Source organism: Mesorhizobium sp. M0800, from assembly GCF_040320095.1.
Taxonomy (GTDB): Bacteria; Pseudomonadota; Alphaproteobacteria; order Rhizobiales; family Rhizobiaceae; genus Mesorhizobium.
The window spans coordinates 1-57,671 of sequence record NZ_JAMYOZ010000023.1 but is presented as its reverse complement, the minus strand read 5'-3'; the positions used below and the strand labels follow the sequence as shown (position 1 = coordinate 57,671).

Sequence of the window (57,671 nt, the reverse complement as noted above, 5' to 3'; positions counted from 1 at the left end):
TCGACGGCAAGCGTTTCGCGCGCCAGCTCGAGCCAGAGCTGGCCATCATAAGGCAACACCGAAACCGCCGCTTCGTATTTGTGCATGGCCGAGCGATGATCGCCCGTCAGCGCCGACTGTTCGGCGGCGGCCCTCAGCGCCGTCAGCCCTTCTGTCGGCTTGGTGTAGGTCGGGCCAGTGAGGTTGTTGCGGTATTGCTGGGCCTGGTCGGCCATCCAGTTGGGGAAGAAGGCGAGTTCGGGTGGCGCGCCGATGTCGGGATCGCCATCGATGTTGACGACCTTGCCGGCGACGGCGCCACCGAAGGGTTTCAACGAATTGTAATCGGATTTAAGGAAGCACCATTTGGCCTTGAGGTTGTAGGTGAAGGCGCGGCAGGCCGGGTCGCCGAGGCAGGTGGTCTTGCACTGGTCGAGGCTGACATTCTGGTCGGATCTGAGATCGAAACCGAAATAGTCGGAATTGTCCGATGTCACCACCCGCCGGGCTTCGGCCGCTTGCGCGACACCGCTCCAGGCAAAAAAGAGAAGGAAAAGAATCGATAGACCACGAGCCGCGCGCATTGCCATAAACCCCTCCAGACAAGTGCTTACGTCCAGAAATCTTCAAGCTTCAGTCGCGCTTGTCAACATCGGGACGCGGCAGGATCCGCCTGCCAACGGTTTGCTTTCCGGCCGGTGACCGGTAGTAGCTCCATAGGACAGGGGATCACGCTTTCTTGCGGCGACGCAAAAGGTGTGAGTTCCAAGCCCTGTCTATTTCAGCAATTGGATTGTGGCCCCTTTACGAGTGCTTCAGAACTTCATTCCAATTTTAGGTTTGCGAGCTAGGCTAGGAGCGTAATGCCGGCGTATGAAAGGCAGATGTCGGGAGGAACCGCGCCACGGCGCGCGCTTTTGCGCGCCCTGCTTTTCGCATTGTTGTGCTCTACGGCACTTGTTGCCGAAACCGGAAGTGCGGCAGCCTTCGAGATTTTCGGCATCAAGCTGTGGGGATCCAAAGACGAAGATGCCGATATCGTCGACCCGCTGCGCTATGCGGTGACGATCGAGGCGCCGGACGCCGACAAGGATCTCGCCGAGAAGCTCGAAAACGCCTCGGCGCTGAAGGCCGACGAGGAACACCCGGTATCCGGTTCTCTCGGCCTGCTGGCCAAGGCGCGCAGTGACCGTGAGCAACTTGTTGCCGCACTCTACGCTGACGCGCGCTACGAGGGTGTGGTCACTATCACGATCCAAGGCAAACCGCTCGACGATCTGCCGCCCGATGCCGAATTTTCGGGTCCGCAGCCGATACCGGTGGTGATAAGCATAGCAGCCGGGCCGAAATTCACGCTTGGCAACATCAGACTGGAAGGCGATGCGGCGGGGCTGGCAAGTGCCGATTTCGGCCTGATCGCCGGCGGTGACGCCAGTTCGGGCGCCGTGCTCAAGGCCGAGGCGGCGATCGTGCGGGCACTCAAGCAAGAAGGCAGGCCGCTGGCCAAGGTGACGGGCCGCGAGATCGTCGCCGAGCACGCCGGTTCGACGCTCGACGTGACGCTTGCCGTCGCGGCCGGCCCGGTCGCCGGCTATGGCGACACCAATGTCGAGGGCACGGAAAAGGTCGACCGCGACTTCACCGAATATATGACCGGCCTTAAGCGCGGGCGCCAATATTCGCCCGATGAGATCGACGACGCGCGCGACCGGCTGCTCGGGCTCGAGGTCTTCAACAGCGTGACGGTGAAGGAAGCCGACGCGCTCGACGCCGAGGGCAACATCCCGATCGGTGTCGAGGTAAGCGAACGCAAGCCGCGCTATTTCGGCATTGGCGGCAGCTTCTCAAACACCGAAGGGCTGGGCCTCGAAGGCTATTGGGGGCATCGCAATCTGTTTGGCCGCGCCGAAAAGCTGCGCATCGACGGCAAGATCAGCGGCATCGGCAGCAACGACTTGACCCAGCTCAATTACAATGCCGGCGTCATGTTCGAAAAGCCGGGCGTGGTCGGGCCGGCGTCGAAATTCATTGCCAGCGTCAATACCGTGCTGGAGCACCCCGACGCCTACGACCATTTCTCGGTCAAGGGCAGCACCGGCCTGTCCTACGAACTCGACAAGAAGCAGACGGTTTCCGCGCAAGTCGCGCTGGATTATTCGAGGATCCACGACGCTTTCGGCAAGCACACCTATCTGATCGCCAGCATTCCACTGCAATATGTCTACGACAATCGCGACAGCAAGCTCAATCCGACCCGGGGCTTCAGGGTGCTGGCCTATGGCGAGCCGAGCTATGACATTTTGAGCGGGGCTGCGTTTGTCAAACTGAAGGGCGAGGGGTCGGCCTACCAGTCGCTCGATTCGGCCTCGAAATTCGTTTTCGCCGAACGTGTCGCCATCGGCTCTATCATCGGCGCCGGCCTTCAAGATGTTCCGGCCGACCGCCGCTTCTACTCAGGCGGCGGCGGCTCGGTGCGCGGCTATGCCTATCAAGGCATCGGCCCGAAGGACAGCAACGGAGAGCCGATCGGCGGGCTTTCCTTCTTCGAGACCTCGGTCGAGATGCGCATCGCGGTCACCGACAAGATCGGCGTCGTGCCGTTCGTCGATGCCGGCACGGTGTCGACCAGGCAGGTTCCCGATTTTTCGGACATGAAGGTCGGCGCGGGTGTAGGCTTGCGCTATCTGACGGCGTTCGGGCCGCTACGCGTCGACGCGGCGGTGCCGCTCAACCGCGGCCCCGACGATCCTCATTTCGGCATTTATGCCGGCATCGGCCAGGCATTCTGATGGCAATATTCAGGCGCATCCTCCGTATCCTTTTCTACACGCTGCTCATCGTCGTGACGGCGGCGGTGGGGGCGCTCGTCGTGCTGACCAAAACCGAGCGCGGCCGCGAAAACCTTGCCGGCATCATCTCGACCATGGCCTCGACCGGTGATCGCAAGGTCACTGTCGTCGGCATCGACGGTATCTGGTCGGGCGCGCTGAGGGTCGATCATGTCGTTCTGGAGGATCGCGAAGGCGCCTGGATGGTGGCGCGCAACGTGGCCGTCGATTGGTCGCCGCTGGCACTCCTGTCGAAGAGCTTCAGCGCCGATCGCATTGGGGCCGAGCGTATCGAATTGGCAAGGCTGCCGGTGGCCAATACACAGTCGAGCCAAAGCGGAGCGACGACGCTGCCGGTTTCCATCGACGTCAGGCAACTCGACCTTCCCGAAATCGCGCTCGGGCAGGCTCTGGCCGGCAGCGGTGTCGCCGAACTTGCAGCCAAGGGAGCGCTCAAGGCGGACGCCTCACCATTGGCGATCGAGACCAACCTCAAGATCGTTCGCCACGACGGCAAGCAAGGCACGGTCGACGCCAAAGCCCATTTCGCGCCGGCCGACAACAAGCTCGACCTCGACCTTAAGGCATCCGAGCCGGCCGGCGGCATCATCGCCAACCTGCTCAACCTGCCGGGCGCGCCGCCGGTCAACATTGTCGTTTCCGGCACCGGACCGCTCGCCAACTGGAATGGCATCGGGACCTTCGTTGTCGACGGCCGGATCGTCACCCAGCTTACCGGTCGCCATCAGCTCACCGACAAGGGTCATTATGTCGAGGCCAATGGCGATGGCGAATTCGAGCGCTTCCTGCCCGAAACCCTGAAACCGCTGTTTGCCGGCAAGACCACCTTCGACCTCGCCGGCACGGCGACCGCGGCCGGCGGCGTCGATGTCGAGCGCGCCAATATCGACAGCGGCGCCTTGCACGCGACCGCGGCCGGCATTGTCGATCCGAACGGCGCCAGCGACCTTTCGGTGAAGCTCGCCGCAAAGGGGCCGCCGATCGTGCTCAGCCTCGGCAGCGAGGCGCAACCGATAACCGTGGCAATCAAGGATGCCACGGCCCGCGCTTTCGGCGATGGCAAGGCGCCGATGGTGGATATCGGCGCGTCGCTGGTCTCGGTGGTGGCGGGCGGCACGCGGGTGGACGACCTGATCGGGCAAGTGCATTCCGATGGTTTCGACATCCAGAACCGTAGCGGGGCGGTCACCATCAAGCTGACGGCGGCCGGCCTGAACACCGACGTCGCGACTTTGGCGCCGCTGATAACGGGCAGGGTCAGCGCCGGTCTCGCCGGCTCCGTCAGCAAGGAACAGATTGTCGTCGACGAAGGCACGCTACGCAGCGACGCGCTCAATGCGTCCGTAACAGCCACGGTGGCGCTTGCCGATCTGTCGATGACGCTCAAGATGAATGCCGACGCGGCTTCGACGGCGCTGCCGCCGCAAATCAGCTCGGTTCTCGGCGAGCGCGTGCAGTTTTCCGCAACCGCGACACGCGACCCGGACGGTGCGTTCGCCGCCAACGCATTGCAACTCACCTCCGGCACGCTTAGCGCCAGCGGCACCGCCAGTGCGCAAGGCACCGATATCCGGGCCGATATCAAGGGTACGCTGGGCGACGTGTCGGTGCTGTCGCCGCTGGTCGGCGCCAACGTCGGCGGCGCCGTCGGTTTCGGGCTTACCGCAAGCGGCGCGCGCAGCGCACCGGATTTCTCGATTTCGGCCAACAGCGACAGCCTGACGGCGTCCGGCCATGCGGTGAAGCAGATCAAGCTGAGCGCGAGCGGCAAGGCCGATATCGCCAGTCCCGCCGCCGATGTCTCGCTGACCGGCTCGGTCGACGACCAGCCGCTCGACCTCAAGGCATCGCTGGTCACAACCGACGGTAAGCGCTCCATCAATGGACTTGCCGTCTCGTTAGCCGACAACAAGGTCTCCGGCGACCTCGGGCTCGACGACAACCTGCTGCCGCTCGGCACGTTGACCCTCGATGCCGCCGATATTGCTCCGCTGGCCGCACTCGCAGGCCAGTCGGTAGCCGGCGACGTGCGCGGCACCATCCGCTTTGCGAACGACAACGGAGCGCCGACGGTCGCGATCGATGCGACGAGCGCCGTGATTTCGCGCGGCGAACTGGCGGCGAAGACAATCGCCGTCAACGCGCTGGTCGCCAATTATCTCAAAGCACCGGCAATCGCCGGCAAGATCAAGGCCGACACGATCACCTCCGGAACCACGGTGATCAGCGGCATCGATGTCGACCTGAAGCGCAATGGCGACTGGACCGGCTTTAGCGGCGGCGCCACGGTCGCCGGCATTCCGGCCAGCGCGTCCGGGCGGGTCAGGGTTGCGAACGGCACCACCAGCATCGAGCTTGCCTCGGGCGAGGCGACCGTCCGCGGCATCAAGGCAGCTGTCGCGCAGCCATCAGCGCTGACAATCGCCAATGGCAGGGTGAGCATAGAGAAATTGGAGCTCGGTGTCGGCGGTGGTTCGGTTGCCGTGTCGGGTACGGCCGGCCAGACGCTTGATCTCGCTGCCACCTTGTCGGCGGTGCCGGCAGCGCTTGCCAATGATTTTTCACCGGGTCTCGATGCCGTGGGCGCGCTCAGCGGCACCGCGCAGGTCACCGGATCGTCGGCTGCCCCAGATATTCGCTTCACCGCCCGGCTCAGCGGCGCCGAAACCAGCCAGACCCGGCAGGCTGGGCTCGGGCCGGTGGATCTCGACGCGGCAGGCCGTTTCTCGTCGGCCAGCGGCCTGGCCATCGAGCAGGCGACGCTTGCCGGCGAGAAAATCTCCGGCAAGGCAGCCGGCACCATCAATCCGAACGGTGCCAGCGATTTTTCGCTCGACCTGGCCTCTACCGGTCCGAGCCTGCCGTTGTCGCTCGGCAGCAAGGCGAGCCCGATCAAGCTCGAGCTGCAGGCGATATCGCTAAACGCGGCCGGGCAGGGCACCCAGCCGAAGCTCGACATCTCCGCGACGCTGCCATCGGCCGCCACCAATCTAGCTAAGATAGAGGGCATCACGCTTGCGCTGCACTCCGATCGCTTCGACGTGAAAGCCCGGACCGGGCCGATCTCCGGCTTGGTGACCGCCGAAAAACTCGGAATCGACAATCCGACCGTCGCGCGGCTGATTGCAGGGAAAATCACTGCCAAGGTCGCCGGTAGCCTGGCCGCCGACGCTGTCATCATCGATAGCGGCACGGTGATCAGCGACGCTTTGAACAGCGGCTTCAACGGGCGGGTCTCGCTGGCCGACGGCGCCATCGATCTAAATCTCAAGGCGGATGCCGCGTCGGCGGCGCTGCCGGCGGCGGTGCATGGCGTGCTCGCCGAGCGAACGCAACTCAGTGCCGCGCTGAAGCGGGATGCCAACGGCAATGTCACCGCCAACGCGATCAGGCTGTCATCAGGCGCGCTGACCGCAGACGGGCAGGCGAGCCTTGCCGATAACAAGCTGAGCGCCGACGTCAAAGGCGCGCTAGGCGACGTCTCGCTGCTATCCAAGGACGCCAAAGGCGCCATCTCTTTCGCGCTGAATGCGCAAGGCGCCAGCACCGCGCCGGATCTGTCGCTGAGTGTCAACAGCGACAGGCTTTCGGTCGCGGCGCGCGAGATCACCGGTCTGAAGCTCACTGCCACCGGCAAGGCTGATGCTGCCAACCCGGCTGCGAATGTGCAACTCACCGGAAATGTCGGCGGCCAACCGCTGCAGGGTAGTGCCGTGCTGGCGACATCGGACGGCAAACGCGCCATCAACGGGCTTTTGCTGTCGCTCGGCAAGAACCGTATTTCCGGCGACCTGGCGCTTGACGATGCCTTCCTGCCGGCCGGCACCGTGGCGCTCGACCTGCCCGATATCGGTCCGCTTGCGGCTCTGGCACTGGAAAAGGCCGATGGCGATGTGCGCGGCACGATCGCCTTCTCCAAGGCGGGTACCGTGCCGCAAGTCGCCGTCAAGGCGACGACGGCCTCGATCTCGCGCGGCGATGTCTCGGCCAAGGCCGTGAGCATCGATGCGCTGATCGCCAACTATCTGGCGGCACCGGTGATCTCGGGCAAAATCCGTGCCGACAGCGTAACTTCCGGCGGCACGGCTATTCGGGGCGTCAACGTCGATCTCAAGCGCGACGGCGAATGGACCGGCTTTTCCGGTGGCGCCACCGTCAAGGATATTCCGCTGAGGGCGGCCGGCCGGGTCAAGGCGGTCAAGGGCACGACGACGGTCGAACTTGCCTCCGGCGAGGCGACCATCCGCGGCGTCAAGGCGGCCATCGCCCAGGCCTCGACCATCAACATCGCCAATGGAGTGACCAGCCTCGACAGGCTGGTGCTCAACCTCGGCGGCGGCACGGCGACGGTCACGGGCAAGGCTGGGCAGGCGTTCGACATCAACGCGACGCTGGCCCGCGTCCCGATCTCGATAGCCAACAGTTTTTCGCCGGGCCTCGATGCCGCCGGTTCCATCTCGGGCACTGTGAAGGTGACGGGCGCGCCGGCCAATCCGGCCGTTGCCTTCAAGATCGACGCCGCAGGCGTTCAGACGTCGCAGACCCGTGGTGCAGGTTTCGGCGGCATGGGCGTTTCATCCTCAGGTACGTATTCGGGCAACAGACTGACCTTCGACGCCAACATGAGCGATGCCGCCGGCCTCGGCCTCAAGGGCGGCGGCACGATGACGACATCAGGCGCGCCCACCCTTGATCTCAACTTTTCCGGCAAGGTGCCGTTCGCCTTCCTCACCAGGACACTCGCCGCGCAAGGCCTGTCCCTGAGCGGCACGGCCGACGTCGATGTGCAGGTGCGCGGCCCGGCGACGTCGCCGGTGATCTCAGGCACGGTCCGCACGTCAGGCGCCCGCCTGCTCGACGCGCGCTCGGGGCTTGCGATCAACGACATCACTGCCGATGTCGCCATCGGTGGCGGCGTGGCAAGGATCAATCGCCTGACCGGCACGCTGTCGACGCGCGGCAGCCTTTCGGCCAGCGGCACCGTCGGCATCGATCCGGCTAAGGGTTTTCCGGCCGATCTGTCGATCAAGCTCGTCGACGGCCGCTATACCGACGGCAAGGTGGTCACCGCCAATCTTGGCGGCGACCTGACCGTCAAGGGACCGCTCACCTCCGCGCCGGTGATTTCCGGTACCGTCAACCTGGCCAAGACCGTCATCACCGTACCCGAAAAGCTGCCCGGCTCGCTGGCCGAGCTCAACGTCAAGCACAAGAATGCGCCGGCCGCCGTGCGTGCGCAGGACAAGGCGTTGCGCCCGGCCGCTGCAAGCAGTGGTGGCGGCGGCAGCGGCCTCAATCTCGACGTCACGGTCAACGCGCCGAGCCAGATCTTCATCCAGGGCAGGGGCGTCGACGCCGAGCTCGGCGGTTCGCTGCGGCTGACCGGTCCGGCATCGTCACCCCAGGCGGTCGGCACCTTCACCTTGCGGCGCGGGCGGCTGACGATCCTTGCCAAGCGGCTGACCTTCACCGAAGGCTCCGTCGGCTTTTCCGGCTCTCTGGTGCCCTACCTCAATCTCACGGCGCAATCGAAGACGACCAGCGCCACCGTGACCATCGTGGTGTCGGGCGAGGCGAACAACCCGAAATTCACCTTCTCCTCGGTACCGGTGCTGCCGGAGGACGAGGTGCTGGCGCAGCTGATCTTCGGCCGTTCGATGTCGAACCTGTCGCCGCTGCAGATCGCGCAGCTTGCCGAGGCTGCCGGACAACTAGCCGGCGTCGGCGGCTCGACCTCCCTGCTGCAGAACCTGCGCAGCGCGATCGGCGTCGACGACCTCGACGTGATCACCGACGAACAGGGCGGCACCGCCGTCTCGGCGGGCAAGTATCTCAACGACCGCACCTACGTGACGATCCAGAAGGGCGACAGGCCGGGCTCGGGCAAGGCAACCGTCGATCTCGACGTGGGGCGCGGCGTCAAGCTGCGTGGCGAGGCAACCGACGCCGGCGAAGCCAAAGGCGGTGTTTTCTACGAACGGGAATATTGAAACCGGCCGTTCGCGCAGAACAGTTGGTTGTCCGAAGAACGAACGGCGCAGCGGCGAATGTCCCAGTTTAATTGCCCGTGGGGATTTCGGACGAAATCCCTGGCGCAGTAGCAAATTTGCGCCAAGACTGTCGTTATCGCGCGAACCGCCCTGCTTTCAAAGTTGCACATTCCTTGGCATGTTCCCAATCCCTGCCGTCTTTGACATCATGGCGCGGATGCGGAATGTTAAAAGGCAGAAAGCCAACAATGGGAGTTAGTCATGACGATCTACAAGAGTAACGGCGACCGCGTTCCCGATCACATCCTGGCCATGGCCGAAGATGCCAAGGCAGGCAAGATGGATCGTCGCGAATTTCTGGCTCTCGCCAGCGTCTTCGGCGCGTCGACGGCGATGGCTTATGGCATGCTTGGCCTCGCAGACCCCACGCCGGCCAAGGCGGAAGAGGTGAAGGGCAAGAAAGGCGGCATACTGAAGGTCGCGCAATGGATCAAGGATCCGAAGGATCCGCGCAAGTCCGACTGGTCGGAAATCGCCAATGCCGAGCGCCAGGCGCTCGAGCCGCTGGTCAAATACACCACCGAATACACGTTCCGCCCCTATCTGCTGGAGAGCTGGGACGTGAATGACGACGCCACCGAATACACGCTGCATGTGCGCAAAGGCGTCACCTGGAACAACGGCGATCCGTTCACCGCAGACGACGTCATCTTCAACCTCAAGCGTTGGGCCGACAAGAAGGCCGAAGGCAATTCCATGCCAGGTCGCCTCGGTTCGCTGGTCAAGGACGACAAGCTGGATGAGAGCGCGGTGACCAAGGTCGATGACCACACGATCAAGCTGACGCTCAGCAAGCCGGATATCGCCCTCATTCCCAACGTGTGCGACTATCCCGGCCTCATCGTCCACAAGACGTTCGACGAAAAAGGCGGCGACTTCAAGTCCTGCCCGATCGGCACTGGGCCGTTCGAGTTGGTCTCCTACGATGTCGGCCAGAAGGTGGTCTACAAGCGTCGTGAAGATAACAAGTGGTGGGACGGCGAGGTCTTCCTCGACGGCATCGAGTTCATCGACTACGGCACCGATCCGGCGGCCATGGTCAGCGCCTTCGAGGCAGGCGAAGTGCACACCAACTTCGAAACCTCGGCCGACTATGTATCCATTCTCGACGGCATGGACTTGGCGAAGTCGGAGGTCGTCACCGCGTCGACGATCGTCTGCCGCACCAACGTCACCAACAAGCCTTACGGCGACCAGAAGGTTCGCAACGCCCTGCAGCTCGCGGTCGACAACAATGTCGTCCTCCAGCTCGGCTACGGCAATGCCGGCACGGTTGCCGAAAACCACCATGTCGCCCCGATCCATCCGGAATACTATGAATTGCCGAAGATTGCTCGCGACCCGGCCAAGGCAAAGGCGCTGATGGCCGAAGCCGGCCAGGCCGATTTCGAGCACGAACTGATCACGGTCGACGAAGACTGGCACAAGAACACAGGCGACGCGATCGCCGCGCAGATGCGCGACGCCGGCATCAAGGTCAAGCGTACGGTGCTGCCGGGTTCGACCTTCTGGAACGACTGGACGAAGTATCCGCTGTCGATGACCAACTGGAACATGCGGCCGCTCGGCGTCCAGGTTCTGGCGATCGGCTATCGCACAGGTGAGGCCTGGAACGAGACGGCCTGGTCGAATCCGGAGTGGGATGCCAAGCTCAACGCTGCGCTGGCAGTTGCCGACGCCGCCAAGCGCAAGGAAATGATGAAGGATATCGAGCAGATCCTGCAGGATTCCGGCATTATCATCCAGCCTTATTGGCGCAAGCTCTACAGCCATTCGGTCAAGGCGGTGCAGAACTACAAGATGCACCCGACCTTCGAGCGCGACTACGGCAAGGTCTGGCTCGACCAGGCCTGACCGGACGATCCGGAAAGGGGCGTCTCGCCCCTTTCCCTCGCTCTTTGCATGGTCCTTGGACCGGAAGTCGGCGCAGCAAAAAGTTGCGGACTCTTCGGCCTGGGTCTGCAATAAAAAGGGTATTGCATCTGGGACTGGTCTGAAGGCTTGTTCTGCCGCTGGCGGCAGCGCACGGCTTGCAAACCGGTTCCACCCCCCAACCCGACCGGCAGGGGACCGCCATGCTTTCTTTCGTTATCCGGCGTCTCGGCACCATGGCAGTGACGATGCTGTGCCTGACGATGATCGTCTTCTTCCTGGTCAATCTCGGGCCTAATCTGAAGAAGCTCGCTATCAGCCAGACCGAAATGCACACATCCGCCGAGCAGCTTGAGGCTTGGCTGGTCAACCACGGCTATCGGCAGAATTTCTTTATCCGCTACGGCCAATGGCTGGGCATCATGCCCAAGCAGCCGGTGACCGACCCGGCGACCGGCAAGCCCGCACAGCGTTTCTCCTTCTGCAACGATCCGGTCGTGCCGACATTCTCCGGCATCCTGCAAGGCGATTTCGGTTGCTCGACCAAGTTCAAGACGACGGTCGCTTCAAAACTCTTTCCGGCGCTCAGCGCCACCGGCATCCTGATGCTCTGCGTGCTGGCCGTAATGGTGCCGATCTCGCTTTTGATCGGTATTCTCGCCGGCATGCGCGAGGGTTCACGCACCGACCGCACATTATCGGTGGCTTCGATCGCCTCGACGGCGACGCCCGAATATGTTTCGGGCGTCATCTTCACCGTCATCTTCGCCTCCTGGCTCGGCGTGCTGAACGGTTCGGCGGCCTCGGCCAGCCAGGGCATCACCTTCTATAATTTCACCTTACCGGTGATGACGCTGGCGATATACGGCATCGGCTACATCGCTCGCATGACCCGCGCCTCGATGGTGGAGGTGATGACACAGCAATATATCCGAACCGCCCGGCTGAAGGGCCTCTCCTTCGGCAGCGTGGTGATAAAGCACGCTCTGCGCAACGCGCTGATCGCGCCATTCACGGTCATCATGCTGCAGTTCCCCTGGCTGCTCACCGGCGTCGTCATCGTCGAGGTGATGTTCCGCTACCAGGGGTTCGGCTACACCCTGGTCGAGGCCGCCGGCAACAACGACATCGATCTTCTGCTCGGCTGCTCGCTGGTCTCGGTGTTTATCGTCCTGATCACACAGCTCATCTCCGATGTCGGCTACGCGTTCCTCAATCCGCGCATCAGAGTTCAATAGGAGACCGGCGGATGCAGGTCGAATATCTCAGCGCCTTCAACGTCGTACTCGGCGTGCTTACCCGCTTCTGGCCGGTTTGGATCGCTCTCACCCTGGTGATGGGGGCGAGCTTCGGCTACAAGAAGAAGCTAGGCCTTTACGGCCAGCTTTTCGACAGCGGCGTCGGCATCGTCGGCGTCGGCATCTGCCTGTTCTGGCTGTTTACGGCGATCTTCGCGTCGACCATCTCGCCCTTCGATCCGCTCGCCCAAGTGCCGATCATGAAGGACGCGCTGCCGGGCGCAATCGAGCCGGCGTCGAAACTTGTATACTATTTCGGCGGCGACAAGCTCGCCCGCGACGTGTTCTCCCGCATGGTCTATGGCAGCCAGATCGTGCTGATCATCGCGCCGGCGGCGACCGGTTTTGCGCTGATGGTCGGCATTACGCTCGGCCTGCCGGCCGGCTATTATGGCGGCAAGATCGATACGGTGCTGTCCTTCCTCGCCAACCTTGTGCTGGCCTTCCCGGTGATCCTCCTGTTCTACCTGCTGGTGACGCCGGGCATCATGGACACGCCGATCCCCTACGCGATGGCAGGGCTGTTCTTCCTGTTTCCGATCATCTTCTTCAGTGTGCTGTTCTGGACGCGCTACAAGAACCGCCCCGACCGCCTCTATATCCTGCTTGGCCTGACGTTGGTACTTGGCGGCTGGATCTATGCAGGCCTTGTCTTCGATGCCGATCCGTTCAAGATCATCCACATCGATCCCAACCAGCTCAACATCTTCGTGGCGGTGGTGTTCGCCTCCAGCCCCGGCGTGTTCCGCATCGTGCGCGGCCTGGTCATGGATATCAAAACGCGCGACTATGTTGCGGCGGCACAAACGCGCGGTGAATCGCCCTGGTACATCATGCTGTGGGAGATATTGCCCAATGCGCGCGGGCCGCTGATCGTCGACGCCTGCCTGCGCATCGGCTACACCACGATCCTGCTCGGCACGCTCGGCTATTTCGGGCTGGGACTGGCGCCGGAAAGCCCGGACTGGGGCACGGCGATCAAGGATGCCAGCCGGCTGCTGCGCTCCTTCATCCACCCGGCGCTGCCGCCGACGATCGCATTGATGTCGTTCGTGCTCGGCCTCAACCTCCTCGCGGATTCGTTGCGCGAACAGTCTATGAAAGATTGATGCCGGGAAGATCGATGCCGGGTTCGGCCCGACATGCCTGAAGAACAAGGATTGGAGCGACCCATGAATGAGGCAGTTCGAAATCCCGCCAAGCCGACCAATGGGCCGACCAATGGGCCGATCATCGAGATCGAGAACCTGTCGATCTCCTTCTTCACCCGCAAGGGCGAGATCCCGGCCGTCATGGATTTTTCCTGCACGGTCATGCCTGGCGAGGCGATGGGTATTGTCGGCGAATCCGGCTGCGGCAAGTCGACCGTGTCGCTGGGCATCATGCGCGACCTCTCCAACATCGGAAAGATCGTCGGCGGAAAGATCAAATTCCAGGGCAAGGACATGGGAGAACTGTCCGACGAGGAACTGCGAGCTATCCGCGGCAACAAGATCGCGATGATCTACCAGGAGCCGATGGCCAGTCTTAACCCGGCGATGAAGGTCGGCCAGCAGCTGATGGAAGTGCCACTGATCCACGACAAGGTGTCGAAGGACGAAGCTTACAAACGCGCCTTGGAAATGGTGCGCGCGGTGAAGCTGCCGGATCCCGAGCGCATGATGCGTTCTTACCCGCACCAGCTTTCCGGCGGTCAGCAGCAGCGCATCGTCATTGCCATGGCGCTGCTGTCGAAGCCTGCGCTGCTTCTGCTCGACGAGCCGACGACAGCGCTCGACGTGACGGTTGAGGCCGGCATCGTCGACCTGGTCAAGGGGCTGGGCGAGAAGTTCGGCACCTCGATGATCTTCGTGTCGCACAATCTCGGCCTGATCCTGGAGACCTGCGACCGCATCACGGTGATGTATTCGGGCGAAGCGGTGGAGACCGGCAAGATCAAGGACGTCTTCGACCGGATGCGCCATCCCTACACGCAAGGCCTGTTCCGCTCGATCCCGCTGCCGGGCGCCGACAAGAACTCGCGGCCGCTGATATCCATCCCGGGGCAGTTGCCGCTACCGCACGAGCGGCCGAAGGGCTGCAATTTCGGCCCGCGCTGCCACCATTTCGTCGAGGGCGTCTGCAACGCCGCCGAAATTCCGATGATCGCGGTCGAAGGCCATGACGGGCATTTCTCGCGCTGCGTGCGCTTCAACGAGATCGACTGGGAGGCGCTGCCACCCGGCGCCAAGAAGGTCAACGAGCGGGTGGTGCCCGGTGCGCCGGTGCTCCAGATCGAAGACCTCCGGAAGTACTACAAGGTCGGCGGCAGCGAAGTGTTCGGCTCGAGCGAGGGCCGTGTCGTCAAGGCCAACGAGACGATCTCGTTTATGGCGCGCGAATCCGAAACCGTCGCGATCGTCGGCGAATCCGGCTGCGGAAAATCGACCCTGGCCAAGGTGCTGCTCGGCCTCGAAACGGCAAGCTCCGGCCGCGTCAAGCTCGGCAACAAGGAGATCCAGTCGACCGGGATCGAGAAGCGCAGCGTCGACACGGTGTCGTCGATCCAGATGGTGTTCCAAAATCCGTTCGACACGCTCAATCCCAGCCATTCGGTCGGTTCGCAGATCATCCGTACGCTGGAAAAGTTCAATGTCGGCGACACGGTGGCCGACCGCCGCAAGCGGATGCTGGAACTGCTCGACCTGGTGAAGCTGCCGAGGGCATTCGAGACGCGCAAGCCGCGCCAGCTTTCAGGCGGCCAGAAACAGCGCATCGGCGTGGCGCGTGCCTTTGCCGGCGATGCCAAGGTGGTGGTGGCCGACGAGCCGGTCTCGGCGCTGGATGTGTCGGTCCAGGCCGCGGTGACCGAGCTCTTGATGGACATCCAGCGCAAGAACAAGACGACGATGCTGTTCATCAGCCACGATCTGTCGGTGGTGCGCTACATCGCCGACCGCGTCGTCGTCATGTATCTCGGCTATATCGTTGAGCAAGGCACGACCGACCAGATATTCGCGCCGCCCTATCACCCCTATACCGAGGCATTGCTGTCGGCGATCCCGATCGCCGACACAAGCGTGGTCAAGAAGCACATCGTGCTGGAGGGCGACATCCCTTCGGCGATGAACCCGCCGTCCGGCTGTCCGTTCCAGACGCGCTGCGGCTACAAGAAACTGGTGCCGGACAACCTTTGCGAAACCACGGTGCCGCCAGTCAAAAATCTCGGCGACGGCCATATGAGCTTGTGCTGGCTGTCCGACGACGTGCTGGCGAAAATGGAGCCGGTGATCAAATTCGACAAGGAGCACGCCGCAAATGAGGGCGTGCCGGATGATGCAAACCGCGGTGTTGGCCCGGGCTTTGCCGGAGATCCGCCCAAGCGCCCGCATGGAAAGACTGGCAGCGTTGAAGCCGATGCCGAGGGTCAGGCAGTGGAGAATGCCGAAGCGGTCGCCAAAGCCCGCCGTCACGAGGTTCGCGACGAGGTTTCAGAGACCGGCACCTCAAGCTCTGCCGACAGCCAGGTGGCACCAATCATGCCGCCGACTGTCGGCGACGGCCGACAGGCCGAGGACGCGACGCGCAAGCCGCGCAAACCCAAGGGCGGCTGAGAGCCGTTAATAGGCTAGGGCGCGCATTGCCGTAGCTGCGCGGCGTAGTCCTGCGCCATCTGTTCGGTGGCATGCGCATAGCGCTGCACGTCGGCATCGCCGCGACTGCCGCGCTTGTAGGCATTCCAGCCGAGATAGTAGGCGAGATACAGATTGTATGTGTCGTTGCGGGCGACGCCGAGCGTGTCAGCGGTCTTGGAATGATACCAGCCCACAAAATCGACGGCATCGGCAAACCTGGTGCGGCGCGCCGCCCAGCTGCCGGTCTCGTTCTGGTATTGCGCCCAGGTGCCGTCGAGCGCCTGCGAGAAGCCGGTGGCGCTGGAGATATGTTTCCAGGGAATGAAGCCCAGCAGCTTGGTGCGCGGCGGCCTTGCGTTGCTCTTGAAGCCGGATTCCTTGCGCACCGTCGCCATCAGCACGGGAACCGGCACACCGTATTTCTGCTCGGTGCGTTGTGCCGCCGCCTGCCAATTGTCGAACCAGCCGTCATTCTGGTCGAAAACGGCGCAGACATCGTTGATATGGTTCGGTGGCGTCGCGCAGGCCGAAAGCGCCAGCGGCGCGGCAATCGCTATAATTTTACTAAAACTCGACCTACGCATTGGAAGAGCATTAGGCCGAAAACATAAAAGGAATCTTGCTGTCTTCCTTAACGGCTCATCGGCCGCTTTGGCCGACACTGAGCAGGTATAAACATTCCGACGTTTGTTGTCGCTTTTACCGACCTGAAATTCCCGCAATGGCGCCTTGGCTAAAATCACGCCCGCAGGTGGCGGATTCTTGACAGCTCGATCCTCATGCCGGCGCTTTGATGCGCGGCATGAGCGAACCAAGACGCAAGCGCGGCGCCGAGCGAACCAGCAACAGGGGACCGACCGCCATCCCGCAACTGCCGTTGCGCCGCGTCACCAATCCCTATCCGCCAATGGCGATGCTCTCGGCCGACCAGATCGAGGCGATCCACCAGGCGTCGATGCATATCTTGGAGAATTTCGGCATCGAGGTGATGAGCCCGCGGGCGCTGTCGCTGTTCGAGAAGGCCGGGGCCAAGGTCGACCATGCAACGATGAACGTCCGCATCTATCGCGGCATGATCGAGGAAGCGCTGAAGACGACGCAGTCCAGCTATACGCTGACGCCGCGCAATCCCGCCCATGCCGTCCACCTCGGCGGCAATACCATCAACTTCACGCTCGTCGCCGGGCCGCCGAATGTGCACGACATGGAGCGCGGCCGCCGTGCCGGCAATTTGCGCGATTATTCCGATCTCGTCCGGCTGGCGCAGCATTTCAACTGCATCCACATGCTAGGCAACCAGGTCTGCGCGCCGGTAGAATTGCCGGCGAATTCCCGTCATCTCGACACCTATTTCGCCAATCTGACACTGACCGACAAAAGCTTTCACGTCTCGGCCATCGGCCGCGGCAGGGCGCTCGACGGCATCGAAATGATGGCAATCGCGCGCGGACTGACGCTTGACGAGATGCGCGACGATCCCGGCGTCACCACGATCATTTCGGTCAATTCGCCGCGCCGCTTCGACGAGATGATGGCCGAGGGGCTGATGACGATGGCCGAGTTCGGCCAGTCGGTGGCGGTGACGCCATTCACGTTGATGGGGGCGATGAGCCCGGTGACGCTTGCCGGCGCGCTCGCCCAGCAGAATGCCGAGGCGCTGTTCGGCGTGGTGCTGACGCAGCTCGTCCGCCCCGGCGCGCCGGTGATGTATGGCGCCTTCACCTCCAATGTCGATATGAAATCGGGAGCGCCAGCGTTCGGCACGCCTGAAAACACCAAGGCGAATATCGCGTCCGGACAGTTGGCGCGGCGTTACAACCTGCCTTATCGCACAACGCCGGGCTCGGCTTCCAATGCCGCCGACGCGCAAGGCGCCTATGAGACGCTGATGGCGCTGTGGGGCGCGGTGCTCGGCCATGGCAACCTCGTCTACCATGCCGCCGGCTGGCAAGAGGGCGGACTGACAGCGTCGTTCGAAAAGTTCATCATCGACGTCGAGATGATCCAGCACATGATGGAGTTTTTGCGCCCGATCGAGGTCAACGAGGCCGAGCTTGCTGTCGAGGCTCTGGGTGCGGTTCCGACCGGCGGCCACTTCTTCGGCGAGCCGCACACGCTGGAGCGCTACGCCACAGCCTTCTACCAGCCGATGCTGTCCAACTGGCAAAATTTCGAGGCCTGGCAGGAGGCTGGCGGGCTCGATGCCACGGCGCGGGCGACGAGGCTTTGGAAGAAGGCGCTGGAGGACTATGTCGAGCCGGTGATGGAAATCTCCAGGCGCGAGGCGCTTGAGGCGTACGTGGCCAAGCGCAAGGAAGCGATCGGGCAAAGCGAGCCTTAGGCGCCGCTCGTCTTGTTCGGCTTCATTCTCTTCTCCTCCAGAATCATGAAACCCATCCAACCCTTTGAAATAACGAGAACCTCATGAAATCGCATGCAAAGGTCGTGGTTATCGGCGGTGGCGTTGTCGGGTGCTCCGTGCTGTTCCATCTGGCCCGTCACGGCTGGACCGACATCGTGCTCCTGGAGCGCAATGAATTGACCTCCGGCTCGACCTGGCACGCCGCCGGCGGCATGCACACCATCAATGGCGATCCCAATGTCGCCAAGCTGCAGAAATACACAATCTCTCTCTACAAGGAGATCGAGGAACTGTCCGGCCAGGCGACCGGCGTGCATCTGACTGGCGGCGTCTTGCTGGCGGCGACCGAGGCGCGCCTCGACTGGCTGCGCGGCGTCGTCGCCAAGGGCCGCTATCTCGGCATCGACCTCGAAGAAATATCGCCTGATGAGGCGGCCGAGCTGATGCCGTTGCTCGACCCCAAGCAGTTCGTCGGCGCCGTTCGCAACAAGGAGGACGGTCATCTCGACCCCTCCGGCGTCACCCACGCCTACGCCAAGGCCGCGAGGAAGCTTGGTGCCGAGGTCGAGCGTTTCACCAAGGTCGAGGACATTGTGCGGCGCGCCGACGGGTTGTGGCGTGTCATCACCAACAAGGGTGAGGTGGTGGCCGAGCATGTCGTCAACGCCGGCGGCCTGTGGGCGCGTGAGGTCGGCCGCATGGTCGGGCTGGAGCTGCCGGTGCTGGCGATGGAGCACATGTACCTGATCACCGAGGACATGCCGGAAGTCGCCGCCTGGAACCAGAAGACTGGTTCCGAAATCATCCATGCCGTGGATTTCGATGGCGAGCTGTATTTGCGCCAGGAGCGCGGCGGCATGCTGATGGGCACTTATGAAAAGGCCAACAAGCCATGGTCCGAGTTCCAAACGCCATGGAATTTCGGCCACGAGCTGCTCGAAGCCGACATCGACCGGATCGCGCCGTCGCTGGAGGTCGGCTTCCGGCATTTCCCGGCCTTCCAGAACACCGGCATCAAGCAGATCATCAACGGACCCTTCACCTTCGCGCCGGACGGCAATCCGCTGGTCGGGCCCGTGCGCGGCCTGCCGGGGTTCTGGGTGGCCTGTGGTGTCATGGCGGGGTTCTCGCAGGGCGGCGGCGTCGGCCTGGCGCTGTCGAACTGGATGATCGAGGGCGATCCCGGCGCCGACATCTGGGCGATGGACGTGTCGCGCTACGGCGACTGGGCGACGATGGCCTATACCAACGCCAAGGTGCGCGAGAACTATTCGCGGCGGTTTTCGATCCGCTTCCCGAACGAGGAACTGCCGGCTGGGCGACCGCTCAAGACGACGCCGGTCTATGATCTGTTGTCGGCCGAGGGCGCGCAATGGGGCGTCGCCTATGGGCTCGAAGTGCCGCTGTGGTATGCGCCCGAAGGGATCAAGGACGAATTCTCCTGGCGCCGCTCGAGCGACTTCGAGCATGTGGCGAAAGAAGTGGAGACGGTTCGGCAACGCGTTGGTCTCTCGGAAATCTCGTCATTCGCCAAATACAGGGTAACCGGCGAGGGCGCTGCAGCCTGGCTCGACCGCCTGCTTGCCTGCAAGTTGCCAAGGCCCGGCCGCATGACGCTGGCGCCGATGCTGAAGGAAGACGGAAGGCTAATTGGCGATTTCACGCTAGCCAATCTCGGCAGTCCAAATTCGGAAAGTGACGATTGGTTCCTGGCCGGCTCCGGCGTCGCCGAGCAGTACCATATGCGCTGGTTCGAGGCGCATCCGCCGCAAGACGGCTCAGTCAGTATCGAAGCGCTAGGAGAAAGACTCACCGGCTTGTCGATCGCCGGGCCGAGCGCGCGGAACCTTCTTGAAAAGGTCACACGGTCGGACGTGTCGAATGCGGCCTTTCCGTTCATGGCCATCAGCAAGATGGATATCGGCATGGCGCCGTGCCTGGTCGGGCGGGTCAGCTACACCGGCGATCTCGGCTACGAGATCTGGGTCGCACCGGAATATCAGCGCGCCGCCTATCAGGCGCTGATGGCGGCGGGCGAGGAATTCGGCATCGGCCTGTTCGGCTCGCGCGCGCTCAATGCGTTGCGGCTGGAAAAGAATTACGGTTCATGGGCGCGCGAATACCGGTCGATCTATGGGCCGCTGGAGGCCGGCCTCGACCGCTTCGTCGCCTACGGCAAGCAAGCCGATTTCATCGGCAAGCAGGCGGCGTTGGCCGAGCGCAAGCAAGGCGGCAGACTGCGGCTGCGGGCCTTTGTCGTCGATACTGTCGATGCCGACGTCATCGGCGACGAGCCGATCTGGTACGGCGGTGCCGTGCGCGGTTGGGTCACGTCGGGCGGCTACGCGCATCATTCGAAAAAGTCCGTCGCCATCGGCTATGTGCCGAAAGAGATTGCCGACGAAGCCGACGGCTTCGAGATTGAGCTTCTGGGCAAACGCCACGCTGCGCGCATGCAGCCGATCCCGCTGTTCGACGCGAATTTCGAGCGGATGCGTGGGTGACGTTTCAGGCACCGCGGCGGTTGTCCAGCGCCAGGGCGCCGGCGCCGGCGAACACCAGATACAGGAAGATGAAACAGAACGATATTGCCGCATCGCCGCCATTGTTGACCGGGAAGAAGTCGCGCGGCATGTGCGCCATGAAATAGGCGATCGCCATCTCGCCGCTGAGAAGGAATGCCACCGGTCTGGTGAAAAGCCCCAATACCAGCAGGATGCCGCCTCCGAATTCCAGGATGGCCGCGGTCAGCGATAGCCCGCTCATGGTGCCGGCATGGTCGCCGACGGGGAAATTGAACAGTTTCTGGGTGCCGTGCTCAATGAACTGCAGCGCCGTCATGATGCGCAAGGCGGCAAGGGCGAACGGTTGATATCCGGCGAGGCCTTCGAAAAGCTTCATCTACGACTCCATTTTCACCTAGCCCGGCCATAGGTCATCGCCAAAGGCCGGACCATTCACATGGTCCGGCCTGCATTCAACTGTCGGTGAGTGAGTCGTGAGGCGTGCTGCAGCCTTGGGGCCGCACGATGGCGGCCCCGCGATCAGCGCGGCCGTTAATGCCCGGGCGCTGTCAGAGCAAAGTGCGCGCCTTGCGGGTCTGTGCACTGTATGATCCAGCTGCCGCCGGGGACCTCCATCGGACCCATCAGGATCTTGCCGCCATTGTCGGTGACGCGCTTGGCTGCCGCGTCGATGCCGGGCACGTTGAAATAGAACTGCCAGACCGGCGCCGGGATCTGCTCGGGCTTGTTCATCATGCCGCCAACCGGCTCGCCGCCGAAGGCGAAAAGCTGGTAGACGCCCATCGGACCCATATTCATGGCGTCGCCCTTCTCCCAGCCGAACTGGCTGGAATAGAAATCGAACGCCGCCTTCCAGTCTGACGTGTAGAGCTCATGCCAGCCGATGTTGCCGGGGGTCGCCAACGGTAGCGGCGGCTGGTCGGGGCCGCTGGGCTGCAGGAAGTTGAACATCGCGCCTTGCGGGTCTGCAACGACGGCGAAGCGGCCGACGCCAGGAATGTCGTCGGGCTCGCGGTGAACCGCGCCACCAGCCTTCTTGAGGGAGGCCGTTGCGGCATCGACGTCCCTGGTGAGGATATAACCGACCCAGGCCGGCGGCATGCCCATCTTGCGCGCGTCATCGGGCAGCGTCATCAACCCGCCGACGCCGCGCTCGCCGACATTCATGACGATATAGCGCGGCATGCCCTGGGCCCCTTCGAAAGGCTGCCCCCTCCAGCCCACCACGGAGGTGTAAAACGCCTCGGCGGCGTCGAGATCGGTGGTCATCAGCTCGTACCAGGAGAAGGGCTTGGGGGACTGTGGCATTGTCGTGCTCCTTGCGGTTTGTACATCGATCATGCGCGATCCATTCTAGGACGATCTTCACGACGAAAATCCGACAGCCAACCAAAAAAGATGACGGCAAATTGGAAATGTTACCGGGTTGCGCGCCCTGCGGTTTTCGACTTTGCTCGCAGTCAACGAGGGGTTGTTGATCCATGCGCCGGATGTCGCTCACTTCCGAACTTGTCGCGCTGTGCCATCGGGAGCAGGCCGATCCCGGCCCCGATGGCAGCTGGACGCAGCTGACGGACGAAGACTTCAGGGCCCTTGCCTTGCGTCTTTCAAGCGAAGCGGACGAGGCCCCATTATGGGTGTTCGCCTACGGCTCGCTGATCTGGAAGCTGGCGTTCGAGTCCACCGAGCAACAGCGTGCCACCGCGTTTGGCTGGCATCGGTCCTTCTGCCTCGACATGGTCCGCTGGCGCGGCAGCGTCGCGCAGCCCGGACTGATGATGGCGCTCGAGCGGGGCGGACGCTGCAATGGCGTCATCTACCGCCTGCCGGAAGGCGAAAAACCGCTGCAGATCGAAAGGCTGTTGCGGCGCGAGATCGACGACCGCGAGAGCATCGGTTCGGTCAGGTGGCTTCCCGTGCATACGGCCCAAGGCACAGTCAGGGCGTTGGGCTTCTGGGTCGGCGTAACCGGCAGGGGCACCTCGCTCAAACAGCCGCTGGAAAAGGTGGCGCGGGTGCTGGAGAGAGCCTGCGGGCACGTCGGATCCGGTGCCGAATATCTCTACAATACCGTCAGTCACCTGGAAGAATTCGGCATTCGGGACCGCAATCTGTGGCGGCTGCAGGAACTCGTCGTCGAAGGAGATACTCTCCATCCACGGCAACACCGCCTGAACGCGGTTCCGTAACTGCTTCGTGACGCGCATGGCCGTTTGTAAAACATGACTGTTATCGTCATGTTTGTTGAGGCTTTTCAGTTGCTTGCGTCGAAAATTGACCAATTGATAAAAAAATAAAACGTGCTAGCCTTCCCCAAAACAAGAACATGGAGAACTGACGATGCCAGAAGGCCAGTTCAAGCAAGGCATTGCCGGCGGGCGGCTTTCGCCGGAACAATATGCCGATAATTTTGCCGACCTGCACCCGCCGCTCGATCATCACGAGGCGCTGGTCGAGTCCGACCGCTGCTATTTCTGCTATGACGCGCCGTGCATGAATGCATGCCCGACCTCGATCGACATCCCGCTGTTCATTCGCCAGATTTCGACGGGCAATCCGATCGGCTCAGCCAAGACTATTTTTGACCAGAACATTTTGGGCGGCATGTGCGCCCGCGTCTGCCCGACCGAGACGCTGTGCGAAGAAGTCTGCGTGCGCGAGGTGGCCGAAGGCAAGCCGGTGCAGATCGGTCGCCTTCAGCGCTACGCCACCGATGTCGCCATGGCCGAAAACAAGCAGTTCTACGAGCGCCCCGAACCGACCGGCAAGACGGTCGCCGTGGTCGGCGCCGGACCGGCGGGGCTTGCCGCCGCGCATCGGCTCTCCCGCTACGGCCACGACGTGACCATCCTGGAAGCTCGGCCAAAGCCCGGCGGCCTCAATGAATACGGTATCGCCGCCTATAAGAGCGTCGACAATTTCGCCCAGGCTGAAGTCGACTATGTCACGTCGATCGGCGGCATCGACATCCAGAACGGCAAGGCGCTCGGCCGTGATTACCAGCTGTCGGACCTGACCAGGAATTACGATGCGGTGTTCCTCGGCATGGGGCTTGCCGGCGTCAATGCCTTGCGAGCGGATGGCGAGGAGGCGCAAGGCGTCAGCAATGCCGTCGAGTTCATTGCCGAGCTTCGCCAGGCCAGTGATCTGGCCAGCCTGCCGGTCGGCCGGCGTGTTGTCGTCATCGGCGGCGGCATGACGGCGATCGACGCGGCGGTGCAATCGAAGCTGCTCGGAGCCGAAGAGGTGACGATCTGCTATCGGCGCGGCCCGGAGCACATGAATGCCTCCGAATTCGAGCAGGATCTGGCTGCCGCCAACGGCGTCATCATCCGGCACTGGTTGCAGCCGAAGCGGGTCATTGCCGACGGCGGCAAGGTGTCGGCGATCGAGCTCGAATACACCGCGATGGACGGCGACCGGCTCGTCGGCACCGGCGAGCGGCTGACGCTGACCGCCGATCAGGTGTTCAAGGCGATCGGCCAAAGCTTTGTCCCAGCTGCGCTCAACGGCAGCGGTGCCTTGCTGGCCCTGGAAGCCGGCCGTATCAAGGTCGACGCCGAAGGCCGCACCTCGCTGCCAAACGTCTGGGCCGGCGGCGACTGCATTTTCGGCGGCGATGACTTGACTGTTTCAGCCGTCGCGCAAGGCCGCGATGCGGCGGAGAGCATTCATCGGGCACTGACCTCGAACGGGAGGGCATGAGCATGGCAGACATCCGCAATAATTTCGTCGGCATCAAATCGCCGAACCCGTTCTGGCTGGCTTCGGCGCCGCCGACCGACAAGGCCTACAACGTCATTCGCGCCTTCAAGGCGGGCTGGGGCGGCGTGGTATGGAAGACGCTCGGCGAAGAGGGCCCGCCGGTGGTCAACGTCAACGGTCCGCGCTACGGCGCGATCTGGGGCGCCGACCGCCGCCTGCTTGGCCTGAACAATATCGAGCTGATCACCGACCGTGACCTGCAGGTCAATCTGCGCGAGATCAAGCAGGTCAAGATGGACTGGCCCGACCGGGCGATCGTCGTCTCGCTGATGGTGCCTTGCGAGGAGCATGCCTGGAAGGCGATCCTGCCGGTAGTCGAGGAGACCGGCGCTGACGGCATCGAACTCAATTTCGGCTGCCCGCATGGCATGTCGGAACGCGGCATGGGTGCGGCAGTCGGCCAAGTGCCGGAGTACATCGAAATGGTGGTGCGCTGGTGCAAGGCCAACACCCGCATGCCTGTCATCACCAAGCTGACGCCCAACATCACCGACATACGCAAGCCGGCACGCGCTGCGCTTGCCGGCGGCACCGACGCGGTGTCGCTGATCAACACCATCAATTCGATCACCGGCGTCAACCTCGACAATTTCGCACCGGAGCCGACGATCGACGGCAAGGGTTCGCATGGCGGCTATTGCGGTCCGGCGGTGAAGCCGATCGCCATGAACATGGTGGCCGAGATCGCGCGCGATCCGGAAACGCATGGCCTGCCGATCTCCGGTATCGGCGGCATCACCACCTGGCGTGACGCCGCCGAATTCATGGCGCTTGGCGCCGGCAATGTGCAGGTGTGCACGGCGGCGATGACCTACGGCTTCAAGATCGTGCAGGAGATGATCGCCGGCCTGGAAAACTGGATGGACGAGAAGGGCCATGCCTCGCTCGACGACATCGTCGGCCGTGCCACGCCCAACGTCACCGACTGGCAGTATCTCAACCTCAACTACGTCGCCAAGGCGCATATCGACCAGGATGCCTGCATCAAATGCGGCCGCTGCCACATCGCCTGCGAGGATACCTCGCACCAGGCGATCACCGCAATCGTCGACGGCGTCAGGCATTTCGAGGTGATCGAGGCCGAATGCGTCGGCTGCAATCTCTGCGTCAATGTCTGCCCGGTCGAGAACTGCATCACCATGGAGCCACTGGCGGTCGGCGTGATGGACCAGCGCACCGGCAGGCCGGTGTCGCCGATCTATGCCAACTGGACGACGCATCCGAACAATCCGATGGCCAAGGTGGCGGCGGAGTAGAGACGGACGAGGATCGCCTGCCTCGCACTGGCAAGAGAGGAATCGCCAAGCAACAAATGCGGCTGGCCCGCAGAATTTGGGTTCCTCGCCCCACAAAGTGGCTAGGGGATGCACACATCTTTTCGTTGCGTCGATGACTCATCTGTGAGTTGCGGCGTCGGGTTGGTGTGTGATTCTGTAGGCGACGTACTGAGGGAGGCGTCGCGGTGTCATCTATGGGATTGTTGGGGTCGTTCGGTGACGAACGGCTCGAAAAAAGGGGGTCCAGCTTCTGGAGCGGATGGTGTCGCGCGAGAGCGTGTGCCTGCGCCGCTTGGCTGGAGGAGCCCGTAGCGGGATCGTGGGCTTTTGTCGGTTCCTGGCGAACGCTCGGGTGACGACGGACAGGCTGATTGAAGGTTGGGGCGCTGCGACGGCTGAGGCTAGCGCCGGTCGTCATGTGCTGGCGATCCAGGACACCAGTGAGATCAATTTCGCGACGACGCCGGAGTATCGGCGTGGCCTTGGCGAGATTGGCAAGGGCGGCGGCCGTGGCGTGTTGCTGCACGCGATGCTGGGCATCGATGCCGAGACGGGCGGCGTTCTGGGGCTGGTGGCGGGCCGGGTGTGGACGCGCGAGGGGCGTGTGGAGGTTGCTCATGCCAAGCGGCCTCTGTGCGACAAGGAGTCCGAGCGCTGGTTGAGCACGGCCGCGGCGGCCAAGCCGGTGTTGAAGTCGGCTGCACTGGTGACCGAGGTGAGCGACCGCGAGAGCGACATCTACAGCAAGTGGGCGCTTGTACCCGAACCCGGCTTCCACATTCTGACCCGCGCCATGCACGACCGCCGGATCCAGGGCGGCGGCAAGCTGTCGACCGCACCGCTGCAGGCCGCCGGAGAGGCCATGGTCGAGCTGCGCGCGCGGCCTGGTCGGGCGGCGCGCACGGCCCGGCTGGTGGCGAGCTTTGCCCAGGTCGAGGTCGTGCGCCCCGACAACACGATTGAAGAGGGCCTGCCCAAGACGGTGAGCGTGAGCTTGGTGCAGGTAACCGAGATCGACCCGCCGCAGGGCGCCGAGCCGATCCTGTGGCGACTGCTTACCACCCATCTCGTCGAGGACGCGGCCATGGCCTGGCGGATGGTCGATTGGTATCGCATGCGCTGGACCATCGAGCAGTTCTTCCGCACCCTCAAACAGCAGGGGCTTCAGCTGGAAGACAGCCAACTGGAGACCGCCGAACGGGTCGTCAAACTGACCGCCATCGCCGCGCGAGCCGCCTGTGTCGTCATGCAACTCGTCCAGGCCCGCGACGGCCGATCCGCACAACACGCCGCCATCGCCTTCACCCACGCCGAAATCGACACGCTTCAAGCCCTGCTGCCCACACTAGAGGGAAAAACCGCCCTGCAGAAGAATCCCCACCCCCCAATCCCTCGCTTGGGCCGCCTGGATTATCGCCAAACTCGGCGGCTGGGACGGCTATCCAAAGTCCAAAGCCCCAGGACCCATCACCTTCCGACACGGATTGCAGCACTTCCTGTCCATCGCCCATGGATGGGCGCTTCGAAATGTGTGAATCGCCTAGCCGCTCCGCGGGGGCGAGGAACCCAAGTACTGCCAACCTGCGGCTACGGGGCAATAGAGGGCGGCGCAACGATCTGAAAGGATCAATTCCGGAACGTCACAAACCCGCCACCGCACCGCCAAAGTGGTATATTTCTATTGCAGATGAATTTTATCCATGATAAAAAATATCCATGAATTGGAGATCAGAACAATGAAGCTTGGCGAAGGCGTCGAAGCGGCCATCCACTGCGCCGCGATGCTCGCCGGCGTTGATGGCGTCGCGACCTTGCCAGGTGCTGCCATGGCCGAAGCGTTCGGGCTGTCGCCGAGCTATCTGCTTAAGCATCTCAACGCGCTGACTGCGTCCGGCATTCTGGAATCAGTGCCGGGGCCGTCTGGCGGCTACCGGCTGGCGCGGCCGGCGGAACGCATAACGCTGCTCGATATCGTGCTGGCCGTCGAGGGGCGTGAACCGGCATTCCGCTGTGCCGAAATCCGCCAGCGCGGCCCAGCGAAGCTCGATGCCTCGGTCTATGTCAAACCCTGCGGCATCAACGTAGCCATGCTGAAGGCCGAGCGTGCCTATCGCGCCGCGCTCGCCGACGCCCGGCTGTCCGACATCGTTGCAGAATACACGGCCGATGCCGATCCCCGTTCGGTCGCCGCGAACTGCGCCTTCGTCGAGCGCCATCGGCGGCCGCAGAAATCAAGTTCAACCAAGCAAGCATGAAAGGCTACAGACGATGAAACAGAGGCTGCAATTTTTCGGCGCGGCGCCGGAGATCATGAAGGCGGTGTCGGCGCTCAACAAGGCAGTCGACGAATGCGGGCTCGAAAAAAGCCTGTTGCATCTGATCAAGCTCAGGGCGTCGCAGATCAACGGCTGCTCGTATTGCGTCGAGATGCATAGCCGCGAAGCGCGCCGCGACGGCGAAAGCGAGCAGCGGCTCTATCTCGTCTCCGCCTGGAAGGAATCGCCGCTGTTTTCAGAGCGCGAACGCGCGGCTTTGGCCTGGACCGACGCGCTGACCAGGATTGCCGACAACGGTGTGTCGGACGAACTCTATGCAAGGACGCTCGAATATTTCTCGGAACAGGAGCTGGTCAAGCTGTCGGTTGCGCTCGGCATGATCAACACCTGGAACCGGCTTTGCGTTCCGTTCCATGCAATCCATCCGATGCCAGCGGTCATGGCCGCTTGAGGACCAGGCGCGCGGCCTTGGGCCGCGCGCCTCTTTTCCAAGGACCGACAGCATGTTTTCAAACTTTGATAGTGAGATTCTATTCGCCGCCCGCCTGCTGCTTGGCGGCGCCTTTGTCTTTGCCGGCCTGCGCAACATCCAGAATGCGGCGTTGGTGAGCCAATTGATGACGACGCGCGGCGTGCCGCAGGCGCGGCCGGTGCTGTGGCTGGGGATCGTCCTGCAGATCATCGCCGGAGCGCTGGTGATCGCGGGCATCTGGACCGCTGCGGCGGCGGCATGCCTGATCCTGTTCCTGGTTTTTGCTACGCCGATGTTCCACAATTTCTGGGATCATCAGGGGCCCGAGCGCGCGTCCCGCATCAACGGCTTTGTCGGCAACGTCGCGCTGACCGGAGGATTTCTGGCGCTGATCGCGCAGTCGCTTTGACACGCCTCGTGGAGGCAGCCGCCTTACGCCGCATACCGCAAGCCGCCGTCGCAGGTCAGCACCTGGCCGGTGACGAAGCTGTTCGAAACCAGGAACGCGATCGCGCTGGCGACGTCCTCGGCGCGGCCGATGCGGCCGACCGGTGTCTTGCCGGCATAATCGGCAAACACCGCATGGCGCTGTTCATCGGGTAAAAAGTCCCACCAGGGCGTGTCGATGACACCTGGCGCCACGACATTGACGCGTAACGGCTTCAGCTCCATCGCCAGGATCGGCACCACGGTCAGCAGCATGCCGTTGACGGCGGCGATGCCGGCGACACCCGGCGCTGACAATTGCGCCGACACCGCCGAGATGAAAGTCACCGAGCCGCTCTTGTTCAGCGTCGGCAAGGCGGCCTGCAGGCAGGAGAGCTGTGGCCGGACTTTCTCGTCGACGCCGCCGCCGATGTCGGTCAGGTCAAGCGTCTCGAACGCGCCGAGGCCCTTGCCGCCGCTGGCGGCCAGCACCAGGTGATCGAAAGGGCCGAGATCGCTGAAGAACCGGCGAACCTCGTCCGGCTTCGCGGCGTCGAAGGCAGTTTTTTCGACTGTGCCGCCAAGGCTTTGCCATGCGTTGTCGAGCTTTTCCCTGCTGCGCCCGGTGATCGTCACCTTCATCCCCGGGCCGAGCAGCTTTGTCGCGGTGGCGAGGCCGATGCCGGAGGAGCCGCCGACGATCACGGCGTGCTGCGTTTTCTCGATCATGAATTTTCTTTCTTCGATGTTGCGGAGGCGGGTGCGAGCCCGACAAGGCAGAGGCTCAATTCACGCAACTGCTGCCTCGCCTTCGCGTCATAGGCTTGCGCATCGGCGCGGGATTCCCTTTGGCCGTCGAAATAGAGGCCGCTTCGCCCTTCGAGCGCCGGCGATGTGGCGAGATTGATGATGGCTTCGGCACCGGTTTCGACCGAACTCCAGGGTGTGACGCCCGCCTGCCGCACCATCGTGGTGTTCATGTAGCTTGCCGGATGCAGGCTGTTGACCGTGACGCCGGTGCCGTTCAGCTGCTCCGCCAGATCGATGGTGAACATGATCTGCGCCAGCTTGCTCTGGCAGTAGGCACGAACGCCGTCGTAGGAGCGGGTCAGCATGACATCCCTGAAGTCGATCGCCCGTTGCCCGGCCGAGGCGACATTGATGATGCGCGCCGGCGCGCTGGCCTTGAGCAGTGGCAGCAGCTCCGTGGTGAGCAGGAAACCGGCGAGGTAGTTGACGGCAAAGCGCAGCTCGTAGCCGTCGGCGCTGACCTGCCGTTTCGCGTTGGGGCCGGCGGTGCCGACGCCGGCATTGTTGATGAGGATATCGAGCCGCTTGGTCCTGGCGCGGACGGCTTCGGCGAGGCGGCGGACCTCGGCCAGGGAGGAGAGATCGGCGACAAGCAGCTCGGCCTTGCCGCCGGCGGCTTCGATCTCGGTCACGATCGCCTTGCCCCTTGTCGCGTCGCGGCCATGCACCAGGATGCGGGCGCCGCCGGCGCCGAGCCGTTGCGCGACAACGCGGCCGACGCCGTCGGTCGAGCCGGTAATCAGGATCGTCTTGTCTTTCAGTTCCATGTTCAGAGCCTCCATGTCATCGCTCTGAGCAGAAAGATGGGGCACCAGACGCATGCCAAACAGTTCAAACTTTATCCTGGTATCGGTACTGCTATAATAGCGCCGATGGATTCCACCACGCATTCTGCCGAAGGCAGCCGTCGCCGCGAGCTTGGCGCCTTTCTGCGTTCGCGGCGCGAAAGGCTGACGCCATCGGCCACGGGCATCTCGACCGGCCTGCGCCGGCGCACACCCGGGCTGCGCCGCGAGGAGGTGGCGATGATCGCCGGCGTTGGCACGACCTGGTACACCTGGCTGGAGCAGGGGCGCGACGTCAGGCCATCGGTGGAGGTGCTGACGGCGCTCAGTCAGGCGTTGCGCCTGGACACGGCCGAGCAACGGCATCTGTTCATCCTTGCCGGCCGGCCGCAGCCGGAGCGTCGTCTCGATGTGCCGGAAAAGGTCGATGGCCCGTTGCTGCACATGCTGCAGAGCCTGGTCCTGCAGCCGGCCTATGTCCTTGGGCGGCGCTGGGACGTGCTGGCCTGGAATTCTGCCGCGGCAGCCGTGTTCGGCGACTATGGCCTGCTGGAGGGCGATGCCCGCAACATCGTCCATATGGTTTTCACCAATCCGCAGCATCGGCGCCTGCTTGTCGACTGGGAGGAACTGGCGCGCGCCGTGCTGGCGTCGTTCCGGGCAGAAAGCGCCAGATATGTCGGCGACCCGGATTTCGAGCGGCTGATCGCGCTGATGACGCGCTCTAGCCCGGAGTTTCGCGCCTGGTGGCCGCTACGCGACGTGGCCCGCAACCTATCGGGTGTGAAGCATGTCCGGCACCCGATAGCGGGCGCCATGGCTTTCGAGCATATGAGCCTGTCGATCGACGACGGCTCGGACATGAAGCTGATCGTCTACACGCCGCTCGCCGAGCAGAACTCGATCGCCAAGCTCGAACAGCTGCTGGAGACGCTTCCGGCCGAGCGGCGCAGCGCGTGAACCCAGCTTCGTCATCCTGGGGCGTAGCAGCCGCGAAGCGGCGTCGCGGAGACCCTGGGATCCATGCCGTGACATCTGCCGAAGAATGCAGCGGAGCAGAATCCTGCACCGCAGCAACGCTCTGACGCCACGGCATGGATCCTGGGGTCTGCGCTGCGTCGCTCCGCTCCTTGCTGCGCCCCAGGATGACGAAGCAATGGGGGAGGTTTGCGACAGCCGAGCTGCCTCAGCCCTTCGGCTTCAGCCCGTCGATGAACAGCTGCTCGAGAAATCTTGCGGCGTCCTCGAAGCGGCCGTCGCCGCCGCGGTCGGGGCCGAGCACGGCGCGCACCTGGACGTCGAAATCGGCGTAATGCTGCGTTGTCGCCCAGATCGAAAAGATCAGGTGCCAGGGGTCGGTGCGGGCAATCTTGCCGGCGCGCATCCAGCCCTTGATGACGTTGGCTTTCTCGTCGACCAGCGTCTTCAACTCGCCTTCCAGCATCGGCATGATGCGCGGCGCGCCCTGCAGGATCTCGTTGGCGAACAGCCGGCTCTCGCGCGGGAAATCGCGCGCCATTTCGAGCTTGCGCCTGATGTAGCTGCGCAGTTCGGTCAAGGGATCGCCGATATCGTCGAGTTCGCGCAGCGGCGCCAGCCAGGTGTCGAGAAGCCGCTGCATCAGCGTCTTGTGGATGTCCTCCTTGCGGCGGAAATAATAGAGCAGGTTCGGCTTCGACATGCCGGCGGCTTCGGCGATCTGGTCGATGGTCGAGCCGCGAAAACCATTGGTCGAGAAGACTTCGAGCGCGGCCTCCAGGATGAGCTCGCGCTTTTCCAGCTGGATGCGGGTGCGGCGAGGAGCGGAGCTTTCGACCGCCCCCGTCACCCCGAAAAACCTTCGCTGGGAGGAGTGTCTGGACCAATTCTCTGGACCAGTTTTTCCTCGCCCTGTGGAGCGCACTTCGAAAGCCGCATTTCCGCTAGTAATCCCTTGACCGCTGATAAGGCGGTGCTAACGTTTGTCCAACCGGTCAAAAATTTGCGTAGCACGAAAACGTCGCGAAGACCAAGCGTTGGTAAGACCAAGCGTTAGCCGCACCGAAACAGGTTACAAGGGGAAGTCTTGGTCATGTCCAACCGGCTGAAAGTCACGCCGAACGATCTCAGCGCATTCTGGATGCCGTTCACGGCAAACCGGCAGTTCAAGCAGGCGCCGCGCATGATGGTGTCGGCCAAGGATATGCACTACACGACCAGCGACGGGCGCAAGGTGCTCGACGGCACCGCCGGCCTGTGGTGCGTCAATGCCGGCCACTGCCGCCCGAAGATCACCGAGGCGATCCAGAGCCAGGCGGCAGAGCTCGACTACGCACCCGCGTTCCAGATGGGCCATCCGATCGTGTTCGAACTGGCGAACCGCTTGGTCGACATCGCGCCGAAGGGCATGGACCATGTGTTCTTCACCAATTCCGGATCGGAATCGGTCGAAACGGCGCTGAAGATGGCGATCGCCTATCACCGCGTAAAAGGCGAGGGCTCGCGCACCCGTCTGATCGGCCGCGAACGCGGCTATCACGGCGTCAATTTCGGCGGCATCTCCGTCGGCGGCATTGTCACCAACCGCAAGATGTTCGGCACGCTGCTCGGCGGCGTCGATCACATGCCACACACGCATCTGCCGGAAAAGAACTCTTTCACCAAGGGCGTGCCGGAGCATGGCGCGGAACTGGCGAACGAGCTGGAGCGCATCGTTGCCCTGCACGACGCCTCGACCATTGCCGCCGTCATCGTCGAGCCGGTGGCCGGTTCCACCGGCGTCATCCTGCCGCCGAAGGGCTATCTCGAGAGGCTGCGCGAGATCTGCACCAAGCACGGCATCTTGCTGATCTTCGACGAGGTCATCACCGGTTTTGGCCGCCTCGGCACGCCGTTCGCCGCCGACTATTTCGGTGTCACGCCGGATATCATGACCACGGCGAAGGGCGTCTCCAACGGCGTCATCCCGATGGGCGCGGTGTTCGTGAAGAAGGAAATCCACGACGCGTTCATGACCGGGCCCGAGCACATGATCGAGTTCTTCCACGGCTACACCTATTCGGGCAATCCGATCGCCTGCGCGGCGGCGTTGGGCACGCTCGACACCTACAAGGAAGAGGGGCTGCTGACGCGCGGCGAGGAACTGGCGCCGTATTGGGAGGACGCACTGCACTCGCTGAAAGGCGAGCCGAACGTCATCGATATCAGAAACATCGGCCTGATCGGCGCGATCGAGCTGGCGCCGATCGCCGGCCAGCCGACGAAGCGGGCCTTCTCGGCTTTTGTCAAGGCGTTCGAGCGCGGTGCATTGATCCGCACCACCGGCGACATCATCGCGCTGTCGCCGCCGCTGATCATCACCAAAGGCCAGATCAACGAATTGATCGACCATGTGCGCGAAGTGCTGAGGGCCGTGGATTGACGAATGTGCCGCAGCTTTCCCTCCCCCTCGAGGGGAGGGTGGCCGCGAAGCGGCCGGGTGGGGTCGGCGCGGCAGCGCGCCAGCCTGACCTTCGGCCGCATAGGTGCCTGTGATGCCCCGGACCCGCGTGAGCTTCGAAATGCGCCAGAAGGCGCGCGCGCTTCGAGTTCATGCGACCAAAGGCGAATCGCTGCTTTGGTATGAACTGCGCGATTTGAAATCGGCCGGGATGAAATTCCGCCGCCAGTGTCCGATCGAGCCTTATATCGTCGACTTTGCTTGCCTTGCGGTAAAGCTGGTCGTTGAAGTCGATGGTGATCTGCACGAACAGGAGAAGGGCAAACGGCACGACGCCGTCCGTGATGCCTATCTGCGGTCGCTCGGGTTCGATATCTTTCGCGTCGATGAGCCCGATGTCATAAACAGCGCTTGGCATGTCGCACAGGTGGTCAAGGAGAAGGTCGCGCGCATGTCAGCCGACCCCACCCGACCGCTTCGCGGCCACCCTCCCCTCGAGGGGGAGGGGGACGCTGGCGTGCCACAACCAATGAGGTTTTAGAATATGGCCGCCCCCGGCGAGAATCTGCGAATCAATTCAGACCGTTTGTGGGATTCGATAATGGAGATGGCGAAGATCGGCCCCGGCATTGCCGGCGGCAATAATCGCCAGACCGTGACTGACGAGGACGGCGAAGGGCGGCACCTGTTCAAGCGCTGGTGCGATGAGGCGGGGCTCGAAATGGGCGTCGACGAGATGGGTACGATGTTTGCCCGTCGCGAAGGCACCGACCCCAGCCTGCCGCCGGTCTATGTCGGCAGCCATCTCGACACCCAGCCGACCGGCGGCAAGTATGATGGTGTGCTCGGCGTGCTCGGCGGGCTGGAGGTCGTGCGCTCGCTCAACGATCTCGGCATCAAGACAAAGCATCCGATCGTCGTCACCAACTGGACCAATGAGGAAGGCGCGCGCTTTGCGCCGGCAATGATGGCGTCCGGCGTGTTCGCCGGCGTGCTCGATCAGGCCGATGTCTATTCGCATGTCGACAAGGACGGCAAGAAATTCGGCGAGGAGCTCGAACGGATCGGCTGGAAGGGCACCGAAAAGGTCGGCGAACGCAAGATCCACGCCTTTTTCGAGCTGCATATCGAGCAGGGCCCGATCCTCGAGGACGAGGGCATCGACATCGGTGTCGTCACCCATGGGCAAGGGTTGAAATGGCTGCAGGTGACGCTGACCGGCAAGGAGGCGCATACCGGCTCGACGCCGATGCCCAAGCGGCGCAATGCCGGGCTCGGCATGGCGCGGGTGATCGAGTTGGTGCACGAGATCGCCATGGACTATCAGCCCGACGCCGTCGGCGCGGTCGGCCATATGGAGGTTTATCCGAACTCGCGTAACATCATTGCCGGGCGCACCGTCTTCACCATCGACATCCGCTCGCCGGAAAAGGAGGTGCTGGACGCCATGGACGGGCGCATCCGCGAAGGCATCGACACGATCTGCGACGCGCTCGACATCAAATATCAAATCGAGCAGGTCGGCCATTTCGATCCGGTCACTTTCGACGCGGGCTGCGTCAAGGCTGTGCGGGATGCGGCGGAGCGCCTGGGATATACGCATCGCAACATCGTCTCCGGCGCCGGCCATGACGCCTGCTGGATCAACCGCGTCGCGCCGACGGCGATGGTGATGTGCCCGTGCGTCGACGGGCTCAGCCACAACGAGGCCGAGGAAATCACCAAGGAATGGGCAGCGGCCGGCGCCGACGTGCTGTTCCATGCGGTCGTCGACACGGCGGTGATTGTCGAATGATGGGATAGCCTCGCAACGCCGCTCACAAGAAGCGCGAACGAAACAAGGGAACAAGAAAATGACCAAAGTCATCAAGAATGGCACCATCGTCACCGCCGACCGCACGTGGAAGGCCGACGTGCTGTTCAAGCACGGCAAGATCATCGGCATCGGCTCGGATTTGCATGGCGACCATGAGTTCGACGCCAGCGGCTGCTATGTGATGCCGGGCGGCATCGACCCGCATACCCATCTCGAAATGCCGTTCATGGGCACCTATTCGGCCGATGACTTTGAATCCGGTACCCGCGCGGCCCTTGCCGGCGGCACGACGATGGTCGTCGATTTCTGCCTGCCGGCGCCGCAGCAGTCGCTGCTCGAGGCCCTGCAGATGTGGGACAACAAGACTTCGAAGGCGTCCTGCGACTATTCCTTCCACATGGCGATCACCTGGTGGGGCAAGCAGGTGTTCGACGAGATGGCCACCGTCGTCGACAGGGGCATTACCTCGTTCAAGCATTTCATGGCCTACAAGGGCGCGCTGATGGTCGATGACGACGAGCTGTATTCGTCGTTCCAGCGCTGTGCCGATCTTGGCGCGCTGCCGCTGGTCCATGCCGAGAATGGCGACGTGGTGGCGGCGCTGTCGCAGAAGCTGCTGGCGGCTGGAAACAGCGGCCCGGAGGGACACGCCTATTCGCGCCCGCCTGAAGTCGAAGGCGAGGCGACCAACCGCGCCATCATGATCGCCGACATGGCCGGCGTGCCGCTCTATGTCGTGCATGTCTCCTGCGAGCAGGCGCACGAAGCCATCCGCCGGGCGCGCCAGAAAGGCATGCGGGTATTCGGCGAGCCGCTGATCCAGCATCTGACGCTGGACGAGAGCGAATATTTCAACAAGGACTGGGACCATGCGGCGCGCCGCGTCATGAGCCCGCCCTTCCGCAACAAATGGCACCAGGATTCGCTGTGGGCCGGCCTGCAGGCCGGGTCGCTGCAAGTGGTGGCGACCGACCATTGTGCCTTCACCACCAAACAGAAGCGCAACGGCGTCGGCGACTTCACCAAGATCCCGAACGGCACGGGCGGGCTCGAGGACCGCTTGCCGGTGCTGTGGACGACCGGCGTCAACACCGGCCGGCTGACGATGAACGAGTTCGTCGCGGTGACCTCGACCAACATCGCCAAGATCCTCAACATGTACCCGAAGAAGGGCGCCATCGTCGAAGGCGCGGACGCTGACATCCTCGTATGGGACCCCATGCGCAAGAAGAAGATCACGGCCAAGAAGCAGCAGTCGGTGATCGACTACAATGTCTTCGAAGGATTTGAGGTAACCGGCCTGCCGCGCTTCGTCTTCTCGCGCGGCGAACTGTCGATCGAGGAAAACGAGGTCAAGGCGAAGCCCGGCCATGGCGAGTTCGTCGCTCGCGAGCCGAACGCGGCGGTCAACCGGGCGCTGTCGACGTGGAAGGAAATTTCCGCGCCGCGCAAGGTGGAACGGACGGGCATCCCGGCGACGGGCGTTTGAGCTTGGCGAGCCACGGAGCGATTATCTCAATGGCCGCGGTGATCCTTGCCGCCGGGCCGGCGGCGGCTGACTTCCTTGCCGGCTCCTTTGGCAATGAGGTCGGTTGCGCTGGTGTACGGCTCGGTTATCAGGACAGCGACGATTATGTCGTGCTGACCGCCGACGGCGTCGAAACCTATGGCAGCGGCTGCCAGTTCGCACAGCGACTGACGACGGCGCCTGGCACCCTGTTGTTGAGCTCCACCTGTTTCGCCGAGGGCGAGGAGGGCACGACCACGGATGTCGTCAAGGTCATCAACAGAGGAGGGGACGGTTTCTTCGTGACCATTCCCGGCCTTGAGGAGATAGGACCGCTGAAATCATGTTCGTGACGGTGCCGATGACGACCGCTGCCTCGATGCCGGCGTCAGGCGACCAACCCGTCCAGTTCCGGCAGCAGGACGACGCTTTCCTGTTCGTTGGGATCGGTACGGGCAATGACCGCCGAGGCGGGGCCGTCGCTCAGATTGGCCGGCAGATGCGGCACGCCGGGGGGAATATAGAAAAGATCGCCGGCCTTGACCACGATATGCTGTTCGAGCCGGTCGCCATACCAGGTATGGACTTCGCCGGAGAGACATAGATCGCGGTTTCATGGTTTTCGTGCATATGCGCCTTGGCGCGGGCACCCGGCGGCATGGTCAGCAGATGCATGCAGATGCCGGACGAGCCGACTGTTTCGGCGATACCGGCGAAATAACTCAGGCCCTGCTTGCCTTCATAAGAGCTTTCAGGGCGGATAAGATGGCAAGTCGGTTTGGGCGACATCGGGGCAACTCCGGGCGTCTATCTGATGGGACAAGGGCGCGTAGAACTGGGGCGCGTAGAACTGGGGCGCGTAGAACTGGGGCGAGTAAAACTGAGGCGAGTAGGACTGGGCGAGTGGAAAGCAACATCGGGGTAAAATCAATGGGATTCCGGCCGGCGCCGCAGTGGCCGGAAGCGGCAGGCTGCGGCCGATGACGGGAGTATCGCCAGCCGTTGTTTCGGCAAGCAAGCTTGGCCTGACCTTCCAGACCAATGATGGTCCGGTGCAGGCGCTGTCGAATGTCGACCTGACGATCGGCAAGGGGGAATTCGTGTCCTTCATCGGGCCCTCCGGCTGCGGCAAGACGACCTTGCTGCGCGTCATCGCCGATCTGGAGAAGCCGACATCGGGAGCCATCTCCGTCAACGGCATGACGCCCGAGCAGGCGCGCCAGAGCCGCGCCTATGGCTATGTCTTCCAGGCGGCCGCACTTTATCCGTGGCGCACCATCGAGCGCAATGTGGCACTGCCGCTGGAGATCATGGGCCTGTCCAGGGCGGAGCAGGCGGCGCGCATCAAGCGAACCCTCGACCTTGTCAACCTCGGCGGCTTCGAGAAGAAATACCCTTGGCAGCTTTCGGGCGGCATGCAGCAGCGCGCCTCGATTGCACGGGCGCTCGCTTTCGACGCCGACCTTTTGTTGATGGACGAGCCGTTCGGCGCGCTGGACGAGATCGTGCGCGATCACCTCAACGAACAGCTGCTGGAGCTTTGGGAGCGGACCAACAAGACTATCTGCTTCGTCACCCATTCGATCCCTGAGGCGGTCTATCTGTCGACGCGCATCGTCGTCATGTCGCCGCGCCCGGGGCGTGTCAGCGACGTCATAGAATCGACGCTGCCGAAAAAGCGGCCGCTCGATATCCGCGAGACGCCGGAGTTCCTGGCCATCGCGGCACGCGTGCGGGACGGGCTGAGGGCAGGGCACAGCTATGATGATTGAGGGCGCGCGCGACGGGCTTGCGCGCTCAACGCAGGAGGTGCCTCCGCCCCGCGAGGGAGCGGTCAACAATGCCTTCGTCATCCTAGGGCGGAGCCGCCGCGAAGCGGCGTGCGCAGACCCTAGGATCCATGCCGTGACATTAGCCGAAAGGCGCAAGCGGTTCAGAATATTCGCCGGGCAGAGCGGTGTGGAGGGAGCCATTTTCAGCACCGTTGCGGAGCGGGGAGGTTACGGCATGGATCCTAGGGTCTGCGCCGCGTCGCTTCGCTCCTTGCTTCGCCCTAGGATGACGAAGGCGTGGTTGGCCGCTCCCGATACGCACGCCGCTTCGCGGCGGTTCCGCCCTAGGATGACAAAAGCGCGGTCACCCTCACCCGGCCTCCGCTTCGCTCCAGCCCTCCTCTCCCCGTCGGGGAGAGGAGGGCGCTTACCCGGCGAGGCCTGCTAGATGGACTCGTTTCGCGACAAGATCGTTCCGGTGACCTCGATCCTCCTGGGCGTCGTCGTCGTCTGGTACGTCATGGCTGTCATCCTCAACGCGCCGTTCCAGCGCGATCTCGACCGCCGCGCCAATCAGACGCCGGGTATTGTGGAATTCATCGGCAAGACGCTGGTACAGCCGAAGCCGACGCTGCCGGCGCCGCATCAGGTGGCGGTGAATTTTTTCGAAAACACCTTTCTGCGTAGCATCACCTCGAACCGCAGCCTGGTCTACAATGCCTGGGTGACGCTGTCGTCGACGCTGCTCGGCTTTGCTTTCGGCACGGCGCTCGGCATCGTCATCGCCGTCGGCATCGTCCATGTGGCGACGCTCGACCGCAGTCTGATGCCGTGGATCATCGCCTCGCAGACCATTCCGATCCTGGCGGTGGCGCCGATGATCATCGTCGTGCTGGCGGCGGTCGGCATCACCGGGCTTATCCCGAAGGCGCTGATCTCGACCTATCTGTCGTTCTTCCCGGTGGCGGTCGGCATGGTGAAGGGACTGCGCTCGCCCGAGCTCACCCATCTCGACCTGATGCACACCTATAATGCCAGTGCCTCGCAGACCTTCTGGAAATTGCGGGTGCCGGCTTCGGTGCCGTTCCTGTTCACCTCGATGAAGGTGGCGGTGGCCGCCAGCCTGGTCGGCGCCATCGTCGGCGAGTTGCCGACCGGCGCCGTCGCCGGCATCGGTGCCAAATTGCTCGCCGGCGCCTACTACAGCCAGACCATCGACATCTGGTCGGCTCTGGTTGCCGGGTCGGTGGTCGCGGCACTGCTGGTGATGGTCGTCGGCATCGCCGGGCGCCTTGTCGACCGCGCCATGGGCGGGAGGCCGGCATGAGCTCCATCCTGAGCCTTTCCTCAATCACGCCTCGATCCTGGCAGGGGTATGCCGCGCTTGTCCTGCTTGTCGGCGCGCTGCTTCTTTGGCCGCTCGTCGGTGCTACGCCCGGTTACGGCATGGCGACTGCGGTTTTGATTTTCATTTTGCTGCTCGTGGCAATCGAGGCCGACAACTTTCCACCGATGATCGGGGTGGTGTTGCTGTTCCTTGGCGCGCATGGCGCAGCGTGGATGCTGCTCGCCGGCATAACCGGCAATGAGGGCAGCGCTCGCGCATCCTTCTATCTGCTGCTCGTCGCGGCGTGGTTTCTGGCCTGGCGCTGCGTAACGGTCTTGTCGTCGTTTCGCCCGACGTCGCGCTGGGCGTCAACCGCCCTGCGCCTGATCATTCCGGCCATCTTCGGCGCCTGGATCCTGATCATCTGGGAGGCGGTGACGCGTGGTGCCGGCATTCCCTTCATCCTGTTGCCGCCGCCAAGCGCCATCGGTGCACGCATCGTCGGCTCGCTGCCGGTGCTGGGGGCCGATGTCAGGCAGACCATCTTCAAGGCGGTTATCTTCGGCTATGTGGTGGGGAGCAGCGCCGGCTTCCTCGTTGCCATCGCCGCCGACCGCGTGCCGTTCCTGCGGCGCGGGCTTTTGCCGATCGGCAATATGGTGTCGGCGCTGCCGATCATCGGCGTCGCGCCGATCATGGTCATGTGGTTCGGCTTCGACTGGCAGTCGAAGGCAGCGGTGGTCATCATCATGACTTTCTTCCCGATGCTGGTGAACACCGTCGCCGGGCTTGCCGCCTCCGGCCATATGGAGCGCGACCTGATGCGCACCTATGCCTCGAGCTACTGGCAGGCGCTGTTCAAGCTGCGGCTGCCGGCGGCGGCACCCTTCATCTTCAATGCGTTAAAGATCAATTCGACGCTGGCGCTGATCGGCGCCATCGTCGCCGAGTTCTTCGGCACGCCGGTGGTCGGCATGGGATTCCGCATTTCGACGGAAGTCGGGCGGATGAACATCGACATGGTGTGGGCGGAAATCGCAGTTGCAGCACTTGCGGGTTCGGTCTTTTATGGCGTGGTCGCTCTTTTCGAGAGAGCAGTCACGTTTTGGCATCCCTCTGTCCGTGGTGGATAGGGGCGGTGGGTTTAGGGCGCTAACTTCAGAGGGTAAAAACATGAAAAGACTTGTTGTTTCGATGCTGGCCGGCGCGATGTCGCTTGCCGCGTTCCAGGCGATGGCCGCGGACAAGGTGACGCTGCAGCTGAAATGGGTCACCCAGGCACAGTTCGCCGGCTATTATGTCGCCAAGGCCAAGGGCTTCTATGACGCCGAGGGCCTCGACGTCGACATCAAGCCCGGCGGACCGGACATTGCACCGGAGCAGGTTATTGCCGGCGGCGGCGCCGACGTCATCGTCGACTGGATGGGCGGTGCGCTGGCTGCGCGCGAAAAGGGCGTGCCGCTGGTCAACATCGCTCAGCCGTTCAAGAAGGCCGGCATGGAGCTGGTCTGCCCGAAGGACGGGCCGGTCAAGACAGAAGCCGACTTCAAAGGCCACACGCTCGGCGTCTGGTTCTTCGGCAACGAGTATCCGTTCTATGCCTGGATGAACAAGCTTGGCCTCAAGACCGATGGCGGGCCGGACGGCGTCACCGTGCTCAAGCAGAGCTTTGACGTGCAGCCGCTGATCCAGAAGCAGGCGGATTGCATTTCGGTCATGACCTATAACGAGTACTGGCAGCTCATCGACGCCGGCTACAAGCCGGAAGAGCTGACCGTCTTCAACTATTCCGCCATGGGCAACGATCTGCTCGAAGACGGGCTCTATGCCCTGGAGGACAAGCTCAAGGATCCGGCCTTCGAGGACAAGATGGTGCGTTTCGTGCGCGCTTCGATGAAGGGTTGGAAATACGCCGTCGACAATTCCGACGAAGCGGCCGGCATCGTCATGGACAATGGCGGCCAGGACGAGAATCACCAGAAGCGGATGATGGGCGAAGTCGCCAAGCTGATCGACAATGCCGATGGCAAGCTCGATCCGGCGACCTACGAGCGCACCGCCAAGGCGCTGCTCGACCAGAAGATCATCAGCAAGGAGCCTACCGGCGCCTACACGACGGCGATCACCGACAAGGCCATCAAATAGGGGCTATCAGGCAAGCTCTGTTGGAAGACGAAAAGGGGCGGGCGACCGCCCCTTTTTAGTGGGATGTAAAATGAACGTTACCGGCGGAAACATCCGCTCGCAAAATCGTTGTGCCGGTGCATCCGCCTCAAGGGTGTCACAACGGAGGTTTCCATGCGCATCCAGTCCTTCACGCCGATGCTTTCGGCGCTGGCCATTTCTGCAGCCATCTTCTCTGCTTCACCGGCCTTGGCCGAAACCATAAAGATGGCGGCGACGCTCGATGGTGCTCAGCAGAACCCGCCCGTCACAACGAAGGGCAAGGGCACCGCCACGCTCAGGTTCAACACCGCCACCAAGAAACTCAGCTGGACCGTGAGATATTCCGGCCTCAGCGGGCCGGCGAAGGCCGCACACATTCACGGCCCGGCGGCAAAGGGTCAAAACGCCGATCCGGTGGTGCCGTTCGAAGGCAAGCTGAAGAGCCCGATCAAGGGTTCGGCGACATTGACTGATGCCCAGGCCACCGATCTTGAGGCAGGCAAATATTACGTCAACATCCACACCGCGGCCCACGCGGACGGCGAGATCCGCGGCCAGATCGAGAAGGCCAAATAGGCAGATCACGACGACAAAACAGGGCAATCATCCTGTTTTGTCAGGCCTTGTCGCGAATCTGGGTCATCGTGCGGGTCGGCGTGATGGCTTCAGGGTCGAGCCTGATCTCTACGATCGACGGCTTGCCGCTGGCCCGCGCTCGCTCGAAGGCCGCGGCGAAGTCGGCGGTCTTTTCCACCGTCTCGCCATGGCCGCCATAGGCACGGGCCAAAGCAGCAAAGTCGGGATTCTTCAAGTCCGTGGCGACGACACGGCCGGGATATTCGCGCTCCTGATGCATGCGGATGGTGCCGTAGATGCCATTGTTGACGACGATGACGATGATCGGCAGCCCGTATTGCACGGCGGTGGCGAATTCCTGGCCGTTCATCAGGAAACAGCCGTCGCCGGCGAAGGCGATCACGTCGCGGTCGGGGAAAAGCTGCTTGGCGGCGACCGCCGCCGGCGTGCCGTAGCCCATCGAGCCGGATGTGGGGGCTGCCTGCGTGCCGAAACGCCGGAAGCGATGGTAGCGATGCACCCAGGTGGCGTAGTTGCCGGCGCCGTTGGTGAGGATGGCGTCGTCCGGCAGCATCGTTTCGAGATAATTCATGATCGGCCCCATCTGGACGGCGCCGGGGCCGCTCTCCGGAGGCGTCGACCAGTCGAGATAGGCGGCGTGCAGCTTCGCTGCCTCAGCCGCCCACACCGGCGTTGCGGCCGGCTTGCGTCTGGCAAAGGCTTCGACGAAAGCGGCAGGCGAGGCATTGATCGCCAGCGCTGGCCGGTAGACGCGGCCGAGTTCGCCGGCGTCGGCATGGATATGGACCAGCGTCTGGTCGGGGTAGGGACTCTTCAGCAGCGTGTAGTCGGATGACGGCATCTCGCCCATGCGGCCGCCGATCAGCAGCACAAGATCGGCCTGCTTGATGGCGGTTGCTACCTTGGGATTGATGCCGATGCCGACATCGCCGGCATAGTTCGGGTGGAGATGGTCGAACAGCATCTGGCGGCGGAAGGAGCAGCCGACCGGCAGCGACCAGGCTTCGGCTATCGTCCGCATCCGTGCAACGGCCTGCGCGTCCCAGCGCGTACCACCGAGAATGACGAAGGGCCGCTTTGCCTTGTTGAGCAACACTTCCAGTGCGTCGAGCTCGACTTCGCCAGGCCGCGTCTCGACAGGGGTATAATGCCGGGCGTCCGGTGCCTCGGCGAGGCTGGTCAGCATGTCCTCGGGCAGCGAGATGACGACCGGGCCCGGGCGACCGGACGTCGCCACCGCAAAGGCGCGTGTGACGAATTCGGGTATGCGTGCGGCGTCGTCGATCTCGACCACCCATTTGGCGATATCGCCGAAGAACCTGACGTAGTCGACCTCCTGGAAGGCCTCGCGCCCCTTGGCGTGGCTGGCGACCTGGCCGATGAACAGGATGAGGGGGACTGAATCCTGCATCGCGATGTGGATGCCGGCCGAGGCATTGGTGGCGCCTGGGCCGCGGGTGACGAAGCAGATGCCGGGCCTGCCGGTCAGGCGGCCATGGCAGTCGGCCATCATTGCGGCACCGCCCTCCTGGCGGCAGACGATTGTGCGGATCGGTGAATCATGCAGCGCGTCGAGCACCGCCAGATAGGATTCGCCAGGTACGCAATAGATACGGTCCGTTCCGTTGGCTTCGAGCGCATCGACGATGAGTTGTCCGCCGGTCTTCATTTTCCTGACCTCTCCAGTTCGGTAAGGATTTCTTGGGTGTGTTCGCCGAGACGCGGTGACGGACGTTCATAGACCAGCGGCGTGCCGGACATGACCATCGGCGCCCGCACCGAGGGCAAGAGATTGCCATGGCCGTCATCGAGGTCGAGCCGCATGCCGCGCGCTACGGTCTGCGGGTCGGCAAACATCTGGCCGATGTTGTTGATTGGGCTGGCCGGCACTCCGGCAGTCTCAAGTCTGGCCAGCAACGGGTCGCGATCGAAGGCTTTCAGCGCCTCGATCATCTGCTCGCGCAGCTTTGCCCGGTTGGCGACGCGGGCGGGATTGGTGGCGAAGTCAGGGTTCGACACCAGCTCGTCGAGGCCGACAGCAGCGCAGAACTTTGCGAACTGGCCGTCATTGCCGACCGCCAGGATGATGTGGCCATTTTTTACCGGCACCACTTCGTAGGGCGCGATGTTCATATGCGCATTGCCCATCTGCACCGGCGACTGTCCGGAGACGAGATAGTTGAGGTTCTGGTTGCCGAGCGTCGAGATCTGGGTGTCATAGAGCGCCATGTCGATATGCTGGCCTTCGCCGGTCTTCTCGGCATGGCGAAGCGCCGCCTGGATGGCGATGACCGAATAAAGCCCGGTGAAAACATCCGATATAGCGACGCCCGCCTTTTGCGGTTCGCGGCCGGCTTCGCCGGTGATCGACATCATGCCGGCCATGCCCTGGATGATGAAATCATAGCCGGCACGCGGCGCATACGGTCCCGACTGGCCAAAACCGGTGATCGAGCAATAGATCAGCCGCGAGTTGATTTTCCTCAGGCTGTCATAGTCGAGGCCGTATTTCTTCAGTCCGCCGACTTTGAAGTTTTCGATCAGCACATCCGATGTCGCGACCAGCCGGCGCACCGTCTCGGCACCCTCGGGCGTCGAGAAGTCGATGGCGATGGAGCGCTTGCCGCGGTTGCAGGAATGGTAATAAGCGGCCGAAAGGTTCTCGCCGTCATGGCCGATGACGAAGGGCGGTCCCCATTTGCGGGTGTCGTCGCCGCCGTCCGGGCTCTCGACCTTGATCACGTCGGCGCCGAGGTCGGCAAGCAGCTGTCCGGCCCATGGCCCGGCGAGGATGCGTGCGAGTTCGATGACGCGGATGCCGTTGAGCGGAGGCTCAGTCATGGATCACCGTGGTTGATCGAAAGCGCAGCCTCTATCAATCCCGCGCGCCGCTGTCACGGCCCTTGCAATGGGCCAGTATCACTGTGCCCTCAGCACGCGGTCGGCCCAGGCGGCAAAATCCTCCATGATAATGTCTCGGTTGATCTCGTTCAGGCTTTCATGGCGGGTTTTGGCGTAAACCTTTGAAACGAGATTCGAAAAACCCATCATGTGCATCCGGCCGGCAAGATGGCTGACCGCCTTGCCGCCGTCCGAGGCCGGATCTTGCTCGCCTCCGACCAGATTGACGAACAGGTCGCGCCGCACGCCGGAAAAATTGCGGTCGCTGCCGCAATGCAGCGTCATCATGACGATGTCCTGCCACATCGACACCGATGCGTCCCAGCCGCAAAGCGGGTCGGCGATGTATTTCTCGACTTCAACGGCATCGTGCGACAGCCAGTCGAACGGCGTCCGGTGATTGGGCACCGCCTTGCCCCAGGCCCGGAACGTCAGCCGGGGCAGCAGGCGCGACGGCACGTCTGAGCCAAGCCGGAACTTTTCCCAACCAAGCATGGCCAGCGCGATTTGGCCGAGCAGTCCGGCCGAGAAATTGCCGTTCCAGATCGCGGCGGCATGGATGCGCACCGAGTGGCGGAGGACAAAGTTCAGCGAGACCGACGCGCCCAAGGAGTGACCGAAGACGATGACCGGCAGGCCCGGCTGTTCCCTGGCGATGAGATCATGGACGGCGGCGACATCGGCGATGACCTTGGCACCGCCATCCGCATCGGCGAACCTGCCAGGTGGCGCGTCGGGCGCCTTGGTGGCGCCGTGGCCACGGTGGTCGTGCGCGTAGACCTGGTAGCCGCGCTCGCCAAGGAAATCGGCAAAACGGGCATAGCGCGCCGCGTGCTCGGCCAACCCGTGATTGACCTGGACAATGGCGCGCGGTCGGCCGATGGCGTGTTTCACATAAAGGTTGAGCTCGGCGCCGGTCGGCGATGCCAGCATCCTCTGCTTGTCAAATGGCATGTCTCGCTCCCGTCGGCGACTGTTGGGCGACGCAGCGATCGACGTCAAGGGACGTAGGGTACCCTTCGACGTAGTTGACAGCATGCTGTCAATGTGATTGCATGACAGCATACTGTCAAATGGTCAGCGGCAGATTGGGGGTATGACTATGAAAACCACCGGGGCCATTTCGCGGCGTGCAATCTTGCTGGCGGGCTTCGCCTTCACGACGGCCACCCTGTTGTCAGGGATTGCTGCGTTCAGTCAGGAAACCAGGGAGATAACCATGATGACGTCCACTGTTCCAGGCCCGCAAGGCCAGCTTGCCACTTATAGGATCAACGCCGGCAATGGCCTGCCGATCATGTTCCTGCATGGAGATTGCAGCCGCGCTTCCCACTGGGACCGGGTGATGCAGCTCTCCGTCGAAGGCCGCGAGGCGGTAGCCTTCGATTTTCGCGGTCATGGCGCCTCCGCGCCGGCGCAGGACGGTGACTATGGTTATGACGGTCGTGCAATGGATGTCGGTGCCGTGGCCGACGCGTTTGGCCTGAAGCGGTTTCTCATTGTCGCGCACAGCGGCGGCGGTGGCGTGGCGCTCGCTTATGCCGCCAGCCATGCCGACCGGGTCGCCGGTGTCTTGCTCGTCGACCCGGCGACCGATCCTCGTGCGCTGCCGCAGGCGATTCGTGACGGCTTTGTCCGCGATCTGGCCGGTCCGCAAGGCCGTGATGTCCTGAACGCCTATTACACGGCGATTGCCGGCCCTAACGCGGCTGTTCGCCAGCGTGTTCTGGCCGATGCGGCAGTGGTCGACCCGGCGGCGAGGGCAGGTGTCGGCAAGGCACTGGCCGAATGGAACCCGGAGCCGGCACTCGATGCGTATCGCGGGCCTATGTTCGTATTGGCTACCGAGGCCAGTGACACTCCAGCCGCGCTCTACCGGCTGCGCACGGACATTCCGCGCCAGATCGTGGCGGGCAGCGGCCATTGGGTGATGCTTGACAAGCCCGAGGTCGTAGCCGAAGCCGTTAATAATTTCGTCGCGACCATCGAGGCCGGCCAGAAATGACGACCAGGACCGAAGCGGCAAATGTGCTCACCGAACTGGTGCTTGCCGTGTTCAGGATGAACGGCAGTTTTCTGGATGCGGCCGACCGTCTGGCCGCTCCAACCGGGCTGACGGCAGCGCGCTGGCAGGTTTTGGGTGCAGTTTTGAAGGAGCCGAAATCTGTGGCCGACATCGCCCGCGACATGGGTCTCGCCCGTCAGAGTGTACAGCGGCTGGCCGACATACTGGCTGCGGAGGGGCTTGCCGCCTACGCCGACAACCCGGCGCATCGCCGCGCCAAGCTGTTGTCGATAACCGATGCCGGCCGGGCAGCGGTCAAGAATATCGGCACACGCCAGCATGTTTGGGCGAACCGCGTTTCGGAGGGTATGGACGCCGACGCGCTGAAAGCCTCGCTTGATCTGCTGCGCACCCTGACGGAACGGGTGGAGGCGGGCGGATCCTGATCGACCACGCGGGAGCCGTCTCAATGCGCTGGCGATTGTTTTTACGGCCGGCGAAAGAAATCGTAATTCTGACATGTCGCAAGTTTCTAGCTTGCGGCGTGAATCACGAGGAGTGCCGGAATGCGGATTTGGGCGATATGGGGGGCGGTGTTTCTTGCGTTTGCTGGCGCAAGCGCGGCACGGGCCGATGTGAAGATGACCGGCTCTTTCGTCGCCGATGCCGCCTGTCCGGCAACGCAGGCGATCAAGAGCGGCAAGAATCCCGGCAATGTCTCAACCGCGGCTGGTCAGAGTTATGATCTGCTAGCCGGCAACAAGGACGCGCCCACGCACTATCTCATTCGCGTGCCGGGCGCCGATCCGGAGCGCCGCTGGGTCAAGATCAGCTGCGGTCGTGTTTCGGGCGGCAGCGCGTCGACGATGCCGGCTGCACCGGCGCCTGCCGAGCCGAACAAGCCATCGGCGTCCGGAAAGCCGGAATATGTCTTCGCGCTGAGCTGGCAGCCGGCTTTCTGCGAGACCAAATCCAGCAAGGCCGAATGCCGTGCGCAGACCGCCGCCGGTTTCGAGGCGACCCACTTCACCTTGCATGGGTTGTGGCCGCAGCCGAACGGAAATTTCTATTGCCAGGTCGCCGCAAGCGACAAGGCGAACGACGATCCGGCGCACTGGCGAGACTTGCCGCCGGTAACCCTTGACCCGAAAACGCGAGCGGAACTCGACCAGGTGATGCCGGGCACCGCATCCGCCCTCGAAAGGCATGAATGGATCAAGCACGGCACCTGCTACGGCAAGAGCCAGCAGGAGTATTTCGCCGACGCCTTGAACCTGATGCGCGCGGTGAACGCGTCGCCGGTGCGCGATCTCTTCACCAAGAGCGTCGGCAAGCAGCTCACGTCCGATCAGATCCGCAGCACCTTCGACAGTGCCTTCGGCAAAGGCGCGGGCGACCGGGTCCGCGTGTCCTGCGTGGTCGATCCTTCGAACGGCAGGCGGCTGATCGGCGAACTGACGCTCGGCCTGACCGGCCCGATCGCTTCGAACGCTTCGCTCGGTGCCCTGCTGCCTGCCTCGGCGCCGACAGCCAAGGCTGGCTGCCCGAAGGGCGCGGTCGATGCCGTCGGGTTCCAGTAAACAGGCCGTACGCGACTGTCGCTTTGCACCGGGGATGGTATGATCCCGGGGGCATCATTCATAGGGGGTGGCGATGAGTGGTATGACGGGCGGCGCGCTGGCGCGGCTGGCGTTCTGGGCCAAGGGCATGACGGCGATCCGCGACGGCCATATGGAGTGGCCGGGCTTTTCCTACACCGAAGTGGAGTGGGCGCGCATGACCACGCTCGCCAAACCCGTCGGCGGCGGCACCTACCAATTGTTCACGCTGGTCAACGCGGCGATCTTCATCGCCATTGCCGCGCTCGGGATATTCTGTGTCTTCCTGCCGCTGGCGGCGCTGCTGTTCCCGGTACCGGCCGAAACCAGTGCGATCAAGTTTTCGCTGCTCCTGGCGGCATGCGCCTTCCTGATCATCGGCATCGGCTTGCCGATTTCGCTGCGTCTTTCGACCACGCTGGTGGCGCCGAAGGCAATGCGGGCCGCGCTTGTCGCCGTGCCCGGCGACCAGGCGCTTGCGGCAAAAGTGTCATGGCAGATCAACCGGATCACGCTCGTGCTCTGCGGCCTGCTGGTACCGGGCATTCTTCTGTTCATTGCCTACGACATCGAAGCCGGCCCGATTATTACCGCGTTGAAATGGCTGGCGATCGCGCTGATGGCGGTTTCGGTTGCGATCGGCGGATGGCAGCGGCGCAAACAATCCTGATTGAGCCAATCGCAGGCCTGGGTAGCGTTACGCGCCGGCGCTGCGCTCCGGCCTGGTCCATGTGTTGCGGGCGTCTGCTTCGTTGCCGCCCGGTTCGCCGACAACGCGATCGCGTCCGGTCGATTTGGCCTTGTAGAGACGCTGGTCGGCCAGCGCAAAGAGATCGGCAAGGCAACGGGTCGTCTCGCTGACCGTCGATATGCCGGCGCTGACGGTAATGTCGAACCGGCTGGTGCTCGCGGACGTCTTGACCGCTTGCCTGACGGTTTCGCCCAGCAGCCTGGCGAGCGGCTGCGGACGCCAGCCGAGGATGGCGAATTCCTCACCGCCGATCCTGAACAATTGATCTTCGGTCCCGACAAGTTCGCCAAGCAAAATCGCCAGGGCTTTCAGCACCTTGTCTCCCTCGGCGTGGCCGAAGCGGTCGTTGATCGATTTGAAGTGGTCGACATCGATGATCAGCAGGCTGAGCGGCCTGGCGGTCCGCAGGCTGGCGGCGACGGCGGCCTCGCCATCGCTGTCGAAGCGCCCCCTGTGCAGGAGGCCGGTGAGGCCGTCGCGACCGACATGCTCGACCAGCGCCTCATAGCGCTCGCGATAGGTTAGCGTGTCGAAAATGTCGGAAAGCCCGCGCGGCGCCGGCACCTGCCGCGCCTCGAACCACCTGATATAGGCGACCAGCATGGTGCCGTAGACCAGGGCCGCTGCCATCTTGGCGAACCAGCCGCCGAAGAACACCGCGACCGGCGCACCGGTGACAAAATGCAGCGCCGTGAAAAAGCCTGCCTGGTCGAAGGTGAGCACGCAGGCGACGGAGACCAGGATGCGGGTGAAAAGCGCCTTGCGCAGATATTTGCCGAGCTTTTCATAGAGCAGAATGATCAGGATGGCGTCGACGAACAGCAGCGTCGTGCCCCACACCATCAGCCAGCCCATCTCGTCGATGAAGCCGATGTCGGGAAGCTTGCCGTCGGGCAGCGGTGCGATGTCGTGCAGGCGCAGGATCAGCACGAGCCCGATCATCAGGGCATTGCCGAGCAGCAGGCCGTAAATCGGCTGCCGGACAGTTGCCGCGTCCTCCTTGATGTAGAGCAGGAGCAGCATGACCAGCTTGCCGGAAAACAGCACGGCCGAACCCGGCGATACCATGCCGAACGGCAGCGCGACGTAGAAGACGCTGGCGAGATAGGTTTCCAGGAAATGCATGACGCCAAGGGCGCAAACAAAGACGCCGAGGCCGATGCGGCCCCTGAACCGGAAAAGCGTGACCATGATGCCGAAATAGAGAACCGCTTCGGCAAAAAGCAGGAAACTGTTCAACACGGCCCGATCTCTCTCCCCGAAATCGCGGCTGCCAGCGATTTCCCATCCAACATTGTTTGACGCGGAATGGTTAACCGGAGCTTTCGCCTGGGCGCCGGCACGAAATGAAGCGGCTAAGCGTTTGTGGGTGCGACCAAATCCGCCTGGAGCGGGTCATCGTTTCACGGAACCGCTGAACCGCTCCATCTTTTTTGTTTTGACGCAATTCCGGACGGAAAACCGTTTCACGCTTTTCCTGGAATTGCTCCAGGGCCAAAACTGTTTGCCGTTCGCGGCCGCATCGCTTACATAGCCCCCAACTTCCATTCAATCCGACATCAGTCGACTTTTCAGGGAAAGCGCGCGTGGCACGCCAGTTCATCTATCACATGGCCGGCCTCAACAAGGCCTACGGCACCAAGAAGGTGCTCGAGAACATTCATCTGTCCTTCTATCCGGACGCCAAGATCGGCATCCTCGGTCCCAACGGCGCCGGCAAGTCGACGATCCTCAAGATCATGGCCGGCATCGACAAGGAGTGGAGCGGCGAGGCCTGGCTGGCCGAGGGTGCTACCGTCGGTTACCTGGCGCAGGAGCCGGCGCTCGATCCGAACAAGAACGTGTTCGAAAACGTCATGGAAGGCGTCGCCGCCAAGACCGCCATCATCGAGCGCTACAACGAATTGATGATGAACTATTCCGACGAGACGGCGGACGAGTCGGCCAAGCTGCAGGACGAGATGGACCGGCTCAACCTCTGGGATCTCGAACAGCAGGTCGAGATGGCGATGGAGGCACTCGGCTGCCCGCCCAAGGAGGCCGATGTCACCAAGCTGTCGGGCGGCGAACGCCGTCGCGTCGCGCTTTGCCAGCTCTTGCTGCGCCAGCCCGACCTTCTGCTGCTCGACGAGCCGACCAACCATCTCGACGCCGAGACGACGGCGTGGCTGGAAAAGCATCTGCGGGCCTATCCGGGCGCGGTGATGATCATCACCCACGATCGCTACTTCCTCGACAATGTCACCGGCTGGATCCTCGAGCTCGATCGCGGCCGCGGTATCCCCTACGAAGGCAACTACACCAAATATCTCGAAGCCAAGGCCAAGCGGCTCAAGCAGGAAGGCCGCGAGGACGATGCGCGCCAGCGGGCGATCGGCCGCGAGCGCGAGTGGATCCAGTCCAGCCCGAAAGCCCGGCAGACCAAGTCGAAAGCCCGTATCCAGGCCTTCCAGGATCTGCTGGATGCAGCCGACAAGCGGCGTCCGAGCGACACCCAGATCGTCATTCCGCATGGCGAGCGGCTCGGCAATGTGGTGATCGAGGTCGAGGGCCTGTCGAAGGGCTTTGGCGATACGCTGTTGATCGATGATCTCGAATTCAAGCTGCCGCCGGGCGGCATCGTCGGCGTCATCGGCCCGAACGGCGCCGGCAAGACGACGCTGTTCCGCATGATCACCGGCCAGGAAAAGCCCGATGCCGGCACCATCCGCGTCGGCGAGACGGTCAAGCTCGGTTATGTCGACCAGAGCCGCGACGCGCTCGACCCGACCAAGACGGTCTGGGAAGAGATCTCGGGCGGCGCCGAAGTGGTCAAGCTCGGCAAGTTCGAAGCCAACACCCGCGCCTATTGCGCGTCGTTCAATTTCCGCGGCGGCGACCAGCAGCAGAAGGTCGGCAACCTGTCCGGCGGCCAGCGCAACCGCGTGCATCTGGCCAAGATGCTGAAGACCGGCGGCAATGTGCTGCTGCTCGACGAACCGACCAACGATCTCGATACCGAAACGCTGGCTGCACTTGAAGACGCGCTCGAGAGCTTCGCCGGCTGCGCCGTCATCATCTCGCACGATCGCATGTTCCTCGATCGCCTGGCGACGCACATCCTCGCCTTCGAGGGCGACAGCCACGTCGAATGGTTCGAAGGCAATTTCGAGGATTACGAGCAGGACAAGATCCGCCGCCTTGGCCCGGAAGCGGTCAACCCGCACAGGATGACGTATAAGCGGCTGACGCGGTAAGACATTTACAGGGCGGCGAATTCTCAAATGATCTGAGGAACCAAGATGGCCGACTGGTCCGCCGCCCTCTACCTGAAGTTCGAGGACGAGCGCACCCGCCCCGCGCGCGATCTCGTTGCGCAGGTGCCGGTGCCGGAACCGCGCCGGGTGGTCGACATTGGCTGCGGGCCGGGCAATTCGACCGAATTGCTGGTCGAGCGCTGGCCGCAGGCGCAGATCAGCGGCTTCGATACCTCCCTCGACATGATCGAGAAGGCGAAGGCGCGCCTGCCCGGCGTCACCCTTGCGCTGGGGGATGCGGCGGCGTGGCAGCCGAACGAACCGGTCGACGTGATCTTTGCCAATGCAGTGTTTCAGTGGCTGCCGGAGCATCCGGCGGTCTTCCAGCGGCTGATGGGATTTTTGGCGCCCGGCGGCGCGCTTGCCGTGCAGATGCCGGACAACATGGGCGAGCCTTCGCACCGGCTGATGCGGGAGACCGCGGCCGAGATGCCGTTCGCCGAAAAGCTCGAGCGCGCGGCCCGCGCGCCGCTGCCGCCGGTCGCGTTCTACTACGACCTTTTGTCGCCATTCTCGGATCGGCTCGATATCTGGCACACGATCTACAACCATCCGCTGGCCGATGCCGAGGCGATCGTCGAGTGGGTGAAATCGACGGGGCTGAAGCCGTTCCTCGATCCGCTCGACGAAAACGAGCGGCAGCTTTTCCTGAAGTGCTACACGGCCGGGATCAGCGAAGCCTATCCGAAAACGGCAAGCGGCAAGGTGTTGCTGCGCTTTCCCCGTCTCTTCATCGTGGCGCGGCGTTCCGCTTAGAAACTCTTAGCTACACCCAAAAACAGCCAGCAGCGGATGCTTGACCGGCTTTCGCCGTCATGCGCATCTCGCTGGGGCAGGGATAAGGCCCTTCATGGGCCATGGGGGTGGATGATGACACTGAAAAAGATGGGTTTCGGCGGCAGCGTTTGTGCGGCCGCTGTGCTTGCCTTGTCTCTATCGGCGGAGGCCAAGCGAGCGCGCTGCTTCACCAGCGACGACGGCTATTTCTCGTGCAGCTATCGGGCGCTGGACGATGCCGGCAGCTTTCGCATCTCGGCGCCGGGTTATCCGACCTACGTCCTGGAAATCGACGGACCGGGTTTTGCCTATGGCTATGTCAATCTCGGCCGCCGCAACGTGTCGCTGCCCGGGCAATTCGTGCGCAGCCGCGATGACGGTGCCTGCTGGAACAACCCACAGACCAATACCAAGCTCTGCGCCTGGTAAAGACCCGTCCCAGGGACTTGATTTAAGCCGGCATAAACTGGCTAGGTGCAAAAGAGGTTGCGCCGAGCTTTTTGCGGCGTCGACATGAAGCCGCAACGCCTGCGCACGGGACGAACTGGAAATGCATCGCGTCATCATCAGCGGCATCGGCGTTGAAATCCCCGAAGCTTCGATCACCAACGAGGAGCTCGTCGCCAGCTTCAACGCCTGGGTGGACATGGAGAACGTCCGCCGCGAGGTGTCGGGCGAGCCGCTGCTACAGAAATCGGACAGTGCCTTCATCGTCCATGCCTCGGGCGTCCAGACCCGCCATGTCATCGAACGGGAAGGCATCCTCGACCCGGCCCGCATGGCGCCGCGCTTCGCGGCGCGGCCCGACGATGCGCTGTCGCTGGAGGCCGAGTTCGGCATCGCTTCGGCCCGCAAGGCGCTCGATCATGCCGGGCTGAAGCCTGGCGACATCGACCTGGTGATCTGCTCGGCCTCGCACCATCAGCGGCCCTATCCGGCGATCGCCATCGAAATGCAGCAGGCGCTGGGCACGAAAGGCGCCGGCTTCGATATGGGGCTTGGCTGCTCTTCGGCGGCGGCGGCGTTGCACATCGCGGTCAATCTGGTGCGGGCAGGGGCGCATAAACGCGTGCTGGTGACGACGCCGGAGATCATCACCGGGCATCTCAATTTTCGCGACCGGCAGACGCATTTCATCTTCGGCGACGCTTCCGTGTCGATGATCGTCGAAGGGCTTGCCCAGGGCGAGAAGCGGCCGGGCCGCTTCGAGGTGCTGGACACGCGTGCCTGGACGCAGATGTCGAACAGCATCCGCACCAATCTCGGTTACTATACCCGCGCCACCCAGGACGATCCGTACATGATCGATCTGGAAGGCAATCTGATCAAGCAGATCGGCAACAAGGTGTTCAAGGAAGTCACCGTTGCCGGCCACAAATTCATCGTCGAGTTCCTGGCCGAGCACGGGCTGACGCCGCAGGCGATCCGGCGTTTCTGGCTGCATCAGGCCAATGCGCGGATGAACGCCATGATCCTGAAACTGTCGTTCGGCCATGACGTCGACCACGACCGCGCGCCGATGGTGCTGGAGCGCCTCGGCAACACCGCCGCCGCCGGCGCCATCATCGCCCTGTCGGAGAACCATGCCGACATGAAGGCCGGCGACTACGGCCTGCTCTGCGCCTTCGGCGCCGGCTACTCGATCGGCGGCGCGCTATTGCGCATGCTTTAGATTTTTGTTTTACGCATGTCGTTGTCCCCAAAACCGCTGCACACCCTCGGTTCAAGCCCGAGGGCATGCTTTTGGGCGACATGCATCAGCTCGGCGCGAACGGCACCAGCATCGGAACGCGCCTGGCATAGTCGTCGTAAGCGCTACCCAGTTCGCCGCGCAGAAAACGCTCCTCCAGCCTTGCCTTCATGACGATGCCGACGGTGATGAGGATGGCGCCGGCAACGCCCCAGACCGTGCCTTTCGCCGCCATGGTGGCGAGGATCGCCAGAAGCAGCCCGGTATAGATCGGGTGGCGGACCAGCCGGTAAGGGCCGGTGTCGACGACGCGATGCGCGGCCTTGGCGGTGACCGTGGCCGACCACAGGCGGCCAAGATGCAGCCGCGCCCACCAGGCAAATGCCAGGCCGGCGGCAATCAGCGCCACGCAGATCCACGCTTCGGCAAGGTTTGGCAGCCAGAGTCTCAGCCGGCCGGCATAACCGTGCGCCGGGATGAGGAGAAGGATCGTGCCGAGCACCATGACTGCGCGGGATGGAAGCTCCACCCCGAAGCCGGCGCGTTTTTCGGCCCGGTCGGCCCAGAAGGCGGCCGCGGCCCATGAAACTACCCAGAGCAGCCACAGCAACGCGATTGCCGATGCGGGATGCATGATAAACCTCCGCAGCCTTGACCTGATCGATATTATCAACCGATACAGCGCGGCAGCAATGCGGCACGCTTTTGCATGAGGCTGATTCAACCAGAACGCTGGTGGTGCCGACCCGTATCAGCCGTCTTGATTGGAGCATCAACGCTTTCGACTGGACCCTATGAATCGGCTTCGGCTAACTGCATCCGGTAGCTAGGAATGAAACCAATGCCGGATATGTTTCCCGCAACCGAAACTCCGGTCGAGATCGTCCCGTCGCGAAAACTCGCCGCCAGGGTGGCGGCGCTCTGTCTCGCATCATTCGATCGTTTTGAGACACGAGCGGTGGATACGCTGCAACTCGGTTTCGACGGCATCGACGGCGATTTCCATGCCGGCACGACGCGGCGCTCCGGCGGGCGGGAACCCTGGTATCCGCGCGGCACCGAGATGCGCAACGAACGGCAATTGTCGATCGTGGCGGCGGACGAGCTGGCGATCGTCGCCGAACGGATGGGCATCGCCGAGATCAAGCCGGAATGGATCGGCGCCAATCTCCTGATCGAAGGCCTGCCGCGCCTCTCGATGCTGCCGTCCGGCACGTTGCTGTTCTTCAAAGGCGGCGCGACCGTCAAGGTCGATGCGCAGAACGGGCCTTGCCGCTTCGCCGGGCGATCGGTCGCCGAGAATGCCGGGATGGCCGACCATGAGGCCGGCGCGCTGCTGTTCCCGAAGTCGGCGAAGCGCTTGCGTGGGCTCGTCGCCTGGGTCGAGAAGCCCGGCACGATCGCGGCCGGCGAGGAGATTTCGGTGCGCGTGCCCGAGCAGTGGATTTACCGGGCCTAGTTGTTTTCCAGGCAAGGCGGCATTGCCAGTCAAAGCCGCGTTCCTTCGCGCCCCGCTATCCTGCAGGGCAGGGAGGCACTGTCCCTCGACCTCTGAGAACCTGGGTTCCTCGCCCACCGCGAAGCGGGGGGAGAGGTGGGCCCGACGCGGCCCGGGAGGGGCGGTTGTTTAGGGCGGGGGTCGCCCACCGCAGGGGGGGGCGGCCGCACCCCCACCCCCCCCCAAGGGAGG

General features: G+C 63.2%; 46 protein-coding genes and 2 pseudogenes (1 of these 48 running past the window's edge). 35 read left to right on the top strand and 13 right to left on the bottom strand.

The genetic code is table 11. The features are described 5' to 3' along the window. A protein-coding gene (locus tag NKI18_RS23390) for an alpha-2-macroglobulin family protein (protein WP_353020670.1) crosses the window boundary here: on the bottom strand, positions 1 to 569 show its start. Its footprint begins 4,912 nt before the window's first position; only the first 569 of its 5,481 coding nucleotides appear in the window; it begins with the start codon at positions 567 to 569; the stop codon falls past the left edge of the window. A gap of 273 nt (positions 570 to 842) precedes the next feature. Here NKI18_RS23390 and NKI18_RS23385 point away from each other — a divergent pair, with 273 nt between their 5' ends. The 6 genes from NKI18_RS23385 (at position 843) to NKI18_RS23360 (ending at position 15,641) form a co-directional block, all read left to right on the top strand. Then, positions 843 to 2,768: an autotransporter assembly complex protein TamA gene (locus NKI18_RS23385; protein ID WP_352621362.1), complete on the top strand. Its 1,926-nt coding sequence runs from the start codon at positions 843 to 845 to the stop codon at positions 2,766 to 2,768. Next, on the top strand, positions 2,768 to 8,818 hold the full coding sequence (locus tag NKI18_RS23380) for a translocation/assembly module TamB domain-containing protein (RefSeq protein WP_352621364.1): 6,051 nt from the start codon (positions 2,768 to 2,770) through the stop codon (positions 8,816 to 8,818). The genes NKI18_RS23385 and NKI18_RS23380 overlap by 1 nt, the downstream gene beginning before the upstream one ends. Before the next feature lie 261 nt (positions 8,819 to 9,079). Beyond that, positions 9,080 to 10,732, top strand: coding sequence for an ABC transporter substrate-binding protein (locus NKI18_RS23375; RefSeq protein WP_352453205.1), 1,653 nt, complete (start codon positions 9,080 to 9,082; stop codon positions 10,730 to 10,732). A 221-nt stretch (positions 10,733 to 10,953) separates the two neighbouring features. After that, entirely contained in the window at positions 10,954 to 11,988 is a 1,035-nt protein-coding gene (locus NKI18_RS23370; RefSeq protein WP_352453204.1) for an ABC transporter permease, read from the top strand. 11 nt (positions 11,989 to 11,999) lie between these two features. Continuing rightward, positions 12,000 to 13,157: an ABC transporter permease gene (locus tag NKI18_RS23365; RefSeq protein ID WP_352621367.1), complete on the top strand. Its 1,158-nt coding sequence runs from the start codon at positions 12,000 to 12,002 to the stop codon at positions 13,155 to 13,157. Between the two features lie 63 nt (positions 13,158 to 13,220). Further along, entirely contained in the window at positions 13,221 to 15,641 is a 2,421-nt protein-coding gene (locus tag NKI18_RS23360; RefSeq protein ID WP_352621369.1) for a dipeptide ABC transporter ATP-binding protein, read from the top strand. A gap of 14 nt (positions 15,642 to 15,655) precedes the next feature. Here the strand turns inward: NKI18_RS23360 and NKI18_RS23355 are convergent, their stop codons facing one another. Next, complete coding sequence (locus tag NKI18_RS23355; RefSeq protein ID WP_352453201.1) at positions 15,656 to 16,246, bottom strand: transglycosylase SLT domain-containing protein; 591 nt, start codon at positions 16,244 to 16,246, stop codon at positions 15,656 to 15,658. A gap of 218 nt (positions 16,247 to 16,464) precedes the next feature. Here NKI18_RS23355 and NKI18_RS23350 point away from each other — a divergent pair, with 218 nt between their 5' ends. After that, positions 16,465 to 18,003 carry a trimethylamine methyltransferase family protein gene (locus tag NKI18_RS23350; protein ID WP_352621371.1) on the top strand — a complete coding sequence of 513 codons (1,539 nt, stop codon included), beginning with the start codon at positions 16,465 to 16,467 and terminating at the stop codon, positions 18,001 to 18,003. A gap of 83 nt (positions 18,004 to 18,086) precedes the next feature. Next, positions 18,087 to 20,528 (top strand): GcvT family protein, encoded by a 2,442-nt coding sequence (locus NKI18_RS23345; protein ID WP_352621373.1) that lies wholly within the window; start codon positions 18,087 to 18,089, stop codon positions 20,526 to 20,528. A gap of 4 nt (positions 20,529 to 20,532) precedes the next feature. Here the strand turns inward: NKI18_RS23345 and NKI18_RS23340 are convergent, their stop codons facing one another. Then, positions 20,533 to 20,925, bottom strand: a complete 393-nt coding sequence (locus NKI18_RS23340; protein WP_023675853.1) for a DoxX family protein — start codon at positions 20,923 to 20,925, stop codon at positions 20,533 to 20,535. Positions 20,926 to 21,080: 155 nt separating this feature from the next. Further along, complete coding sequence (locus NKI18_RS23335; RefSeq protein WP_352621375.1) at positions 21,081 to 21,857, bottom strand: VOC family protein; 777 nt, start codon at positions 21,855 to 21,857, stop codon at positions 21,081 to 21,083. Between the two features lie 173 nt (positions 21,858 to 22,030). On the opposite strand from NKI18_RS23335, the pseudogene NKI18_RS23330 reads away from it, so the two are divergent. The 7 genes and pseudogenes from NKI18_RS23330 to NKI18_RS23300 all read left to right on the top strand — a co-directional run bounded on the left by NKI18_RS23330 (position 22,031) and on the right by NKI18_RS23300 (position 28,748). Continuing rightward, positions 22,031 to 22,724 (top strand): annotated as a pseudogene (locus tag NKI18_RS23330) (gamma-glutamylcyclotransferase). 165 nt (positions 22,725 to 22,889) lie between these two features. Then, complete coding sequence (locus NKI18_RS23325; RefSeq protein WP_352621378.1) at positions 22,890 to 24,254, top strand: NAD(P)-dependent oxidoreductase; 1,365 nt, start codon at positions 22,890 to 22,892, stop codon at positions 24,252 to 24,254. Between the two features lie 2 nt (positions 24,255 to 24,256). Beyond that, a complete protein-coding gene (gene preA / locus NKI18_RS23320) occupies positions 24,257 to 25,570 on the top strand; it encodes an NAD-dependent dihydropyrimidine dehydrogenase subunit PreA (protein ID WP_352621380.1) in 1,314 nt (437 codons plus the stop codon). Positions 25,571 to 25,850: 280 nt separating this feature from the next. Beyond that, entirely contained in the window at positions 25,851 to 27,212 is a 1,362-nt protein-coding gene (locus NKI18_RS23315) for an IS4 family transposase (protein ID WP_353020661.1), read from the top strand. A gap of 115 nt (positions 27,213 to 27,327) precedes the next feature. Beyond that, positions 27,328 to 27,846 (top strand): RrF2 family transcriptional regulator, encoded by a 519-nt coding sequence (locus tag NKI18_RS23310; protein WP_352621383.1) that lies wholly within the window; start codon positions 27,328 to 27,330, stop codon positions 27,844 to 27,846. A gap of 13 nt (positions 27,847 to 27,859) precedes the next feature. Continuing rightward, positions 27,860 to 28,318, top strand: coding sequence for a carboxymuconolactone decarboxylase family protein (locus NKI18_RS23305; RefSeq protein WP_352621385.1), 459 nt, complete (start codon positions 27,860 to 27,862; stop codon positions 28,316 to 28,318). Positions 28,319 to 28,370: 52 nt separating this feature from the next. Continuing rightward, positions 28,371 to 28,748, top strand: coding sequence for a DoxX family protein (locus tag NKI18_RS23300; RefSeq protein ID WP_352621815.1), 378 nt, complete (start codon positions 28,371 to 28,373; stop codon positions 28,746 to 28,748). 23 nt (positions 28,749 to 28,771) lie between these two features. Here NKI18_RS23300 and NKI18_RS23295 read toward each other — a convergent pair whose 3' ends face one another. Both NKI18_RS23295 and NKI18_RS23290 read right to left on the bottom strand, forming a co-directional pair. After that, positions 28,772 to 29,494 (bottom strand): SDR family oxidoreductase, encoded by a 723-nt coding sequence (locus NKI18_RS23295; protein WP_352621813.1) that lies wholly within the window; start codon positions 29,492 to 29,494, stop codon positions 28,772 to 28,774. After that, positions 29,491 to 30,342 carry an SDR family NAD(P)-dependent oxidoreductase gene (locus NKI18_RS23290; RefSeq protein WP_352621811.1) on the bottom strand — a complete coding sequence of 284 codons (852 nt, stop codon included), beginning with the start codon at positions 30,340 to 30,342 and terminating at the stop codon, positions 29,491 to 29,493. Before NKI18_RS23290 ends, NKI18_RS23295 begins: the two co-directional genes overlap by 4 nt. Positions 30,343 to 30,447: 105 nt before the next feature. Between NKI18_RS23290 and NKI18_RS23285 the strand changes: the two genes are divergently transcribed. Continuing rightward, positions 30,448 to 31,320, top strand: a complete 873-nt coding sequence (locus tag NKI18_RS23285; protein ID WP_353020656.1) for a helix-turn-helix transcriptional regulator — start codon at positions 30,448 to 30,450, stop codon at positions 31,318 to 31,320. 226 nt (positions 31,321 to 31,546) lie between these two features. On the opposite strand, the gene NKI18_RS23280 is transcribed toward NKI18_RS23285, so the two are convergent. After that, positions 31,547 to 32,188 carry a TetR family transcriptional regulator C-terminal domain-containing protein gene (locus NKI18_RS23280; protein ID WP_352491100.1) on the bottom strand — a complete coding sequence of 214 codons (642 nt, stop codon included), beginning with the start codon at positions 32,186 to 32,188 and terminating at the stop codon, positions 31,547 to 31,549. A gap of 243 nt (positions 32,189 to 32,431) precedes the next feature. Between NKI18_RS23280 and aptA the strand changes: the two genes are divergently transcribed. From aptA to NKI18_RS23255, 5 genes are all read left to right on the top strand, one after another. Further along, complete coding sequence (gene aptA, locus NKI18_RS23275; protein ID WP_352453401.1) at positions 32,432 to 33,760, top strand: omega-aminotransferase AptA; 1,329 nt, start codon at positions 32,432 to 32,434, stop codon at positions 33,758 to 33,760. A 139-nt stretch (positions 33,761 to 33,899) separates the two neighbouring features. Continuing rightward, positions 33,900 to 34,319 (top strand): endonuclease domain-containing protein, encoded by a 420-nt coding sequence (locus NKI18_RS23270; RefSeq protein ID WP_352621806.1) that lies wholly within the window; start codon positions 33,900 to 33,902, stop codon positions 34,317 to 34,319. A 3-nt stretch (positions 34,320 to 34,322) separates the two neighbouring features. Further along, positions 34,323 to 35,573, top strand: coding sequence for a Zn-dependent hydrolase (locus tag NKI18_RS23265; protein ID WP_352589382.1), 1,251 nt, complete (start codon positions 34,323 to 34,325; stop codon positions 35,571 to 35,573). 58 nt (positions 35,574 to 35,631) lie between these two features. Beyond that, a complete protein-coding gene (hydA, locus tag NKI18_RS23260) occupies positions 35,632 to 37,083 on the top strand; it encodes a dihydropyrimidinase (protein ID WP_352621804.1) in 1,452 nt (483 codons plus the stop codon). A 29-nt stretch (positions 37,084 to 37,112) separates the two neighbouring features. After that, positions 37,113 to 37,454 carry a hypothetical protein gene (locus tag NKI18_RS23255; protein WP_352621802.1) on the top strand — a complete coding sequence of 114 codons (342 nt, stop codon included), beginning with the start codon at positions 37,113 to 37,115 and terminating at the stop codon, positions 37,452 to 37,454. 35 nt (positions 37,455 to 37,489) lie between these two features. Here the strand turns inward: NKI18_RS23255 and NKI18_RS23250 are convergent. Then, positions 37,490 to 37,890 (bottom strand): annotated as a pseudogene (locus tag NKI18_RS23250) (cupin domain-containing protein). A 191-nt stretch (positions 37,891 to 38,081) separates the two neighbouring features. On the opposite strand from NKI18_RS23250, the gene NKI18_RS23245 reads away from it, so the two are divergent. From NKI18_RS23245 to NKI18_RS23225, 5 genes are all read left to right on the top strand, one after another. After that, the gene (locus NKI18_RS23245) at positions 38,082 to 38,873 is read left to right on the top strand and encodes an ABC transporter ATP-binding protein (RefSeq protein WP_352621799.1); all 792 of its coding nucleotides are present in this window, start codon (positions 38,082 to 38,084) and stop codon (positions 38,871 to 38,873) included. A 448-nt stretch (positions 38,874 to 39,321) separates the two neighbouring features. Beyond that, on the top strand, positions 39,322 to 40,200 hold the full coding sequence (locus tag NKI18_RS23240; RefSeq protein ID WP_352471508.1) for an ABC transporter permease: 879 nt from the start codon (positions 39,322 to 39,324) through the stop codon (positions 40,198 to 40,200). Next, on the top strand, positions 40,197 to 41,333 hold the full coding sequence (locus tag NKI18_RS23235) for an ABC transporter permease (protein WP_352621798.1): 1,137 nt from the start codon (positions 40,197 to 40,199) through the stop codon (positions 41,331 to 41,333). The genes NKI18_RS23240 and NKI18_RS23235 overlap by 4 nt, the downstream gene beginning before the upstream one ends. A gap of 40 nt (positions 41,334 to 41,373) precedes the next feature. Next, entirely contained in the window at positions 41,374 to 42,345 is a 972-nt protein-coding gene (locus NKI18_RS23230; RefSeq protein WP_352453393.1) for an ABC transporter substrate-binding protein, read from the top strand. 153 nt (positions 42,346 to 42,498) lie between these two features. Then, positions 42,499 to 42,942: a CHRD domain-containing protein gene (locus tag NKI18_RS23225; protein WP_352578725.1), complete on the top strand. Its 444-nt coding sequence runs from the start codon at positions 42,499 to 42,501 to the stop codon at positions 42,940 to 42,942. A gap of 40 nt (positions 42,943 to 42,982) precedes the next feature. Here the strand turns inward: NKI18_RS23225 and NKI18_RS23220 are convergent, their stop codons facing one another. The 3 genes from NKI18_RS23220 to NKI18_RS23210 form a co-directional block, all read right to left on the bottom strand. Then, complete coding sequence (locus tag NKI18_RS23220) at positions 42,983 to 44,632, bottom strand: thiamine pyrophosphate-binding protein (RefSeq protein ID WP_352589397.1); 1,650 nt, start codon at positions 44,630 to 44,632, stop codon at positions 42,983 to 42,985. Then, positions 44,629 to 45,804, bottom strand: a complete 1,176-nt coding sequence (locus NKI18_RS23215; protein ID WP_352621795.1) for a CaiB/BaiF CoA transferase family protein — start codon at positions 45,802 to 45,804, stop codon at positions 44,629 to 44,631. The genes NKI18_RS23220 and NKI18_RS23215 overlap by 4 nt, the downstream gene beginning before the upstream one ends. Before the next feature lie 78 nt (positions 45,805 to 45,882). Further along, entirely contained in the window at positions 45,883 to 46,818 is a 936-nt protein-coding gene (locus NKI18_RS23210) for an alpha/beta fold hydrolase (RefSeq protein WP_352621793.1), read from the bottom strand. Positions 46,819 to 47,083: 265 nt separating this feature from the next. Between NKI18_RS23210 and NKI18_RS23205 the strand changes: the two genes are divergently transcribed. From NKI18_RS23205 to NKI18_RS23190, 4 genes are all read left to right on the top strand, one after another. Next, complete coding sequence (locus NKI18_RS23205; RefSeq protein WP_352621791.1) at positions 47,084 to 47,869, top strand: alpha/beta fold hydrolase; 786 nt, start codon at positions 47,084 to 47,086, stop codon at positions 47,867 to 47,869. Next, positions 47,866 to 48,315 carry a MarR family winged helix-turn-helix transcriptional regulator gene (locus NKI18_RS23200; RefSeq protein ID WP_023675882.1) on the top strand — a complete coding sequence of 150 codons (450 nt, stop codon included), beginning with the start codon at positions 47,866 to 47,868 and terminating at the stop codon, positions 48,313 to 48,315. The genes NKI18_RS23205 and NKI18_RS23200 overlap by 4 nt, the downstream gene beginning before the upstream one ends. A 120-nt stretch (positions 48,316 to 48,435) precedes the next feature. Next, complete coding sequence (locus NKI18_RS23195) at positions 48,436 to 49,449, top strand: ribonuclease T2 family protein (RefSeq protein ID WP_352621789.1); 1,014 nt, start codon at positions 48,436 to 48,438, stop codon at positions 49,447 to 49,449. Between the two features lie 73 nt (positions 49,450 to 49,522). Beyond that, a complete protein-coding gene (locus tag NKI18_RS23190; protein ID WP_156937311.1) occupies positions 49,523 to 50,137 on the top strand; it encodes a hypothetical protein in 615 nt (204 codons plus the stop codon). Between the two features lie 27 nt (positions 50,138 to 50,164). Here the strand turns inward: NKI18_RS23190 and NKI18_RS23185 are convergent, their stop codons facing one another. Next, positions 50,165 to 51,460, bottom strand: a complete 1,296-nt coding sequence (locus tag NKI18_RS23185) for a GGDEF domain-containing protein (RefSeq protein ID WP_352621787.1) — start codon at positions 51,458 to 51,460, stop codon at positions 50,165 to 50,167. A 344-nt stretch (positions 51,461 to 51,804) separates the two neighbouring features. Between NKI18_RS23185 and ettA the strand changes: the two genes are divergently transcribed. The 4 genes from ettA to NKI18_RS23165 all read left to right on the top strand — a co-directional run bounded on the left by ettA (position 51,805) and on the right by NKI18_RS23165 (position 55,963). Next, the gene (gene ettA, locus NKI18_RS23180) at positions 51,805 to 53,454 is read left to right on the top strand and encodes an energy-dependent translational throttle protein EttA (RefSeq protein WP_352453385.1); all 1,650 of its coding nucleotides are present in this window, start codon (positions 51,805 to 51,807) and stop codon (positions 53,452 to 53,454) included. Between the two features lie 45 nt (positions 53,455 to 53,499). Next, a complete protein-coding gene (tam, locus tag NKI18_RS23175) occupies positions 53,500 to 54,270 on the top strand; it encodes a trans-aconitate 2-methyltransferase (RefSeq protein WP_352578732.1) in 771 nt (256 codons plus the stop codon). Between the two features lie 114 nt (positions 54,271 to 54,384). Beyond that, entirely contained in the window at positions 54,385 to 54,720 is a 336-nt protein-coding gene (locus NKI18_RS23170; RefSeq protein ID WP_352621785.1) for a hypothetical protein, read from the top strand. 121 nt (positions 54,721 to 54,841) lie between these two features. Then, positions 54,842 to 55,963, top strand: coding sequence for a beta-ketoacyl-ACP synthase III (locus tag NKI18_RS23165; RefSeq protein ID WP_352621784.1), 1,122 nt, complete (start codon positions 54,842 to 54,844; stop codon positions 55,961 to 55,963). Between the two features lie 85 nt (positions 55,964 to 56,048). Here the strand turns inward: NKI18_RS23165 and NKI18_RS23160 are convergent, their stop codons facing one another. Then, complete coding sequence (locus tag NKI18_RS23160; RefSeq protein ID WP_352578735.1) at positions 56,049 to 56,615, bottom strand: methyltransferase family protein; 567 nt, start codon at positions 56,613 to 56,615, stop codon at positions 56,049 to 56,051. A 207-nt stretch (positions 56,616 to 56,822) separates the two neighbouring features. Between NKI18_RS23160 and NKI18_RS23155 the strand changes: the two genes are divergently transcribed. Continuing rightward, positions 56,823 to 57,440, top strand: a complete 618-nt coding sequence (locus NKI18_RS23155; protein ID WP_352456195.1) for an MOSC domain-containing protein — start codon at positions 56,823 to 56,825, stop codon at positions 57,438 to 57,440. The last annotated feature ends 231 nt before the right edge of the window (positions 57,441 to 57,671 follow it).

What these genes read in the sequence shown, in the direction of transcription:
- aptA (WP_352453401.1), top strand. Translation starts at nt 32,432, where the DNA reads ATGTCCAACCGGCTGAAAGTCACGCCGAACGATCTCAGCGCATTCTGG.
- NKI18_RS23345 (WP_352621373.1), top strand. Translation starts at nt 18,087, where the DNA reads ATGAAATCGCATGCAAAGGTCGTGGTTATCGGCGGTGGCGTTGTCGGG.
- NKI18_RS23155 (WP_352456195.1), top strand. Translation starts at nt 56,823, where the DNA reads ATGCCGGATATGTTTCCCGCAACCGAAACTCCGGTCGAGATCGTCCCG.
- NKI18_RS23255 (WP_352621802.1), top strand. Translation starts at nt 37,113, where the DNA reads ATGGCCGCGGTGATCCTTGCCGCCGGGCCGGCGGCGGCTGACTTCCTT.
- NKI18_RS23235 (WP_352621798.1), top strand. Translation starts at nt 40,197, where the DNA reads ATGAGCTCCATCCTGAGCCTTTCCTCAATCACGCCTCGATCCTGGCAG.
- NKI18_RS23350 (WP_352621371.1), top strand. Translation starts at nt 16,465, where the DNA reads ATGAGCGAACCAAGACGCAAGCGCGGCGCCGAGCGAACCAGCAACAGG.
- NKI18_RS23160 (WP_352578735.1), bottom strand. Translation starts at nt 56,615, where the DNA reads ATGCATCCCGCATCGGCAATCGCGTTGCTGTGGCTGCTCTGGGTAGTT.
- NKI18_RS23300 (WP_352621815.1), top strand. Translation starts at nt 28,371, where the DNA reads ATGTTTTCAAACTTTGATAGTGAGATTCTATTCGCCGCCCGCCTGCTG.
- NKI18_RS23190 (WP_156937311.1), top strand. Translation starts at nt 49,523, where the DNA reads ATGAGTGGTATGACGGGCGGCGCGCTGGCGCGGCTGGCGTTCTGGGCC.
- NKI18_RS23265 (WP_352589382.1), top strand. Translation starts at nt 34,323, where the DNA reads ATGGCCGCCCCCGGCGAGAATCTGCGAATCAATTCAGACCGTTTGTGG.
- NKI18_RS23225 (WP_352578725.1), top strand. Translation starts at nt 42,499, where the DNA reads ATGCGCATCCAGTCCTTCACGCCGATGCTTTCGGCGCTGGCCATTTCT.
- NKI18_RS23210 (WP_352621793.1), bottom strand. Translation starts at nt 46,818, where the DNA reads ATGCCATTTGACAAGCAGAGGATGCTGGCATCGCCGACCGGCGCCGAG.
- NKI18_RS23315 (WP_353020661.1), top strand. Translation starts at nt 25,851, where the DNA reads ATGGTGTCGCGCGAGAGCGTGTGCCTGCGCCGCTTGGCTGGAGGAGCC.
- tam (WP_352578732.1), top strand. Translation starts at nt 53,500, where the DNA reads ATGGCCGACTGGTCCGCCGCCCTCTACCTGAAGTTCGAGGACGAGCGC.
- NKI18_RS23380 (WP_352621364.1), top strand. Translation starts at nt 2,768, where the DNA reads ATGGCAATATTCAGGCGCATCCTCCGTATCCTTTTCTACACGCTGCTC.
- NKI18_RS23215 (WP_352621795.1), bottom strand. Translation starts at nt 45,804, where the DNA reads ATGACTGAGCCTCCGCTCAACGGCATCCGCGTCATCGAACTCGCACGC.
- hydA (WP_352621804.1), top strand. Translation starts at nt 35,632, where the DNA reads ATGACCAAAGTCATCAAGAATGGCACCATCGTCACCGCCGACCGCACG.
- NKI18_RS23220 (WP_352589397.1), bottom strand. Translation starts at nt 44,632, where the DNA reads ATGAAGACCGGCGGACAACTCATCGTCGATGCGCTCGAAGCCAACGGA.
- NKI18_RS23295 (WP_352621813.1), bottom strand. Translation starts at nt 29,494, where the DNA reads ATGATCGAGAAAACGCAGCACGCCGTGATCGTCGGCGGCTCCTCCGGC.
- NKI18_RS23370 (WP_352453204.1), top strand. Translation starts at nt 10,954, where the DNA reads ATGCTTTCTTTCGTTATCCGGCGTCTCGGCACCATGGCAGTGACGATG.
- NKI18_RS23270 (WP_352621806.1), top strand. Translation starts at nt 33,900, where the DNA reads ATGCGCCAGAAGGCGCGCGCGCTTCGAGTTCATGCGACCAAAGGCGAA.
- NKI18_RS23195 (WP_352621789.1), top strand. Translation starts at nt 48,436, where the DNA reads ATGCGGATTTGGGCGATATGGGGGGCGGTGTTTCTTGCGTTTGCTGGC.
- NKI18_RS23360 (WP_352621369.1), top strand. Translation starts at nt 13,221, where the DNA reads ATGAATGAGGCAGTTCGAAATCCCGCCAAGCCGACCAATGGGCCGACC.
- NKI18_RS23365 (WP_352621367.1), top strand. Translation starts at nt 12,000, where the DNA reads ATGCAGGTCGAATATCTCAGCGCCTTCAACGTCGTACTCGGCGTGCTT.
- NKI18_RS23285 (WP_353020656.1), top strand. Translation starts at nt 30,448, where the DNA reads ATGGATTCCACCACGCATTCTGCCGAAGGCAGCCGTCGCCGCGAGCTT.
- NKI18_RS23165 (WP_352621784.1), top strand. Translation starts at nt 54,842, where the DNA reads ATGCATCGCGTCATCATCAGCGGCATCGGCGTTGAAATCCCCGAAGCT.
- NKI18_RS23325 (WP_352621378.1), top strand. Translation starts at nt 22,890, where the DNA reads ATGCCAGAAGGCCAGTTCAAGCAAGGCATTGCCGGCGGGCGGCTTTCG.
- NKI18_RS23170 (WP_352621785.1), top strand. Translation starts at nt 54,385, where the DNA reads ATGACACTGAAAAAGATGGGTTTCGGCGGCAGCGTTTGTGCGGCCGCT.
- NKI18_RS23375 (WP_352453205.1), top strand. Translation starts at nt 9,080, where the DNA reads ATGACGATCTACAAGAGTAACGGCGACCGCGTTCCCGATCACATCCTG.
- NKI18_RS23205 (WP_352621791.1), top strand. Translation starts at nt 47,084, where the DNA reads ATGATGACGTCCACTGTTCCAGGCCCGCAAGGCCAGCTTGCCACTTAT.
- NKI18_RS23290 (WP_352621811.1), bottom strand. Translation starts at nt 30,342, where the DNA reads ATGGAACTGAAAGACAAGACGATCCTGATTACCGGCTCGACCGACGGC.
- NKI18_RS23335 (WP_352621375.1), bottom strand. Translation starts at nt 21,857, where the DNA reads ATGCCACAGTCCCCCAAGCCCTTCTCCTGGTACGAGCTGATGACCACC.
- NKI18_RS23340 (WP_023675853.1), bottom strand. Translation starts at nt 20,925, where the DNA reads ATGAAGCTTTTCGAAGGCCTCGCCGGATATCAACCGTTCGCCCTTGCC.
- NKI18_RS23245 (WP_352621799.1), top strand. Translation starts at nt 38,082, where the DNA reads ATGACGGGAGTATCGCCAGCCGTTGTTTCGGCAAGCAAGCTTGGCCTG.
- NKI18_RS23305 (WP_352621385.1), top strand. Translation starts at nt 27,860, where the DNA reads ATGAAACAGAGGCTGCAATTTTTCGGCGCGGCGCCGGAGATCATGAAG.
- preA (WP_352621380.1), top strand. Translation starts at nt 24,257, where the DNA reads ATGGCAGACATCCGCAATAATTTCGTCGGCATCAAATCGCCGAACCCG.
- NKI18_RS23240 (WP_352471508.1), top strand. Translation starts at nt 39,322, where the DNA reads ATGGACTCGTTTCGCGACAAGATCGTTCCGGTGACCTCGATCCTCCTG.
- NKI18_RS23230 (WP_352453393.1), top strand. Translation starts at nt 41,374, where the DNA reads ATGAAAAGACTTGTTGTTTCGATGCTGGCCGGCGCGATGTCGCTTGCC.
- NKI18_RS23385 (WP_352621362.1), top strand. Translation starts at nt 843, where the DNA reads ATGCCGGCGTATGAAAGGCAGATGTCGGGAGGAACCGCGCCACGGCGC.
- NKI18_RS23200 (WP_023675882.1), top strand. Translation starts at nt 47,866, where the DNA reads ATGACGACCAGGACCGAAGCGGCAAATGTGCTCACCGAACTGGTGCTT.
- NKI18_RS23310 (WP_352621383.1), top strand. Translation starts at nt 27,328, where the DNA reads ATGAAGCTTGGCGAAGGCGTCGAAGCGGCCATCCACTGCGCCGCGATG.
- NKI18_RS23355 (WP_352453201.1), bottom strand. Translation starts at nt 16,246, where the DNA reads ATGCGTAGGTCGAGTTTTAGTAAAATTATAGCGATTGCCGCGCCGCTG.